The following is a 57,671-nucleotide window of genomic DNA, read 5'->3' on the forward strand; positions in this document are numbered from 1 at the left end:
ATGGTGGCGATCCAAAGTTATTGGAATGGATTACAGATTCAGGAATTGCTGCAATAGCTGCTGATAATTACTCAGTTGAAGAATTTCCATATAGCCAAAGACAGTCTTGCTGTTCAGCCTTACCTTTACATCAACATTGTTTATTTAAACTTGGAATTCCTTTAGGTGAGTTATGGTATTTAACTGATTTAGCTAAATATTTAAGAAATCATCATCGGTCTAGCTTTTTATTAACGGCCCCTCCATTACGTTTAACAGGAGCTGTAGGGTCTCCAGTTACGCCTATTGCAACTGTTTAATATTGAAGAGCATTATTAGAAACTAATTTTCCAAGACCCTCTAGACCTAGAAATATTAGTTAATGATAGAAAAAGAAAACTAAAAATATCTAAAATTCACTCTATCATTATATTAGCTTTCCGATTGAGATGGTGACTGTTTAACTCATTAAAAATATCTAACAAAATCTGTTGTTTAAAAATAATTAGCTGTATATTTTTACCCTAATTTACCCCATCATCCTTTTAAACAACCACCTATAAATTTATAAAATGTTCAAAACTGAAAACCACTACCACATTGATTACTTAGGTGAAGCTGGGATCACTGAGACCTGCCTACATAGCATGTATAATCTGATTCAAACCCATTCAGATCTAAACACTGCCCTACTATTAACCAATGATCAATCTCATGCCTTTCTACTAAAGGACTTAACTGAAAATTATTATATTATCCGCTCAGGATTCACATCTGGTTATTCAGGTGAAGGACCAAAAGGACTAGCAAAAGCCTTAACTATTTTAAATAAACATCAAATAGATACAGAAGAAATTCTCGTTACTTCAAAACTAATGAGTAAACTGAATAATGCCTCACTCAGCGATCAAGAAATTGATTTTATTTTCAGAGAAAAAATCGTTCGCCCAATACGTCTGCATGACTATATCTATCCTTTCGAAAACGAAGTAAATCAAGCATCCAATCTAAAGCGTTATTATCCGCTAGAACTACCTTACTCGATTATTGATGATAGGATTTTCGATCTAGCTTTACTCTTCAAGCAAGATCCTGACTCTGCTTTAACAAAAGCATATAAACGACTTGAAGACATCGTCCGAACACGTACAGGGATCAATGAACATAGCACCAAACTATTTGCCCACGTCTTTCAAGGTGAAAATGCCCTTCTCACTTGGGACGTACCAGACAATGCAGAGATCAAAGGTCGAGTAAATTTATTTACGGGTGCGTATATGGCTTTTAGGAATGCTCGTGCCCATCGAGAAAAAGATGAAAACCTTATCCATCAGTATCGAGAGTTTTTAATAATTAATGAACTCTATCTACTCGAGCAAGAGGCAATTTTGATTCAACCCAAAGAATAAGTCTAAAGTGCGAGTTCAACTTCCATAACTTTATAAGTATACTTCTTTTAAATATAGATACTTATAAAGGGTAAACATGTCTCCAGAAGATAAAGCTCGGATTATCATTGATCAAAAACTAGAATCTTCTGGGTGGCTTGTTGTCGATAAAAAAGAGTTTAATCCTGGTGCTGCCCTAGGTATCGCTGTTCGAGAGTTCCAAACTAAAACGGGTCCAGCAGATTACATTCTTTTTGTGAATCGTACCCCTGTCGGTGTGATAGAGGCGAAGCGTGATGAAGAAGGTGAAAATATCACCACACACGAACGCCAAACTAAAAGGTATGCAACATCGGGCTTTAAATCAAAAAAAATTTATGATGATCTTCCATTTCTTTTCCAAGCGACATCTCAACTTATTCGTTTTACAGATAGACGAGATCCTGAGCCTCGCTCACGTGAAATTTTTTGGTTTTATAGACCTGAATTTTTAAGTGAGCTATTTAAAAAAGAGAAGACCTTACGTCAAAGGCTCCTCGAGATACCCACTTTAAATATTGAGAATTTACGAGAGTGCCAAATCGATGCTATCACTGGTCTTGAGCAATCTCTAACTCAACAAAAGCCTCGGTCACTTATTCACATGGCCACAGGTGCAGGTAAAACGTTTACAGCTATTTCTTCTGTCTACCGCCTACTTAAATTTGCAAATGCAAAACGCATTCTGTTTTTAGTAGATACACGTAATTTGGGTAAGCAAGCTCACCAAGAGTTTATGGCTTATACCCCACCTGATGATAAGCGAAAGTTTACTGAACTCTATAATGTTCAAAGATTGATGTCTTCAACTTTAGATACTAAAGCAGATGTCTGTATTTCTACTATTCAACGTATGTATTCGATTTTGTCTGGTGACAAACTAGATGAAAGCGATGAAGATATTAATTTGAATGAATTGGATACAATCGAAGAAAACAAGCGATTATCAAAAAATCTGATCAAATACAATCCTAATGTCCCTATCGAATCTTTTGATTTTATTATCATCGATGAATGCCACCGCAGTATTTACAATTTATGGAAACAGGTCCTCGACTATTTTGATTCATTTTTGATTGGTCTTAGTGCAACACCCGATAAACGTACCTACGGTTTCTTTAATGAAAACATTGTTGCTCAATATAGTTATGAGCAATCTGTAATCGATGGTGTCAATGTTGGCTATGACATCTATGAAATTGAAACCGAAGTTACTAAAAAAGGTCAAACAATTCGAGCAAAGCAATTCATTGATCGTCGTAGTCGTCAAACACGTGCAAAACGTTTAGTGGAGGCTGATCAAGATATTGTATATACTCATAAAGACTTGGACAAAGATGTCGTCAACCCAAGTCAAATTCGCAACATCATTCGAGAAATGAAGCGAGCTGTAAGCCAAGAAATTTTTCCAGATCGCCAGGAAGTTCCAAAGACTTTAATCTTTGCCAAATCAGATAGCCATGCAGATGACATTATTAATATCGTGCGTGAAGAGTATGGTAAGGGCAATGAGTTTTGTGAAAAAGTAACCTATAGCGCAAAAGATCCTGATGGTGTACTCAGCGATTTTCGTAACGAATATAACCCTCGTATTGCCGTGACTGTCGATATGATTGCTACAGGCACCGATGTGAAACCATTAGAGGTTTTACTGTTTATGCGAGATGTTCGTTCTAAAGGCTATTACGAGCAGATGAAAGGTCGTGGTGTTCGTAGTTTAGATGAAGATGGTTTAAAGAAAGTTTCACAAAGTGCTAGCGGCGCCAAAACTCGATTTGTGATCATTGATGCTGTTGGGGTAGAAAAATCTCAAAAAACTGAGAGTCGCCAATTAGAGCGTAAACCAACCACAACCTTAAAGCAGCTTATGGATGGCATCATTATTGGTGATGTAGATGAAGATACTGCTTTAAGTTTGGCAAACCGACTGATTCGACTCAATAAAAATTTAGATGCAGAAACACAAGCTAAAATTAGCCAGCTTACCGATGGCAAAAGTCTAAAACAGATTACAGAGTCTATTTTGAATGCGGTTGATCCTGATACGATTAATCAAGCCATTATCACAGATGCTACGTCTCAAGGTCTGGTTATTGAGGAAAATTCTATTTCTGAACAGCAGTATTTGGACAAGATGAGTGAACTCCTTGAGCAGGCTTACCGTATATTTGATAATCCTGAACTTAGAAATTTATTGATCGAAAAGAAAGATGCTGAACAAATTATTGATACTGTAAACATTGATCAAATCGTTCACCGTGGTTTTTCTGCAAATGTAGAACAGAAAGCTCAGGAAGACATCGAAAAGTTCGAAGCATATTTAAAAGAGCATCGTGAAGACATTGAAGCCTTAAGTTTCTTTTATGATCAACCCTATCAACGCCGTGAACTGACTTTAAGCATGATTCAAGAGCTTCATGATAAACTCAGCCGTCCTCCGCTATTACTGACTACTGAACGTCTTTGGTCTGCTTATGAAAGAGTAAAAGGCAGTCAAGTCAAAGGTGTAAATACTCAGCGTAAATTAACGGATTTATTATCTTTAGTTCGTTTTGCTTCTGGTTTAGATCAAGAGCTTTCTCCATTTAGTGAGGAAGTCGATAAACGTTTCCAAAAGTGGGTGTTTAGACATAATGCTCAGAATGCAACAGCATTTACTGAAGAGCAGATGACTTGGCTCCGTTTAATGAAAGATCATATTGCGAATAGTTGTCAGCTAACACCGAACGATTTTAAGTTGGGATCGTTGGCGAGTCATGGCGGAGCATTTAAAGCGGCAGAAGTTTTTGGTCGAGAGAAACTGATGCCATTAATGAAAGAATTAAATGAAGAGTTAGTGGCATGAGTAATACAATTCCAAGTAGTTGGATTCATACTAAGCTTGAAGATATTATTGATATTTTTGATTATGAACGCAATCCAATTAATAATGCCGAGAGAGCTCAACGAATTTCTAATAAAGATCCACAAGAGCTTTTTCCTTATTATGGTGCTACTGGGCAAGTAGGATTTATTGATGATTATCGTTCAGAAGGTGAAAGAATTCTTTTAGGTGAAGATGCTGCCCCATTCTTAGATCCAAACAAAAATAAAGCTTATTTAGTTCATGGGAAATATTGGGTTAATAATCATGCACATATTTTGGGTGGTGCATGTAATTTAGTTAATAATAAATTTGTATTACATCAATTAAACATTCTCAATTATCGTGAGTTCGTTTCAGGTACCACAAGACTAAAACTCACCAGTGCCTCAATGAAGCAAATTCCTTTGGTACTCGCCCCATTTAATGAACAAAGCCGTATTGCTGATAAAATCGATGAACTCTTTAGCGAACTGGATAATGGCATTGAAGAGCTTGAAACTGCTCAGAAGAAATTAGAGCTTTATCGTCAGTCGCTATTAAAGTCAGCTGTTGAAGGCGAGCTCAGTAAAGAATGGCGTGAAACTCAAACAGAAGCTTCTGAAACTGGTGAACAGCTATTAGCACGTATTTTAAAAGAACGCCGTGAACGCTGGGAACAAGAGAAACTTAAAGAGTTTGCAGAAAAAGGGAAAAATCCGCCAAAAAATTGGCAGGATAAATACCCTGAGCCTGTTCAACCTGATACCGAAAATTTACCTCAATTGCCTGAGGGTTGGGTGTGGAGCTCTCTAGGTCAATGTTTCGAAGTTAAAGTTGGGGCAACACCTAGCCGTAAAATTCCTGACTATTGGAATGGTGAAATACCTTGGGTTAGTTCAGGCGAGGTACGTTTTAATCTTATAGCCGAAACTAAAGAAAGTATTACTCCATTAGGTTTAAACAATAGCAGCACGCAATTGAATCCTAAAGGCTCTGTTCTTCTAGGAATGATTGGTGAAGGCAAAACACGTGGACAAGTTGCTATATTAGATATTGAGGCGGCTAACAATCAAAATTGTGCAGCTATTTGGGTTCCTCAAACTGATATATCACCATATTACGTTTACTATTGGCTATGGTCTCAATATGAACAGACTCGTCGTAGTAGCAGTGGCAACAATCAACCTGCTCTAAATAAATCGATTGTTGAAAAAATTCCTTTCCCTCTTACATCCACTAATGAAATCAATGAAATTGTCAAAATCATCAGTAGAGAGTTAGTAAAGCTTGATGAATTGCTCATCAGTAATGAAAATTTATTAATAACTTTAAAGTCCCAAAAGCAAAATATTTTGAAAAAAGCTTTTAATGGGTCTTTAGTTCATCAAGATCCTAATGATGAACCTGCTCAAGTCTTGTTAGAACGTATTCAACAGCAACGTGAAGCAGAAGCTTTAGTAAAAAAATCATCTACCAAAAAACGCTCAACCTCAAAAGCTAAAAAGGAAGTAGGTATGTCTCGTTCTATCCTAGAAATTTTACAACAGCAGTCAGATTGGATTTCAGGGCAAGAATTAGCAACATCTTTTGGACTAAACGGAAACAGTAAAATTGAAGAAATCGAACAATTTTACGAACAGCTTCGCACGTTAAGCTTAGATGACAAAATCATAGTAAAGCCAGATCAACAAAATAGTAAAGAACAAGATCTGATTAAGCTCAAGGATAAGACTGATGCGTCTTGATTATTTAAAAATTGGTAGTGCAAAGGATAGCTCTACCCATCAATTTAAAAATTTAAAAGATGTCTGTATCGACTTCGATGAACATCAATCCATCACTGTTGTTATTGGTTGGAATGGGACAGGTAAATCTAATGTATTAGAAGCACTTGCTATTATATTTAGAGATTTAATTCGAAAAGAAAAAATGCCAGCCTTTGCCTTTGAGCTGAAATATGAGATCGGTTCAGGCATAAACAAGAAATATGTCACTATTCAAGCTGATCCTGATTTGGAAAAAGATCAATATATTTTTTCGTACATCCCACTTCAAACAGTTTTAGAACCATTAAGCCCACATCAATCTCCAATAAATTTAGTCGAGCTAAAACAACCTGATTTATTCTCAGAAAAAGTAATTCCTAACCCTGAAAGTGAAAATGAGGCTTCTGAAGCACCTAAACCTATAAATGTCTCTTTTACAAAATTTACAGCTGAAAATAGTGAGTTTTTACCTAAATTTGTTTTTAGCTATTACTCTGGTTTAAGTACTAGAATGCAGGATATTTTTACACCATACATCGAACAATATGACAAAAAACTAAGAAGTGGTAAAACTTCGGAGGAAGTTGGGTTTAAACGTATGTTCTATGCCCTTCCTATTCACAGTCAATTTGTCCTCTTAGCTTTTTTATTTAAACAAGATGAAACGATTAAATCTTTTTTGGAAAATCAGTTAGGTATTGATGCCGAATCTGGCATCGAATCAATTCTTTTTGAATTACGCCAACCCTCTTGGACAAATAAAAATGATGATGGTGATCCAAGACTTTGGGATGCCAAAGGCGTAGTTAAAGAGTTCCTTAGTGAACTGTACGATATTTCGTTAGCGCCAATTAAAATTACCAAAAGTTCAAAAAGTAGCTTATGGAATAAGAAAACTCGTGAATATCAATATCTATTTCTCAAAGATATGTCATCTTTTCAAAAACTCATGGAGCATAAAGAACCACGGATTCTATTTCGTGATTTAGAAAGCACTTATGTCTCTGAGTTAATTGAAGCTGTACACATACGCGTTAAATTAAAAAAGAATAATGGTACTGTCACTTTTAAAGAATTAAGTGAGGGCGAACAACAACTACTGACAGTTTTAGGCTTATTACGTTTTACCAATGAAGAAGAAAGTCTTTATTTGCTCGATGAACCTGATACACACCTGAATCCTAAATGGTCAGTTGAATATCTAAATTATTTAAAAGATTTCATGAAAAGTGAGGTGAACGGCTTAAGAACAAATAGTCATATTGTACTTACGACGCATAATCCGATTGCTATTGCAGAACTCAAAAAAGAACAAATTCAGATTTTACATCGTGATGAAGATAAGCAGATTTATGCGACTGAACCTGATTTAGACCCGAAAGGTATGGGCTATGCTGGGATCATCACGAGTGATATGTTCGGATTAGGGAGTTCTCTAGACAAAAAAACTAATGAACTATTAATTGAATATCAAAAGCTGGTCATTAAACCAAGAATAGATAAAACACCTGAAGATAAAGAACGCCAAAAGGAATTACGAGAGTATCTAGAAAAATTAGATTTTAATTTTGATTTTAAAGATCGGATTAAACAAGAATTTATGCGAGCTCGTTTCGACTTAATGCATGGAACGACTTATGTAGATGAGCCCATTGTTACCGATGAAAATAAACAAAAAGCTTTAGATGCTTTGGTTAAAAGCCTTATGTCGAGTGAAGAATGAACTTTATAGATCACACCTCACCCCCAACAGATAGAAATTTTCATAATCCAAGTGATACTTCCACAACCTATACATATCGCTTATTACAAGTTGCGAATATATTTGGCCCTTTTCCTAAAAGAGCTCTGACTCCCAAAGAAAAACTAATTAAAGATGCCCATTGGAAAGATCTAAAGTCTTGGTTGAGCTTGAAGAGCTCTGGAAAATGTTGGTTTTGTGAATCCAAAGATTTGAGATCAACTTCTGATGTTGAACATTTTCGTCCAAAAAACCAAGTAAAGATAGGCAAGAAAAAATTAAAATATCCGAGCTCCCATGTAAGATATGGTGAAGATTTTGAAGGCTATTGGTGGTTAAGTTATGACTGGACTAATTACAGATTATCTTGTCAGCGGTGTAATCGATTAGACACTGATTCTTCAACAAGGATCGTTCATGGTAAAGGAAACTCTTTCCCTTTGGTTGATGAAAATCAACGTTGTTGGGATTTGACTCAAAATCATCTAACAGAGAAACCATTGTTACTTGATCCATGTGTCCAATCAGATACAACTCTTCTTTTACATACTCTGTCTGGGGAAATTAAGCCTTTTACATCGAATACTAAGGCAATTGAATATAAAAGAGCATCGTTTTCTATTAGATTGTTAGGGCTAAATGCCTATGGCGTAGTAGAAAAGAAAAGGGAAATAAAAGCAGATATCGAAATTTTATTAGACAAGTACATGGGTAAAAATAATGTAGATGCGGACTTTGAGAGATTTATTGAAAAAAATCTAAATCCATCACGAGAATATTATACCTTTGTAAAAGGTATAATCTTGCAATTTCGTGAAGACATACCTTGGTTAGAAAGTAAACTAACATCAATGGGCTTATAGGTCTTACACTAGTATTGATGTATTCTTGACCGAGATTTTTAGAACTGATTACATTGTAATGAATGCGACTACCTTAATTTCCAAAATTTGGAATTTCTGCCATACCTTACGTGATGATGGTGTGGGCTATGGTGATTACCTAGAACAACTGACATTCTTACTTTTCTTAAAAATGGCTCATGAACAAAAAACACTAAATCCATTTGAGTCAGTTGATGTGGGTATTCCAGCTGGTTACGACTGGGAAAGTCTGATCAGCCTAAAAGGTGCCGAGTTACAAACGCATTATCTTAAAGTGTTAAATAAACTTGGTACTATGTCTGGCATGTTAGGTGCCATTTTCTTTAAAGCACAAAATAAAATTCAAGATCCTGCAAAACTGCATCGTTTAGTATCACTCATCAATGAAGATACTTGGAGTGGTATTGGTGCTGATGTAAAGGGCGACATGTACGAAGGCCTTTTGCAAAAAAATGCAGAAGATACCAAAAGTGGTGCTGGTCAGTACTTTACCCCTCGTCCAGTGATTGATGCAATTGTTGAATGTGTACGCCCAAAACCAATGAAAACCATTGCAGATCCTGCATGTGGTACAGGTGGCTTTTTTCTGGGTGCACATAAATATTTACTGTCTCAAAAGCTAGATAATAAACAGGCTGAATTCTTAAAAGAAAAAACCTTCTTTGGTAATGAGATCGTCGCAAGTACACGCCGTTTATGTTTGATGAACTTGTATCTACATAATGTTGGACATCTTACAGATGAACCACATATTGCTCGTGCTGATGCTTTAATTAGTGAACCTGCTGTAAAAGTAGATTATGTTTTAGCCAACCCTCCTTTTGGTAAAAAAAGTAGTATGACTTTAACCAATGAAGAAGGTGAAGAAGATAAAGAGTCTCTTACTTACGAGCGCCCTGACTTTTGGGTGACCACATCAAATAAACAATTAAATTTCTTACAACATATTGTCAGCATGCTGAAAGCAGACGGTAAAGCTGCTGTCGTTTTACCTGACAACGTACTGTTTGAAGGAGGTGTCGGTGAGCGTGTACGTAAGAAGTTATTAACTGGATGTGATGTTCATACGATTTTGCGTTTGCCTACTGGTATTTTCTATGCAAATGGCGTGAAAGCAAATGTGATTTTCTTTGATAATAAACCTAAATCAGAACAAACTCAGACTAAAGGTATTTGGTTCTATGACCTTAGAACCAATAAGCGCTTTACGCTTAAAACTCGTCAACTTCGTAAAGCTGATTTAGATGACTTCATCAAATGCTATAATCCTGAAAATCGTTTCGAACGCCAAGAAACGGAACGCTTCAAGTATTTTAGCTATGAGGAAATTACTGGCCGTGATAAAACCAGCCTAGATATCTTCTGGCTGAAGGATAATAGCTTAGACAACCTAGATGACTTACCTACTCCAGATGTATTGCAACAAGAAATCATCGAGCATTTAGAAGCTGCTCTAGAGTCTTTTAAATCGGTTGCTATAAGTTTAAAAGATTAAAAACAAATCAAAAGCTAGGCTAATTCTATTAGCCTAGCTTTAACCTCTATTGCAGACGCTGTTAAATCAATAGTTTGGAACTCCAACCCATAGCCCTGAATTTTTACTTTTTCCGATATATCTACTCCAACGCTCGGATGAAGTAATACCCCTCTTTGAAATACTGGATATCCATTTTTTTCTTGGGACCTTAGGTATGTGTAAATTTGATAGATATACCCATTCCTAAATTTTTCTTTACCAAATCGATTAGATACTAAAACGTTATTAAATTTAGTATCAATGATGGTCGCCTGTCCTGTCCGTGTATTTCTTAAAATAATATCAGCCTCCATCTGAGGTAGCATATCTGTAATCAATGCATCAGTATCAAACTTCCATTGCAATTTTTTATTATGACTAACTGTCCACACCTTAGCTGATAAGTTCTTAGAGTAAAAACCATAAACCGCTTTTTCAAACAATTTTCTTAACCATTCCTCACTCATTTCTTCTAAATTTGGAAGTAAATGATTTCCTTTTTGCATTGTTGGTATTTTCAATTCATTTAACAGCTGACACGTTTGAAGAAGTGCCTGTTCAGAATAATCAAAATGACCAAACCGATCTGATTTAAGTTCATAGTTTTGCCTGAATTGACAAGTAACTCCTAGCCCTTCCAGAATATTGATATTCTGAATAATCCTTCCTTTTAATCCAGCGATACCCTTTAAAAAAAGTGCATTTTTCAAAGTCATGAGCACATACTGATATCTTGGGATATCTAGAGTAAGCTCGTCATAAGAACAATTGACTTGTCCCCTCTGCATCAACATCTTACTTTCAGTTGTTAAAAAATTAATACTGCCTCGTACACGAGTTAAATTTTCACTCCTAGTGACATAATTACTCGACAGCCCCTTAGCTATATTCCTATCAAACTGATCGCACAATAACTCTAAGATAATGGTGTATAAGTCATCAGGGTTCTCTTCAACATTCAAAAATTTATCTTCAGAAGTCTTATAGACTTCCGAAGCATAAAGAATTAACAACCAAACATTTTTTATAGGGATTCCATACTTAGTGATGTAATGGTAATGGATATCTAACATGTTACTTAGATGTCCTTTAATGCATTACATAAATTTGAAACTTGAGGTGTATTGTCAGGCCAATAATCTAATAACAATGGCTTAACTTCTGATTCAACAACATCTTCAAGCCATTCTTGTAGATCATCAAATACTTGAGCTGGTGTAAAGAAACTATGGCCAACGCAGAATGGTTTACCTAAACGAGGATCTTCCTGAATTACTCCATTTAACTGCTCAATATTAAGGCGCAGTTTTTGGAGTTGTCCTTCAGTTACTTGTTCAACATTTTCTTTAACAACTTTCATCCAAATATCATTAAAAGTTGGTTCTAATTCTTCAAAGGCAAAACGTCTACGAAAAGCTAAATCCAGCTTAGCCAATGAACGATCTGCGATATTCATCGTTCCCAATACATAAACATTTTCTGGCACATAAATTTTTTCATTTTTATCTTTCTTATAAATCAACTCTAGTGAATGCTGATGAGCCCTTTTTGAGTTTTCAATGAGCGTTAGCATTTCACCAAAAATTTGAGAAGGATTACCCCTGTTAATTTCCTCAATCAAAATAACAAATTTTTGCGCAGGGTTATGGCGTGCACGATGGATCAATTCTAGGAAGGGACCATCAACAAGGTTTAGTTCTCCTTTAGAGTTAGGTCTCCATCCCCTAATGAAATCCTCATATGACGTTGTCGGGTGGAACTGGATATGAATGAAGTTTTCTTTGTACTGCCCAACAAGATACTCTGATAATTGCTGTGCTAGCCAAGTCTTTCCAGTGCCTGTTGCACCTTGAAAAATAACATTCTTTTTTGATTCAATTCTACGAACAATTTGTTCAAGCTTTTCTTCAGACATAAAACATCGATTATCAAGAATATCTTTGAGTGATATCTTTGGTTCATCAATGATTGGAGACTCTGTCATATTCTCTTCTTCATCTAGAAAATTAGGGTCATATGCTTTAATGCTGAGTTCGGGAAAACTTTTGACCGAAGAATTATCTTTTTCAAAGATTGTTTTAAGTTTAGCGATCAATTCTAAATAATTTTTGCCATCTATCGTTTTCTTAAAACCACTGTATGGAATTTGGAGCTTTACTTCTTCTTCAATGAACTTACGAGAACTACCGTCTAAACTTAGATAATCCCATGGGCGTATCCAAAACAACGCCATCGTAATGTTCCATCCAATTCCTTTTTGTTTTAGAAGGTTGTTATAAGAATCTATAAAAACTTGGTTTGCTTGAACTGTGTCTTCACCATCAGCAAACGCAATTGACGATTCAAAGAAATCCCATAAATTTTGTATGTCATTTGGTTGCTGAAATTCTTCAAAAGAGAAGAACCAAGACTTCATGTTATTTAAGAGTGGAATACCATCAAAATCACTAGGTAGTGTTGATTCTACAGATAAGGCCTGAGCCAAATCTGCAGCAATTGCTTGCCTATTTGAATCCGTCATTTGTCTATTCATCATGCCAATAACAGTAAATGGACAAATATCATTAAGCTCTTTGTTCAATAAATAGGATAAATTATTTTTTGCTGCAATGGTCTTAACTTTTTCAACTAGAATTTTTCTATCATGCTTAAATTCTAACAACTGATTTGATAAATCAACCAAGAATGGTGCCCAAGTAATTTCTTTTTTAAGAGTATCTCCAAAACGACTCTTCCAATAAGGTTCATTTCGAAAGAAATCAAAATTTTGCTTTTGGTTATCAAAAGTAAAATCTATTAGCTGTCTAGCGTAATTAGACTCATATTTGACTTGCCATAATGTAGTCCTACTTGTATAGAAATACCATTCTTTTGGCTCTTTCAGTACAGACCAGTCGACATCAACAAAGTGGCCATCATTTCGATTTGCTGTTACGGTTCCTATGGCTTTTATGGCCATAACAGAAACGAAATTACCTTTACTATCGAATGGCAAATCTTTTTTGCGAACATATGATGATTTGATGGCAATTTTATCACCAACCTTCATCAAATTAACTTTATCTGTTAACTCATTTTCATAGCCATTTTCCCAAATTCCCTGTTCAATAAAGCGATCAAACTGATCTGCATTACGTCCAAACGTTGCCCCTACAAACCAATATGTTAAAGCAGATTTATCTAATTTCTGGTGAATTTCTTCGAAAGACATTTTTTGCTACTAATTTTATAAAATTTAAGTGATTATATATTTATACGGTTCAATAATTACCTCTTTAACACTTAAGTTGTATTACTGGACTTGACTAGTCATATAACATTAAATTTAATTCATAATGAAAACTTATACATCCGATACCAGCCTAACGAATAACTTCAGATCTATTTTTTTGATCGGTGCCAATACTGCAACATATAAGTTTGCTCTAGCAAAATCATTGCTTGAATTAAATAATCAAACTTTTGTGAGCTTAGATGACCTATCCTCTATTTTCGCCAAACATCTCATTGAACATATTCAAACTGGAAAACGTCAAATTCAAGGAAAAGGGACTGCGAAACTTTTAAATGCACTGTACCTCTACACCCAAGAGCAAATTTCAGAAGAGTTGATGCTCCACGTTACAAGAACTGAGGGCTTTAAATGTGTACTTGATGCTTTCCACAATTTACCTAAAAAACAACAAGCTTCTAAATTTTTTGAAAAAACAATTCAGGATAAAAAACAAGGCATCACGCTTACCGATAATCTATTTCACCTTTTAGCAACAGAAGATTCAGAAAACTTTCATAATGAAATTGAAGGTCGCTGGAATTTAGTAGAGTCAGCTTGGAGTGAAGAGTCGCTAATCCATGTTCAGTACGATACAGCTACCGAAGATCTTTACTATCTAAAGCCCGTTTCTAATAATTCTTTCCTGCATTCACATTTACGCACCAACCTCACAGGTGTCAGAAAACCACTAAATGGTTATCAAAAAAGTAAATGCTTTTACTGTCTCAAATCGATATCAATTCAATCAGGCCAAGACAATACTTGCGATGTAGACCATGTTATTCCAATGTCCATTCAGTATGGTTCAACATATGACTTACAACTCAATGAAGTTTGGAATCTGGTCCTAGCATGTAGAGAATGTAATCGATGGGATCATGGTGGAAAAGCAGGTAATATCCCTCATCTCCAATTTCTTCTTAGATTGCATCAAAGAAATGAATACCTTATTGAAAGTAATCACCCTCTTAAAGAAAACATCATCTTAAGAACTGGAAAAAAACCTGATCAACGTTTAGATTTTTTGACAAAGCGCTTTGATTTTGCAAAAGGTATCAAGAGTACCTCTTGGATTCCCAAAGAAGTTTTTGACATATCTTTCTAGCTCAACTTTCTTAAAAGTAAGTTCAACCACTTTTCCTGTCGATCAGGTCGCTTATCTACTGTAATCCATTGCTGGATCTGTTGAACATTATCAAACTGCTCAAGTAAAGCCTGCGCTTGTACTTCATCTAAATCAGTGAATTTCCGTCCATCCTTCTCTCTATCGCCGTTGCCATATTTGAAAGACATATAAAGCACACCATTTGGCTTTAGCGCACTCACCAGTTTTCCTATCACTTCTTTTAAATGATTACGCTCACAATGCAACAACGATGCACACGCCCAAATTCCATCATAAGCTTCATAGTCATCAACCTCATAAAAGCTCTTCAACTTAATAGGAATACCTGTAAGTCGAGATGCTTTTTTAACGAGTTCTTCTGAATAGTCTATTGCATCGACCTGATAGCCTTTGTTTTTAAAAGCCAGAGTATCTCGTCCTGAACCACAGCCAACGTCAAGAATCCGAGCACCTTCAGGCAACTCAGCTAAAAATGGCTGATATAGGCTTTCCATATCAACTTCAAACGTTGAAGCTGTAAATTCTTCTGCATGCTTATTGTAGTATTCTATTGTTTTCATTACGGACACTTAGGCTAAAAGACACTTTCAGTCTACAAGAAAACAAAAAAATAAGGGAGCTAAGAGCGTCCCTTACTCTCGATTCGCCAACTTACTTTCAATCCATTGATGGATCTCATAAGCTGACCAGCCGATACGATTTTGAGTAATTTTAACTTTCTTTGGGAATGAAGGATCGTAATAAGGTGAGTTTTCATCCATCATCTCATAGATAGTAGAACGCCCCACTCCAACAAATTCCATGACTTGCTTGATACTGATCAGTTGATTCATTTGAAAAGTTTGACCTACAAATGCATTCATGATGTTTACTCCTATCTCATGATTTCGAGCAACTCGCTCATGAGATACGGCAATCTCGTAAGGTTTTACCTTGTCTGATTTAATTCAAAGCCGTCACAGATCCTTTCAATCCCTGTTGGATATCAAATGCAGTCTGAGTCTCCTCGATCTGCTGGTCTCCGACAGGCTGATAAAATTCCTCAACCACATCCAAACCTTCTTCCATATCGACCTCCATCATTCCATTCGCAAAACCCTTCCTTGCGATAAAGTCTAGAGCCTCCTGATAAAACCCTGCCTGCTTACTCTGCTCATCAATTTGCTTCGCTTGCATAATGGCTTCATTCAAGCTAATCCCTTCCCTTAAAGTTAAATCCACGTAATACACCGGCTGACGATAACTCTGTGTCGTACTCTTGCCCCGCAATATCAATTGCAAGGGTAGACATGACAACAAGCCATTTGAGGCCGCATGGTAATAACTCAGCCGTGCAGCCAAAGTTCGAATACTGTTAAAACCCGTGGTTCTAAAGATGAAGGTGCCAAACTCATCTGAGTCATCCAGGTTCACATGTAAACGCCCGTAAGGTTTGCAGTTGCCACCTTGAGCCAATGGACATAAATCTGGCGATGGACAGGGATGCTGCTCTACGCCTTGGTTGGTTAAACGCTGGCAGGTTTCTCCATTACCGACACAGACTGGCCGTCCGGTCTGTCGGTCAAATAAGGTGTATTCAGCGCGTAAGTTCAGATCAGGATCATTAAAGATCATTCTGACGGGGATTGAGCGTAGCTTTTGATTGGGAGTATTCGCTCGAAGCTGATCATCTAATGGATGTTTGACCCAGCCTTCTTTGCTTTGAATCTGGGAAGTAATGGTGAATTGATCATCTTTTTCAGGCAATCGCTTACCATTCTTCTCGATCATCCGACCAATACTGATACGCCCCAAGATTGGAGGGGTAATTGCTAAACCTTTAATCATGTTGATATTCCTTAATGTATTACGTTACAAATTTGGGTCTATGTATGTAGGTCGGAACAAGGACCAAATAAGTTACCCAAAGAGTGTAGAGCCAGATAAAGTGCTACAGAGATCGCGACCGATTTGCTCTCTACCGAAGGGTAGAGAGCGGGGAGCGATTTTTGTGATTTTTTGATTGGGTGATGTAGATAAGGCTTAGTCGGTATAGATGTTGAATCGACGACTGCCCTGCTTTTGAAGTGGATAAAGGTCGATCAGTTCAGGCTGGTGCTGAAGCAATGCCTTGGTATTGAGGCTGATGGAGTCCTTAGTTTTCTTCCAGACTACTGAGCCATGAGCAAAGACAGCCCTTTCCTTGTCTTGCATCATCATCTGAATTTCATGTTTAAGCTGGTCAAAGCGTTCCTGCTTGTGCTGAATCTCTTCTTTCATTTTGATGAGCTGATCAAACATAAAATTGGCATTTTCATTTTGCGAAAGATCCTCTACCGTTAAAGGGACATGCGCTGGATAAAGTTGTTGAATCGCTTTAGCTGCGGATTCACTGGCATCGACTGATGGCGGAGTATCATTTTCTACACATTCCCAGAAATATCGTTCTGCTTTAACAATATGCTCAATCACTGATTCAGACCGTATCACTTTGAAGATCTTGGTTTCATGCCCACAGATCAAGACACAAACATGCGCTGCCTGTTTACCAGTCACTGCCAGTTGATGTTGCACCTGACAAAGCACGTATAAAGGCACACCATCACGCCACAATTTTGCTCCATGCTCACCTACTGTTTTACATTCCAGGATCTGAACGTCATCACTACCGACCACGCTGTAATCCAGATTGGCTAACATAAAGTGTTTATCGGGATCAGGATGCTGAAGTACCGCATTGATCCGTCGCACCTTGTTATTGGTGTGCATGCTATAAAACTCTGCCACCAAAGGTTCCAGCTGCTTACCCCAATACAACGGTGCTACACCTGAGATTTCATCTTCTATGGATGGAGTCTGCCGTCCGGTTTTGATCAGCCAGAGTTCAAGCATCGACATGTAGGGATTGAGACCACATGCTGTTGCTGCATCACTACTGCCAATGCCTTGTTTACGAACTTCGAGCCAGTCCTGATATTCCATCCCTTTGGTATTGACCAGTCGCTTGGCTGCTGTTGAGCGTTTGGTAGTGATGGTTGGATTGACTGCAATCTTTGATCCTACAGTCGTAGGCTGATGGGAAATAGGTACAATTTGATTCATGAAATTATCCTTACAAATTCTAATCTCTGTAAAATAAATGCATAAAAAAGCCATACCCGACACGAGGTCGGGTATGGCTTTTTGTTTGCTGTTTTAATTGAGAGGGGTTACATGAGTGCTATGACTAGCATTTGTTTGGGGGTGACTTGATTTCGACATAAGTGAGTCAGTTAATTTCAGGCGATCAAAGCAAGCGCTTGCTCCAATCCTCTTTGTTTAAGACCAGCACCTGCACCGAACCAGGCTGAATCCAGTCGATGGTCGGTACTCATGGCACGTCGTTCATGATCCACAAATTCCGTGATCGAACAAAGTAAACCATAAGCCGTATCTTTAGCTGATGACAATTCAGCACCACGACCTTGGCCATTAAACATCTCTAAAGCTTTATTCATGGCACGACCATTCGGTTCAGGCTTTTTCTCCTGAGCTTGCTGCGCAACATTACGGTAGAACTGAATAATGTTTTCTTCAGGATCGGAAATTGACATGGTGCTGTTGTTGAATACGGCATCAAAATAAGCTTTGGCTTCCTGCTGACTCACCTTACGCTGTGTGAGCTGTTTCATTTCATACATGTGCTCATCCCAGGCACGCACTGAAATACCCAATTGCTGCTTCACTTTCTCTGCATCAAACTTGGTACTGTGCGGAACCTTCACCACACCTGCACTACTGCTTTGTCCACGTAAAGCAATTGCTAAAGTGTTGTTACAGACCACCCGGATACTGGTGAACTGTGCTGTAGTTGCCAACGTGCCGTCACACGCGGTAGCCAGCAGGATATAACCATTACTGACATCCTTGACCTTTAACGCAGTACTTTGCCCTGTACGTGCCAAAGCCCAAAACTTTTTACCACCTTTCAGAACCCCTGCTGTTTCTAGTTCAAAACCTGATTGCTCAGTCAGATCCCGGTAGAACTCCAGAATCTCTTTGGGTTGAACTTCCTGATAACGCTGACTGACCACAGATAAAGGCGCATGTGTATCTGAGCGATACAAGACACGCTGCTCTTCAAAAGGCATGATGATGCTCTGACCACGTTCATTCTGTGCCATATAGCTGACATTGGAGGATTCAATCCGCCAGTCCATTCCAGCTTGCTGTGCCCAGACTTCCAGTGGTTGTTTCGGACTCAGCTGATTACCAAGACCATGCCAAGGGGTTTCGCCAACATAGGCGATTTGTTCGATTTGATGTGCCATCGTTCTTATCTCCTAGGTTATTAGCGGAAGTTCTGCTGACATTGATTACAGTGGTAGTAGGTCATAGTGATTGGGTTTTTAGGCTCATTAAACACGCTGCTAAATAGACCACCAATGACCGCACCTGCAAGCCCGCCAAGCAGTGGTGATACAGGCAAAGGTAAACCCTTTGAAATGGATGCACCGATGGTTGCGAACGAAGCTGATGCTGCTAGACCTGTGGAATCAGAACCAGTCACCTGCTGATTAACAACCTGAATGACCTGATCCGATAAACAATAAGGACAATTTAAACTCATAATATATACCTCTAGAAATGACAAAGGCTCACCGATTGGCAAGCCTTGCAAAGTTAAAAAACTCGTTTTCACCTAGATAATGTATATCTGAGATTATTTTCATTTAGCGTCTATCATACTGCGCTCTTAACTGACCTTTACCAAATACTCTTCGTCCTTTTGGCTTTACACGTAAGTATTGAAGAGTACGTTTGTGATGATCAGCAATGTATTGCATTGCCTCAATGAAATTTGTTACTTGGGTGGAATCACGACGATAAATCACACCGATCCCGAGCTTATTCTCTCTTCGAAGTTTCGCTACACGTTCACGGTTCCAGCAATTATATCCTTGACCAAAATCCCTAGTAATATCCCTCCATAGCTCAATAATTTCATTTCCCCAATATGCCGCGCTTCCATCACGATAGGCATTATCATAAATGATTGCTAAATGGCAATGAAAACCTTTACTTTTACCACCTTGTTCTACTCCCCATATATACCCGATCACATGTTTAAATATGCCATCTTTATTTTGGATTCGATTAAGCAGTATATCTAAGTCCTTATAAATATCTTCAACTCTAATTCGACTAGAATATTCTTTCAAATAACCCAAGTCTACACGAGCAACTAATATTCGACTGCATTTATTAAGTATTGACCTACAATATTCCTGCACTTCAATTTTATTTTCATCTTTCTGTTTTTCGATCATCTTATAATCTTTTTCAAAATCCTCAGATAAATCTAAAAACCATGTTCTCATCTCTCTATATCCAATTATCTTTAGCTCATCCATAAGACCTAAATAATCAGAATCTATTCTCTGTAAGTCATATATCAAGATAACAAAGAACTGGAGATAACCTATGTATTCCTCATCAGGGTCATATATATCATCAAAGGCTAATAACAGCTTAGTAAGCTGTGAATAGAATCCATCCCATTTTGTACGTTCTCTTTTTAAGCGTTTTAAAAAGTTCTCAATCTCAAGTGTAAGTTTTGCCTGATTAATTGAATCTCTCATGTTTAAACCTATGTGTGTGATAGTTACATAAGAGATAGGGAATTCAGTATATGTTTACATTTACTTCTCAATAGAGTGTTAGCTAATAAAAGATAGTATAAATAACCAATGCCCTAGAGAATCTAAATTTCTCCTGTAGTACAGCATCCCCTCCGCACATTAAGAATCTTTCCTCCCTGTTTTATGTCTATATTCATGCAGATACTCATCTTAAAAAAGCTAGAGTTAGGGTAATACTTGGTAATTACTAATTGAAAATGGCTGTAAGCTACTATTTCCATAGATCCATCAGAATTTTAGTATTGAAAAATACTCATTTAAATACTATTGTAAATACTACCAATAATACTACGGATAATTAATCAAAATGGGCTTAACTTCTAAGGATCCTCATATCAGTAAAGAGCTTTTGATTGACAAACTTTTAAGAAGCTTTAAAGAGCATGAGTACGTATGGGTGGCTTGGAAGGCGGCTAGCAACCTGAATTACACGCCTAGATATTTATTAGATTTTTTTAATAAGAACTCTTCTTTTGATGAGCTAAGAAGTTATATCAAAATTACTTTATCCAATCTTGAAGAAGCTAATTTAAATAGTTTTATGAATACTTTACGGGAGAAACAGAAGGAACTCCTTTTAGAACTAGATATTAATTCATTTTTAAATGATAATAGACTGTGCTGGTTCTTAATTAATAGATTTTTAGATGACTACAATGTATTATTATCTACTAAAGAAAAAGCATACAAGCAACTCAATGTCGCTAAAGAAAATAACTTAGTTAACAATTATACATTTCAAAAGAGAACAAACTTTCCAAAATCAAAAAAATACATTAATAACCCTAAAGTATTTATTTTAGCTCTTATTTACTTAAGCCCCAATATAGCAAATAAGCCACACCAGAGAAATATAGACTTAGAAAAATATATTATTGAATTTCAGGGAATCAAAAAAGAAAAAGTCAATTTAAATAGATATATTAATAATAAAGAATTCATAAATTGGAGTAAATCATACATTGATAAGCACTTCAAATATGATATTTTCCCCAAGTTTCAACTTGAACAAGAAAAATCGAATCAAGATTATATTCATGCATACTTTGATGATCTATATATTAATAATAAAGAAAAATACATTAACGATTTAAACAAACTTAAAAAAGCTTGGCAGCAAAATGTTTTTAGAATGAAAAATAAAGATAACCCTAAAAGGAGCTACCACTTACCATTAAAAAAAGAATCAAAAAAGCTTTTAGAAGAATTAGCACTTTTCAAAAATATTTCTGAAAGTGAAGTTTTAGAAATATTGATTAAGGAGGCGTATACAAATGAAATGTGTGATAAAAAAGGGAAGGCTCTTTACTAAGCCATCCACTCTTTCACTTGCTCCCCATACCATCCCATGATCTTCACACGCTCATCCCAATATTGCGCTCGGTTATATGCCGAGCGAATTCTATTTTGTGGCACATGAGCAAGCTGCCGTTCAATGGCATCGGGATTAAATAAATTTGATTCATTTACGACTGTACTGAATAGAGATCTAAAACCATGTGTGGTCATTCGTCCTGCATAGCCTGAACGCTTGATCACCGCCAAAATAGACTCACTACGCATAGGTTCTTTGTTATCCAAACGATGTGGAAAAAGCAGTTCCTGATTATGAGTAAGTCTTAATGCCTGAAGCTCAGCAATCATCATGTCCGTCAACGGTACACGATGCGGAAGCCTGTTCTTCATTCGCTCTTCAGGGATATCCCACTTACGTCCTTCCAAATCAAATTCCTCCCAGCGTGCTTGCAGCAACTCACTAACCCGAACGCCTGTCAGCATAATCAGAATAATCGCATGATGTGTCTGAGCATCACTTGGGTATGCTCTTACCTTTCTTAAAAATTCAGGCATTTCAGAGGCAGTAAGCGAAGCCAGGTTTATGACTCTTTTATTCTTGAGAGCATAAACCAGATCACCCGCTGGATTATCATAGCGGTATCCATGAGCAATGGCATACTTCATGACCATACCACAGCGAGACAAGGTACGTTTTGCAATTTCAAGCGAACCTCTTGCCTCAATCTTCTTAATGATTTGAAGAATCTCAGGAGCCTGAATCTGGTTAATACGCTTATTAGCAAGAGCAATATAAAGCTCATCCAATGAAGCTCTAACATTACTAATATGCTTAGATGACCAGGTTTCTTTTTGATTATTAAACCAATCCTCTGCGACCTCCTTAAAACAAGGCTGCTCCTCTTCGACCTCAACTGTATTCTTGAGTTTATACCTCAGATCAAGCGCTATCTCTCTTGCGCGCTTTAAACTCAGCTCAGGATATACACCTAATGCTTTGGACTTCCTTTGTCCATTCTCCGTATATCGGATAGACCAATATTTTTTGCCATTCGGATCGATTCGTAAAGACAGACCGTTACTATCAGAAAGGCGGTACTGTTTTTCCTTCGGTAATGCTTTTTTACACAGCACATCAGTAAGCGACATATCTTTGTCCCACATAATTAAACTTATTTAGTGGGTCAAATTGTCCCAATTTTGACCCCCAGAAAGCAAAAATAGGGTCAAACAGCTTAGGACAGGGTCGGACAATACAGCCAATAAAAAAGCCTTTAAACATTAAGTTTAAAGGCTTTTTTAGATTCCGATGGATTACTTCGGAAAGAATTTTGGTGGAGGTGGCGGGAGTTGAACCCGCGTCCGCCAGCATTACGCTCGAGAATACTACATGCTTAGATATCGTCTATTGTTTTAACTCTTTGTGACCCGACGAACAGGGTACAAATCGCGATCCTCTTAGTTTAGTACAAAGCCCCGAGGCTTGGCTTTATACGGACTTGTGTGCGTGCGCTTCAGTCGGACTCTCTAACCACAAGTATTCGGAGAGGCGGACAAGCTGCCCTTAGGCAGCTAGAGCGTATGATTCGTCGTTTGCGACTAAAAAATGCAAATTTGATTTACGAGAGAAAATGCGCTCTCGGCATGCATCTATGAGTTTCATCACCAGCGTCGAAGCCAGAAACACCCCCAAAGTACAAGGCAATCATAGCATAAATGTCAAAAATTACGATGCATTTTCTGAACATTTACACAACTTGATGCGCTTAATTACATTATTGCGCTAATATTTCACTTTTCAAGCCGAATATCAGAAAAATTATGAGCTATTTACTGGCCCTGGATCAGGGGACCACTTCAAGCCGGGCGATTATTTTTAATGAGCATGGACAGGTTCTGGCTACGGCGCAACGGGAAACCCATATTCAGACACCACACTCAGGTTGGGTCGAACAGGATGCGCAAGACATCTGGAGCTCACAAATTGCGGTGGTACAGCAAGCACTCGCTAGTGCAAGAATCCTGGCCAAAGATATTAAAGCCATCGGCCTGACCAACCAGCGTGAAACCACAGTGGTTTGGGATCGTAGAACTGGCAAACCGCTGGCGCCGGCTATTGTCTGGCAGGACCGTCGGACATCGGACTGGTGTAACCAGCTGATTGAACAGGGCTTGATGAGCAAAATTCAAGAAAAAACCGGTCTAAGGATTGATCCTTATTTTAGTGCGGGAAAACTGGTCTGGTTTCTGGAGCATGTGCAAGGAATCCGTGAACTGGCTGAACAGGGCCATGTGGCCTTTGGAACTATCGATAGCTGGCTGATCTGGAATCTGACCCAGGGTGCAGAGCACGTCATTGAAGCCAGCAATGCTTCTCGTACCATGCTGATGAATCTGCAGCAACAAACCTGGGATGCAGAACTGCTGGAGCTGTTTCATATTCCAGCTTCGGTCTTACCGAAAATCATTTCATCCGATAGCTATATCGCAGACACCGCGTCAGGCTTACTCGGTGCCAATATTCCGATTACCGGCATTCTGGGCGATCAGCAATCTGCACTGTTTGGTCAGTCCTGTTTCGAAGTGGGCAGCGCAAAAAATACCTATGGCACTGGCTGTTTTATGCTGTTCAATACCGGTCATGATATTCAGCTCAGTCAAAATAAACTGCTCTCCACCCTCGCCTGGCAGGCACAGGATCAAACGACCTATGCGCTGGAAGGTAGCGTATTTATGGCCGGCGCGGTGGTGCAATGGCTACGTGATGGTCTGGGGATTATTCAACAAAGCAGTGATGTGGAAAAACTGGCCTGTAAAGTTGAGGATACCGATGGCGTAGTTCTGGTGCCGGCCTTTACCGGACTTGGCGCACCGCATTGGGACAGTGAAGCCCGTGCCCTGCTCTGCGGCATGTCACGTGGTACGACTAAAGCGCATATCGCCCGCGCAGCCTTAGAATCAATTGCCTTTCAGGTATCTGATGTTCTCAGCGCAATGCAGTCTGATATTGCCCATCCTTTAAAAGAATTACGCATTGATGGTGGTGCCAGTGGCAATGACATGCTGATGCAGTTTCAGGCCGACATTCTGAATGTACCGGTATTACGTCCAAAAATGCTGGAATCTACCGCTTGGGGTGCAGCAGCGATGGCCGGATTAAAAGCCGGAGTATTTTCAAGTCTGGGGGAAATTTCCGAGTCCTGGCAGCTGGAACGTGCCTTCGAGCCACAGATGCAAGCGGATCAGCGTCAACATCATCTAGAAAAATGGCAAAATGCCCTGAAACGGGCCAAATCAGATATATAAATTGTCGTTATCTGAAAGTTCAAAGCTAAAAAAAGCCCACCATTTGGTGTGATGCTGATCAGTTAAGGAGTTTAGAAGTAAACTCCTTAACTTTTTAATGATTCATGGCGGAGTCTTACTTTTTTAAATCAAACCCTAGCAGCTCATTTGTTACTTTGGTTTCGCCCAAATGAGAAGCGAAGCTTCGCAAGGAAGGCATCTTGCGGAGCAATACTCCTCACCGCAAAACTCGTCAGCCTCTATCGACTAACAAATTTATCGCAGAAACAATCATTTTTTTATGCAGTCCGGCCTCAAACAGTTGCGGATGACTTTCCTACATATCAACTACAGTCATGAATTTAAAAAGAAAATGCAAGTCAATTTCTTAACTGACTGGCATTACTGTCATTGCAGTGCTTTTTTATACGCTCTTTACTTAATAAGCATACGATGCAATCGCTGTGGCAATTGGCTTATCTTCATCATTGACCATGGTCATACGCATGGTGCAGCCCTTACGCCCCAAACGTAGGGTTTCTGCACGCGCAATGAAATATTTGCCTCGTCCGGGCGCCAGATAATCCACCCGCATATCCACTGTCGCCAGACGCGATACCTTTTTAATGGTCTCGGCAATGGTTTCCGGTTCGGCTTTTTTATATAGCTCCCCCATCGCCACAATGCCGCCAACACTGTCGAGCACCGTGGCGGCAAGACCGCCATGCAGAATCTGGAACGCGACATTGCCAATCATGAAATCCTGCATTTCCACATAAGCTTCAATCTGGCCATCCACCACGCGCATGCTCATACCATTGTGCTTAAAAAAAGGAGAGCTGTTAAAAGCATGTACCAGTTGATTTAAGACCACATCAATATCCACCTTTGCCCCCAAGTGTATATTACCTGTCCAGCTTTTCTCTGTCTTAGTCATCACTCTGTTCAAATCCACCGCAATAAAAACCGCTAATTTATGCCCAAAAATTTCAGTTAGGGCTACAATAGGGGCCTAGTTTAATACTGATTGCTGAGATTTTTATGACCTATACGTTCAATCGTCCCGCATTTCCTGCAACTCGCATGCGTCGTATTCGTAAAAATGAGCATTTACGTTCTATGGTACGTGAAACATATCTCAGTGCAGATCACCTGATTTATCCAGTATTTGTACTGCCAGGACAGAACCAGACCCAGGATATTCCCAGTATGCCGAATATCCAGCGCCTGTCAGCAGATTTGCTGTTAAAAAAATCGGAGCGCCTGCTGGAACTGGGCGTCAATAAACTGGCACTATTTCCAGTTACTCCACAAGAAGATAAAAGCCTGACTGCCGAAGCCGCATGGCGCGAAGATGGTCTGGTGCAAAACACCTTGCGTTTATTAAAAAAAGAACTGCCAGAAATGGTGCTGATTACTGACGGCGCACTCGATCCTTATACTACACATGGTCAGGATGGCATTATTGATGAAACCGGTTATGTGTTAAATGATGAAACGGTTGAATGTCTGATTAAACAGGGCCTCAGCCATGCCGAGGCCGGTGCAGACGTGTTTGCTCCAAGTGACATGATGGATGGCCGGATCGGGGCAATCCGTCAGGCCTTTGAACAAAATGGACATATCTATACCTCCATCATGGCCTATTCGGCCAAATATGCATCAAGTTTCTATGGCCCGTTCCGTGATGCAGTCGGTTCTGCCAGCAACCTAAAAGGTGGCAATAAATACAATTACCAGATGGATGTCGGTAACCGTGCTGAAGCGTTGCATGAAATTGCCCTGGATATTCAGGAAGGCGCAGACATGGTGATTGTGAAACCGGGTATGCCTTATCTGGATATCGTCCGCGAAGTCAAAGACAGCTTTGGTGTACCAACCTTTGTTTATCAGGTCAGTGGTGAATACGCGATGCTGGCAGCTGCCATTCAAAATGGCTGGTTATCTGACAGCGTCATTTTAGAATCATTGATGAGCTGTCGCCGTGCCGGTGCCGATGGCATCTGGACTTACTTTGCCGAAGAAGCTGCGCTTAAACTGAAAGACATGAAGTAACAGGATTTCGGCGCAATGCATATCGCCATCATCGGCGCTGGCATCACCGGGTTGATGTCGGCGCTGGAACTGCTTGAACAGGGATGTTCTGTCACAATTCTTGATCAGCAAGCCGCCGGACAGGCGGCATCCTGGGCTGGCGGTGGCATCCTCTCCCCGATGTATCCCTGGCGCTATCCTGCTGCCGTGAATGCTCTGGCCCGACATGCCAAACCGCTATATCAGGACTGGAATCAAAAACTGCAGCCGCTAACCGGGATTGACTTCCAGATTCATGAAACAGGCATGCTGATTTTTGATAAAGCTGATTTTGAGATTGGCCTGCGCTATGCGCAACAATATCAGGACCCGCAGCAACAGGCGGAATTGCTTAATCAAGTTAAACTTCAACAGATTAATCCCAGAATTGATCAGCACAAGTTCAAACAGGCGATTTATTTTCCGGAGCTGGCCAATATCCGTAATCCGCGACTATTACAGTCGCTCATCAGCTATTTAAAACAGCATCCGCGGGTCAGCTGGCAAGAACATTGTAAAATCACTCAGCTCAATATTCAGCAAGGCCGTGTAAACAGTGTCTCAAGTGCAAGTGGCCAGCAGTTTCAGGCAGACCACTTTGTAATCGCCACTGGCGCATGGTCTGCGGGCTGGTCGGAACAGCTTGGTTTTGAAATTCCGGTACAACCGGTACAAGGCCAGATGCTGCTGTTTAAAACCCCGGAAAACTGGCTACCCAGCATGTGCATGAACAAGGTCATGTACCTGATTCCACGGCGGGACGGACATGTGGTATGTGGTTCCAGCATGCGTCAGGCCGGTTTTGACACCTCTCCTTCTGCCGAAATCCGGCAAGATATTCTGCAAGCTTGTCTGGACATGGTGCCGGAACTGGCAGATTTTCCAATTGTGAAACAATGGGCCGGATTACGACCCAGTTCGCCGGATGGTATCCCCTATATTGGCAAAATTCCCCAGCTAAAAAATCTCTGGGCCAATTTTGGCCATTTCCGTAATGGTTTATGCATGGGGCCTGTATCAGGCAAACTACTGGCTCAACTAATACTGGAACAGCCGACCATTGTAGATCCACAGCCTTATGATCCAGTGCGTTTATTGGAGCCAGGTCGCTTAGTGCTTTAAATATTGTGCAGCGCTTCTTTTAAGGTCGGATAATTAAACTGAAATCCCGCCTCCTGCAAAGCTTTGGGCTGTACATACTGACCGTTCAAGACCAGTTGTGACTGTTCTCCCAGCATCATTTTCAGGCTGCAGGCCGGCAGTGGCAATAAGGGTTTACGCTTTAGCACTTGCGCGGCAATCCGGGCAAACTGCGCCTGACTGACTTTTTCTGGTGCAACCACATTAAAGATCTGCTCGGTTGTCGCTTCAAGCATCAAGAATTCAATCGCTCGCAGTACATCCTCTAAATGTACCCAGGTCACTGGTTGACGCCCATGACCAATCCGGCCAAACAGATTCAGTTTGATGGGCAATAGCATCTGCGGCAGAATCCCGCCACCTTGACCAAACACCACTGCAAAGCGAACAATTTTAGTATCCTGATGGGTATAGGACAGCGCCAGCTGTTCCCATTTCACACAAAGCTCGGACATAAAAATATCTTGTGGCGGGCTTTGTTCGGTACAAACCTGCGCCCAGCGCTCATCCGGATCAATGCCATAATAGCCGACTGCCGATGTTGAAATAATCCGTTGCGGTTTGATCTGGTATTTTTCCAGATAGTCAAATAACTGCCTGGTGGTGTCTAAACGGCTGTCCAGCAGTTTCTTTTTCCGCGCTGCTGTCCAGCGGCCCTGACCGATGCTTTCACCCGCCAGATTCACCACATAATCAATCTGATGCGATTTTAATTCATCCAGCTGGTTGATCCAGTGAAAATCTGGATGCGGTTCACGTTGATGTTTACGGCGAGTCAGGCCAATCACCCGATAATCGCGTTGCAGTAAAAAACGCACCAGATGACTGCCAATAAAACCACTCGCTCCGGTCACCAGCACTACAGGTTTATCCATAAGTCATTCTGCGCCTTATTCTTTTCTTGGTTTAAATTATACGTCAGTCATCTTGAAGTTTTTAAATACAGAGCATCTTTGTCGTGGTGAATTTGTATCATGAGCGATGCAATTATTCTATAAAAATCAATTATCATAAAGCCACTTGCCGATTAGGCCTGCGGTGCATTGCCAAACATTTTATCTGCCATACGCTGTGCCTGCTTGCCATAGAACCAGTAGGTTAATAAATATAGCGGAATCGCAATCAGCAGGAACATGATCAGCACGATACTCATAAATTGTGGCTGCTGTAGATACAATAAAAAGTCCTGCCAGGCATTTGGATTGGAGCGCGTAGCAATCAGAATCCCAAGTAACAGAAACAGCAGATTATAGCTCCAGTAAATCAGGCTAAAACCAAGAGTGAATTTTTTACGTTCCGACTGCGTGGGAGCACGTTTTTGCTGTTTTAAAAACTTGAACAATATCCAGATCATGGCCACCAGATATGGAACAACCGTCAGCACTGCCCCCATACCCGTTGGCATTAATGCTGCCAGAACCCCGCAAATGCAGGTAAAAATAAAGCAGATAATAAAAAACCAGATAAAATAACGGGTTAAAGGCAACATATCAATCACTCGGTGACATTCAGCAAACTAGTATAAAAAAAAACAGGTTTTTTTTCATTTTATTGTCAACCATCGGCCAGAGGGTGACGTTATATAGGGTACAAGGTACAAAAATTTGGACTGGCATCCACGAATTTTTGCTGACCTTAGAGCTAAAGCAATAAGTCCAGTGTACAAGGAAATTTTGAATAGCAGCCAAAATTTTCATGCAGCACAAGTTTTGACCGACGATTTCACATCACTCGAATCGTCGGTTTTTATTTTTTATGATTCCATTTTTTAGGCGAATGCATCGCAAGTCTTTTCAATAATTAGGATGGATAGCGAATTAGCCGTTTATTTTCACATTGCTTAAAATAAATTCAGTGGCAATAAACCACGGCCAGATGAAAATTTCTTTTTCAGGTAGATTTTTAGCTGTGCTTTTTCCTATAGTAGCAAGGCAGATATCTAGGGGTTCATTACATGGCAGTTCATTTTCTTCACACTTCCGATTGGCATCTGGGACAATTTTTCCATAACCATGACCGTGAATTTGAACATGCCCAGTTTCTGACCTGGCTGCTGGAGCAAATTAAAGCAAAACAGCCGCATGCCCTGCTGATTGCCGGAGATATTTTTGATGTGATCAATCCGGCGTCCAGTGCGCAAAGACAGCTGTACCAGTTTCTGGCCGATGCGCATGAGCTGGCGCCACATATGCAGACCCTGATGATTGCCGGTAACCATGATTCTGGTTACCGGATTGAACAGGTTGAACCCTTGCTGGCCAAATTCAATGCCAAGGCCGTCGGGATTGTCGGCCGCAGTGCAGATAATACCCTGAACCTGGACCGCTTGCTGATTCCTGTGTATGACCAGAATAAAAATATCGTTGCCTGGTGTCTGACCTTGCCTTATTTACGCAGTGCCGAAATTACCGGACTGAATGAACATACCAGCAATAGCCAGAATGCGATTAGCTATCTGCACCAACAACTGATTGCCGAAGCCAAGGCGCGCAAGCAGCCACATCAAGCCCTGATTTTAATGTCGCACGCGCATATGCAGGGCGGCGAAACTTCCGACTCGGAACGTCCGATTATTGTCGGCAATGAAGAAGCCCTGTCGACGGCGCTGTTTGATGAGGTGATTGATTATGTCGCCCTTGGGCATTTGCATAAACCACAAAAAGTCGGTCAGCCGCATATCCGTTATAGCGGCTCACCGATTCCGCTGTCATTTAGTGAAATCAACTATCAACATCAGGTGGTTGAGGTCAGAATTGATCCTCAGCAAAGCACAGAACAGCGCCTTCAATATGATGTTTTAAAAGTTCCGCGCACCGTCGAGCTATTCCGGATTCGGGAAAAGCTGGAAGATTTAATCACTAAAATTCAGGCCCTGCCTGCCGGAGAAATTCAACAGCTCTCTGCACGGCATTTTCTGGAAGTGGAATACACGACCGACGCGCCGCCACCAGTCGATTTACGCCAGCAAATTGAACTGGCACTGCCAGCAAATCGTTATCGTTTGCTGCGCATCAGCCGGATTTATCAGCAACAGGCCGAACATGCGCCAGGAGATTCAAAAATTGATCTGGCACCGCCGACACCGGAATCGCTGTTTTTGAATATCTGGGAAAAAATGGGCTATGAGCCGGATGATTCTGTACAACAGGATTTTCAGCGCTTGCTGGTTGAAGCCCAGCATGAACTTGCGCAAAAACAACACGCTTAGGATCGGCCATGAAAATTTTACGTTTGAGTCTCAATAATCTGGCCTCCCTCACCGGCACCCATCATATTGATTTTGAATCCAGTCCTTTGACACATGCCGGCCTCATTGCGATTACTGGAAAAACCGGCGCCGGAAAATCGACCCTGCTCGATGCCATGTGTCTGGCGCTATATAACGAAATTCCACGCCTGAAAGGTGCAACCGGCAGCCTGAAAGATGCAGGTGGTCAGGATGTTTCGATCAAGGATTCCAAGAACATTCTGCGCCGTGGCTGCGTGCATGGTTTTGCCGAACTGGAATTTATTGCACTCGACAGCAAACGCTATAGCGCACGTTGGGAAATTAAACGGGCACGTCAAAAGGTTGATGGCAATTTAAAGGTCGATCGTTACATCAAGTGTATCGATGATGACACCACCCTGACGCAAAAAATATCGGAAGTTACCCCTTTAGTTGAAAAGCTGCTGGGCCTGAGCTTTGAGCAGTTTACCCGTGCAGTACTGCTGGCCCAGTCGGAAGTGGGGGCATTTTTAAAAGCCAAAGATCATGAACGCGCCGACTTGCTGGAATATCTGACCAATTCGCAGATTTTCAGTGAAGTCAGTAAAAAAGCGGCAGAAAAATTCAGTGAAGTTAAAAACCAGCGCCATGATCTGGAAAAGCTGATCGGGCATATTGAAATTCTGTCGGAAGAAGAGATCGCCCAGCTTCAACAGCAGCATACGGCCTTAAACCAGATACTCGAGCATTTTAACCAGAGTGAAAAATTACTAGAAAATGACCTGAAATGGCATCGGCAGAAACATGCTTTATATACTGAAATTCAGGCCAAAAAAGAAATTTACGAGGTACAGCTAGATGCCGATCAGAAACTGACGGCACAAAAGCAGTTGCTGGTTCATTTGGATGAGTTTCAGGGCATTCGTGAACAGTTTGTCCAGCAGACTCAAATGCTCACGCAGCAACAGCAACTTGCCATGCAACAACAATCATTCGAACAGCAGCTGCAACAGGTACAACAGCAACGTGATGCCGAATTTGCGAAACTGGTCCAGATTCAGCAACAGCAGCAAGCTTATGTTGAACATATGCATGCCATGCAACCGCATCTGGAACAAGGTCTAAAACTGGATCATGAGATGCATCTGGTCGGCAATGACTATAAGAAGAAATCAGCAGATTTATTGAACTATGCGCAGCAATATATCCAACCCTTGCAACAACAGCTTGAATCATCAAAACAGCAACTCGCCTCTGCTTGCGAGCAGCAACAGCAACGCCTGAAGCAACTTGAACATCAGGCTTATCTTGCCGTGTTTGATCTGGAACCACAAAGCACATTGCAACGACTGCATGACTACCAAAAGCTGTATCAACAGATGCAGCAACAGACGCCAGCCGTACTCTCTCAATCGCGTGCTGAACTGGAACACACCCAACAGCAGTTGGCTCAGCAAATCGAAGGCTTGCAGCAACAATTTGGCAATCAAGCCCAGTTGGAACAACAACTGCAACAACATCAGATTGTACAGCAACAGAGCACGACCCAGCGACTTAAACTGGAAGGCTTAATCCAGCATGTAGCAGGTCTGGCGGAACAGGAAACCGAACAACAGCAACTCAAACAGGACGTAGCGCATGCCCAGACAGAATTGTCTCGGCTTGAAGATACGGAAATTCAACTGCAACAAAGCGTCAATAAGGCCGATCAGGAATTTGAGCAACTACAGGGCATGTTGCAGCAACAGCGCCTGCTACAAACCCAAAGTGTGCAGGAACTGCGTGCGCAACTCAAACCTGATGAAGCATGTATGGTCTGCGGCAGCCAACAGCATCCTTTTGTTCAACATAAGGCATTATTAGAAACAGCGCTCAATCAGCTGCAAGATCAACAGCTGCAACAGGCGCAGCAAGGACTGAATCAGCTTAAAGAAGATTTAAAAGCAACCCAGATTCAACAGTCGAAAATCAGGACGCTTTTTGAGCAGAAGCAACAGCGTTTAGTCCAGCTTGAACGGATACTGAATGATCAGCACCACACATTACAACAGCAGCTAAAAGAATTAGGACTTGAGCAAGCCAATCCTGACCATTCGGCCCAGTTGCTCCATAGCCTGCAGGCACAGCTTGGCCAATGGCAACAGCAACACACGCAGGCAAGCGAACAATTCAAAGTCCTGCAACAGACTTGGCAAGACTGGCGCCAACAGCAACAGCAATTTGACAGCATGCAACTGAGTCTGCAAAAAATGCTGCAACTGGATCAACTGATCGAGCCAGTTCTTATGGTACTGCCTGAAGCACAACAGCTCGCTTGGCACAAGAATGCGCCTGCTGCCTGTACCCAACTCCAACAGCAGTTGCAGCAGCGATTACATCTGGTCAATCAAGCCAAAACTGCGGAACAGCAACTACAGGGTTTAAACCAGCAATTAAATCAGGCTGAACAGCAACTGCAGCTGCATGAACAGCGGCATACGCAAATACAGGCCGAAATTAATTCTTTACTTGAGCAAGGTAAAGACTTACGTCAGCAACTCAATCAACTGACCGAACAGCACGCTGGTCAGTCCTATAAGCTGGCAGCAGAATGGCGACTGCAACTGGATACTCAATTAAAAGTACTCGATACTCAGCTCCAGGCACAACGTCAGGTATCCGAGCAGCATGAGCAAGGTCTGCATCAGGCTTTGCTTAAACGGCAGGCTTTGCTGACCCAAGTGCAGCAGCTGACTCAACAGCAGGCACAATCTGCTCAAGCGATCAGTACCTGGCAAAATCTGCACGCACATTTTGATGCGGCTTTAATCCAGCAATGCCTGAGCATTAATCTGAATGAACATCAGCAAATCCGCCAGCAATTACAGGCACAGCATCAAGCACTGGAAAATGCCAAAATTGCATGGCAAACACTGGAAGATCAATACCAGAAGCATCTACAGCAACAGCCTGAGCTTGGTTTTGAGGAAGTGGAATCGCGTTTAAACAGTTTGGCACAGGAAAAGACTGAGCAACAAAACAGCTTCAATGAAACTGATGCCAAACTGCGTATGAATGCCACCAATCAAAATACTTATGCTAAATATCAGCAGAAAATCGAGCAGGTCAAAGCTGAAGAATATCGCTGGGGCCGGATCTATGACTTGATTGGACATAAGGAAGGTACCAAGTTCCAGAAAATCGCTCAGGAACATCACTTGGATATCCTGGTGGAATATGCCAACCAGCAGTTACAGCCGCTGGCACCGCGCTATCAGTTATATCGCATTCCGAACAGCCTGAGTCTGGCAATTATTGATCTGGACATGAACAGTGAAGTACGTCCTGTGCTGTCCTTATCGGGTGGAGAAACATTCCTGGTGTCGCTGGCCCTGGCACTGGCGATTGCCAATATGGCTTCCGGCTCCATGAAACTGGAATCGCTGTTTATTGATGAAGGCTTTGGTACTTTAGATCCAGCCTCACTACATATGGTGATGAATGCACTGGATCATTTGCAAAGCCAAGGCCGTAAAGTGGTATTAATCTCGCATGTGCAGGAAATGCATGAACGGATTCCGGTACAGATTCAGGTCAAACCGGTCGGTGCAGGCGCCAGCACCATCCAGATCATAGGTTGACAATGATGCACCCTGCCCCAGACAAGCTCTCGCCCTATTTCAGCTTGCAACTCGAGAGCTTACGGGGCATCAGTGCCATTGTGGTACTGTTCACGCATTGCTTTCAGGCCTTTATCGCTCCTTTTGACCTTAGCCTGTATTCCTGGGTGCGCCTGCTAGGTCAAGCTGCGGTCATGATTTTCTTTGTTCTGAGCGGTTATCTGATTGGCTATTCAATCCAGTACAATGCTCATCGACAGTGTCAGTTCAATCTACGCGATTACCTCCAGCAGCGCTGTCGCAGGATTTTAGCGCCCTTCCTGTTTGCAATGGCTTTGACCTTGATCTTGTATCTGTTGGCTCCACTGTTCTTTGCCAGTCAGAGCCATGCTTTTCAAAACAGTTTTGGCATGATGATCCGCACTGACTATAGTGTCGATTCAGGTGATTTTATTGGCGCTCTGCTGTTTCTGAATGGCTTCGTCACGCCTACAGTTTCAGTCAATGCCCCGCTCTGGAGCCTGAGTTATGAAGTCTGGTTCTATGTCTTGGCGGGCTTTCTGCCTTTTTTCAAAGATTCAGGAAGAGCCAAAATCGGCTTTTTTGCTGTTTTAATCATTTTATCCCTCCTGAATATCCAGTTTTTTATTTATTTTCTGGTCTGGCTGGCGGCATTTGCCTGTTCATTTCGTCACCTTCAGCGACATTTTCTAGGCCGGTTACAAGCGCTTAAACTGGGATTCTTTGGCTTTGCCTTGCTGATTGCCTGCTTTGATGCCTATCAGTTTCATATCGTAGATCAGGCCCGACAATATCGCGCTGCAAATTTTACGCCCTTCAATTTTTGTATCGGTCTGGCATTTTGCTGCTGGCTGCTACAGCTCCAGCAGCAACGTAGTCACTACAATCCGGTCTGGGTACAATCCGCTGATTTTTCCTATACCTTGTATGTGACCCATTTTCCTTTGCTGCTGTTTATTCTGGGCTGTATTCCGGCAACCCTGGCTTATGGTCTGGGCGGAGCGATTTTGGCCCTACTTGGCAGCATGGGTAGCCTGATTGTCTTTGCCTGGCTCATGGCCAAATGGCTGGAGCCACAAAGAAAAAAAGCGTTATCAAATAACGCTTAATCATACTTTTTTCAAAATAACCTGACTGCACCTGTTAATCCTTTTGAGGACGTGCACCAAATAATGCCGTGCCGACACGCACCATGCTGGAACCGGCAGCAATCGCAGCCTGCATATCGGCAGACATGCCCATGCTCAGAGTATCCCAGTCTTCGGGATGCACATGTTGCGCCTTGACCTGCTCAAATAACACTTTGGCATCACTAAAGGCTTGAAGATTGTCCGGAGCCGGAATCACCATCAACCCGCGTAGGCGTAGATTCGGCAATTGACTGATCTGTGTGACCAAATCTGCAACTTCTTCTGGCTGACAGCCATCTTTCGTATCCTGAGCATCAATATTGACCTGAATACAGATATTCAGTGCGGGCTGCTCCTCTCCACGCTGAGCGGATAAACGCTCGGCAATAATCAGGCGATCCACCCCATGCACCCAGGCAAAATTTTCTGCCAGATGTTTGGTCTTGTTACGTTGTACATGCCCAATAAAATGCCACTCAATATCCAGTTCGTTGAGCGCGGAGATTTTCTCCAGCGCTTCCTGCAAATAGTTTTCACCAAAGGCGCGCTGCCCAGCCTGATACATGTCTGCCAGTATCTTACTCGGCTGGGTCTTGGAAACGGCCAGCAGTTGCACCGAATCTGGCTCACGACCGGCCTGCACACAGGCGCTTTCAATTTGCGCTAAAACCTGATTTCGTGACTGTTGCAACATATTCATTGATGGGGTTCTCATTTCATTCATCTTTTTTTCCCTTGCCCATGAACTAAGTGTTGGTTAAGCTGTGGGAAAGCCTTATTATTCTATCAAAATAATTAACATTGTAATGAACTCGGGGACCTTATGGATATCACAGAATTGTTGGCATTTTCTGCTAAAAATGGTGCGTCGGATTTACACTTATCTGCAGGCTTGCCGCCAATGATTCGTGTTGATGGGGAAGTTCGTCGTATCAATCTGCCGGCATTAGAACATAAAGAAGTGCATAAACTTGTTTATGACATTATGAACGATAAACAGCGTCGTGATTTTGAAGAAAATCTGGAAACTGACTTCTCTTTTGAAGTGCCAGGTGTGGCCCGTTTCCGTGTCAACGCATTTAACCAGAACCGTGGTGCCGGTGCCGTGTTCCGTACCATTCCATCTAAAGTCCTGACCCTTGAAGATCTGGGCATGGGACAGATTTTTAAAGACATCTGCGAATATCCGCGTGGTCTGGTACTGGTCACAGGACCAACCGGTTCGGGTAAATCAACCACGCTGGCAGCGATGCTAGATTATATTAACGACAACCGCTATGACCATATTCTGACCGTCGAAGATCCGATCGAGTTTGTGCACCAGTCAAAAAAATGTCTGATTAACCAGCGTGAAGTGCACCGTGATACCCACGGCTTTAATGAAGCACTGCGTTCAGCACTACGTGAAGATCCGGATATTATCCTGGTCGGTGAGATGCGTGACCTTGAAACCATCCGTCTGGCTTTAACTGCAGCCGAAACCGGTCACCTGGTCTTTGGTACCCTGCATACCACCTCCGCGGCCAAAACCATTGACCGTGTGATTGACGTATTCCCTGCCGAAGAAAAAGACATGGTTCGCGCCATGCTGTCAGAATCATTGCAGGCAGTCGTGTCACAAGCCCTACTGAAGAAAAACGGTGGCGGACGTGTCGCGGCGCATGAAATTATGATTGGTATTCCTGCGATTCGTAACCTGATTCGTGAAAATAAGGTCGCACAAATGTATTCTGCGATTCAGACTGGTGCCAACTATGGCATGACTACGCTGGATCAGACCCTGAAAACGCTGGTATCTAAAGGGATTATCAGTCCGCAAACGGCGCGTACCGCAGCCAAACAGCCAGAAGCATTCTTATAAGAAAAATTAATTGTATTGGGGTTTTTATCCATGGATTTTAACGGCTTACTCGATTATATGGTGGAGAAAAAAGCATCGGATCTGTTCATTACGGCTGATGTCGAACCTTCGATCAAGATTAATGGGCAGATTTTACCGATTGGTTCGGTAAAATTGCCCGGTGCTGCAGTGGGGCAACTGCTCAACTCCATCATGAGCGACAAGCAACGTAAAGAATTTGCCGACACGCGTGAATGTAACTTTGCCATCAGCACACCGGACAAAAGTGCCCGTTTCCGTGTCAGTGCCTTTCAGCAACGTGATCAGCCGGGTATGGTATTGCGTCGGATTGAAACCGTGATTCCGACCATGGACGAACTCAAGTTACCGCCGATTTTAAAAGAACTGGCGATGACCAAACGTGGCATCATCATTTTTGTCGGGGCCACCGGTACTGGTAAATCTACCTCGCTGGCGTCTCTGGTCGGTTACCGCAATGAAAACTCCAAAGGTCATATCATTACCATTGAAGATCCGATCGAGTTCATTCACCAGCATAAGGGCTGTATCATCACCCAGCGTGAAGTCGGCATTGATACGGATTCATTTGAAATTGCCCTGAAAAATACCTTACGTCAGGCGCCGGACGTGATTCTGATTGGTGAGATCCGTTCGCGTGAAACCATGGATTATGCGATTGCCTTTGCCGAAACCGGCCATCTGGTTTTTGCGACCCTGCATGCCAACAATGCCAACCAGGCGATTGACCGGATTATTCACTTCTTCGAAGCAGACCGGCATAACCAGCTGTTCATGGACTTGTCACTGAACATGAAAGCGATTGTGGCACAACAACTGATTCCAACCATTGATGGGAATGGCCGCCGTGCCGCGATTGAGATTCTGATTAACTCGCCCCTGATTGCCGACCTGATCCGTAAAGGTGATGTGCATGAGATCAAGGATCTGATGAAGCGTTCCCGTGAACTGGGCATGCAAACCTTCGATCAGGCCCTGTACGACCTGTATAAGGCCAAACAGATCAGTTATAAAGATGCGCTGAAACATGCGGACTCACCGAATGACTTGCGTCTGCAAATCAAACTTTCAGAAGAAGGTGGTGGACATTTATTACGTGCCCATTCCAATATCACCTTTGATGGTCAGTCCTGATCATCGTGCAGGCATAAAAAAACAGGCTTCTTTTGAGGCCTGTTTTTTATTTCAACCCAAGGTCAAATTATTTTTTACGAAATACTTCCTGACATGCAGTTGCATCACAGTAGCCATACAGATTCAGGGAGTGACCGGTTAACTCGAAACCAAATTTTTCGGCAACATCATGCTGCTCTTTTTCAATGGTATCATTGATAAATTCAACCACTTTGCTGCAATTCAAACAGACCAGATGATCGTGGTGATCTTCCTGCATGATCTCAAAAACAGAATGATTGTTTTCAAAATTATGACGCTCGATAATACCCGCAGCTTCAAACTGTGTTAACACACGATACACAGTTGCTAAACCTACATCTTCACCCTGATCGAGTAAAGTCTTGTAAATATCTTCCGCACTTAAATGATGTTGTCTTGAATTTTCTAGTAATTCTAATATTTTAATTCGTGGAAGGGTAACTTTCAGTCCAGCTTTTCGTAAATCTTGGTTTGAAATAGTCATGTAAAAAGGTCTCTCAACAAAATCAAAGTTGGAATATGCAACAAACTTTAGATGCAGTATGATCTATCCTTGGATCAAATGCATCATAATTAATTTGGGATAGTTTAGCAAAATGCAAAAAATCATGTTGACGTTATTCGTCACTTCCTTGCTCGTCGGCTGTTCGACATTAGGTGTTTATAAGGTAGATATTCCACAAGGAACCCCTTTAACCAAAGCTCAAGCCGCTAAAATTCAAGTGGGAATGAGCCACCAACAAGTGCGTTTCTTACTGGGCAGTCCAACAGTCAGCGATCCACTGAACCCTTTACGCTGGGACTACATCTATAACTATACCCCAGGAACCTATGCCAAAAAAGCCAAGATCCCTGCAGCCCAAGGCCAGCATTTGAAAATCTACTTTAACCAGTCTGGTATCGTGGAACGTGTTGAAGGTCTGGAGACTATCCCAGAATCTCAACCCGGCTTACCAGGATCAAAAGAAGCCATTTTAAATGCGCCTCCACTATAGTCGGTTTCTCATGAAAAAGCCCCTGAATCATCAGGGGCTTTTTTGATTATGTCGATTGATTGAGCAGATGAGTGACACGATTGCTCACTAAAGCACTGTACTATTCAGAAGACGGTTTCAGTTTTCTTAAAAGATTGCCGCGGGCATAGCGCCCCACCGGATTTTTCGCCGCGCGTTTACGCCGAATATCTTTCGGGTTAATGGTCAGTGGACGATAAATCTCCACCCGATCGCCAGCCGCCAATAGCTGCTGATGATCTTGCAAACGCACCCCAAAGATACCCAAAGACAACGGCTCGGGTAATTGCACTTGCTCTGCAATCCCGCTTTGCTGAATCGCCTCCAGTGCCGTCATACCGGCACGAAATGGTACAGCCAGATGAAACTGCTGCTCCGGCGTCGCATAAGCGACCCAGATCATTGCCTCATTCATCAGATGAGTTGTCCCAAAACAGACACGATTGCCAGAATAATCGCGACAGGCAACACGACACGTACCGCAATACGCCAGATGTTATAGAAGGTCTCAGAACTGAAGTTCATTGATTTACGCAAATGACTGATCTTCATGATCCAACCGGCAAACAGTGCATAGATCAGGCAAATCAATAAACCCCAGAGTAATAAGACGACATTGAAGATTGCTGTCACATTTGGAATGGCCCAGATTAAAGTAACAACAGCCACAATCGCCCATTGAATCGCAGGATTAAATTGGCGTTGCTGTAACTGCTCTCGTGCCATCTGCAGCATGAATGCAGCCGTCGCTACAATCGCTACGACCAGGCTAAATGCCGGAATTTGTGCTTGCACAGTAAAGAAGGCAAATGCAATCACGGCAAGCAGTTGCGCCACCCAGATCGGCAATACCGTCTTGCTGGCAACATCCTGCTGTTGCACTGCAGCCAGACTAGACTGCCAGTACAGGCCCATACCCAGACCACTGGCCACCAAAGCCAATACGGTGGCATTGCCCCACTCGGAAAACTCGACTGGCGTGACTTGCCATGCAGGTAAGGTGGCTCCCATTACATTGGCCAGCACCAGAGATGCCAGCACGGCAATGGTCGTGATGCCTAACAGAATTTGACGCGGGACCATTGACAAGATCAAAGCCACAACTGCCAATCCGATCAACAGCAGATTCGGGGCAAGTTCCACTGCAGCAACTGTCAGGATATTGCTGGCATTGTTGAGCATGGCTCCCGCCAGAAATGGAATAAAGATCACGCCTAACCAGCCGGCAATACGCCATTTCTGTGAGGCATCCGCTTCACGGGTCAATTTCGACAGCGCCTGTAATGCCGTAGTTTTAGAGCGCTTGGCCAGCGCAATTTCCAAATAGCAGACCGGAAGCGCCAGAATCAGCATGGTGGCTAACCAGAGCATCCAGAAATCAAGCTGACGATCAATCTGTATACCGGTTATCGGTGCGAGCGTCGCGATGATAATAAACGATAAACAGAAAGCCATCAGCGGCGATAACCATTTTGACATAGCATTGTCCTGCATGATGCATTCCTATAAAAATCTAGCGCTATTTTGCCTTGTGGAGCGGTGAAAATCAAAAACAAAAAGCAAACCACCATGACAGTGATTTGCTGCGCAAAATTATAATTAAATTATAATTCTTGTTATCTCATTCTATCTTTTATTATGAAAAGAAACGGGCGAACCAGTTTTTACCGGTTTTCTTTTCTTTTTCTTTGATAATGCCCATCATATTTTCTTTTACAGCCCCAACATAATCAGCGTCATCGTGCTGAATATGATTGATTAGCCATTTTGATAATACTTCATGCAGTTCATTCTCAATCGACTGCCCCAGTTCAAAACGGTCACGATATGATTCAATTTTCTTGATAAACAGATCATGCACACGTTTATGTGGAACCCGATATTTATAGCCGGCTTCTTCCTGAAGAGATTCTTCAAAGGTAAAATGCGACTGGGTATAATCGATAATATTGTCGAGAATCTGTTTAATACGAGCACGGTCGGTATTTGCATCAATTCCATCAATTTCATTGATATAATCGAGAATTCGTTTGTGCTGATCGTCAATCACATCGATACCAGTATTATAGTCTGGAACCCATTTCATTTTCATTACGATCACCTATAACTATTATTAAGGACTTACCACATAAAAATCATCATATAACGTATTGATTTAAATAAAAATGAAGTAAATTAGTCGGCTTTCTTCCTTATTTGGCAAAAATAGATCAACCCCTTGTTTTTATTTGATATATATTTTAAACCCGAGTATAAGAATCAGATATTTTTTAATCAATCTACTATTTTTAATATTATTATTTCTATTTTATTTAAATAAGAAAATATTAAAAAAGCGGGAATTTATTCCCGCTTTTTTTAAATAAAGCATCTGCTTTTAATATAAATCTGCTTTGGTTACACGTTTTAAGGAGGGATCAAGACGTTCCCGCTCTAACCGCTCCACTTGAGTCAGCTGCGAACGATGCTTGGCCCCATCTTTAAACAAAATCATTTCGCCAGGCTGAAAAGAGGTCCATTCTTCATTTTGCGTCAATGGTTCGGTAGTAATGACGGCCACCCTGTCCTTTGGAGTAGTGACCTGACTGAAGTCGACTTCAACATCAATATCAATGAGTTGTGCGGGTCTAAACGGGTATTCACGCACCAGCCAGTGCAGCTTGGTAATGGCATAGCTAAACAGCGCCTGACCATTGGAAAGACAGAAATTAAAGGTGCCATGTTCCGCAATCGCAGGCGAAATTTCGGTTAGCAGATCAAAGACCTGATCCAGACTTGGTTCATGATAACCAAAGCGTTGCACCAGTTGATCCAGCAGATAACAGAAAGAACGCTCACTGTCGGTAGTACCGACCGGGGTAAAACGGCCACTCAGCACCGGGAAATAATCATGCAAATCGCCGTTATGGGCAAAAATCCACTGCCGGCCCCACAGTTCGCGGCTAAACGGGTGCGAATTTTCCAGATTGATTTTGCCTTGGGTGGCTTTACGGATGTGTGCGATGACATTGCGGGATTTGATCGGATAGTTACGCACCAGCTCGGCAATCGGTGATTCAACCGCAGACTGGTTGTCGACAAAGAGGCGGCAGGCTTTATCTTCAAAAAAAGCAATTCCAAAACCGTCGGCATGATCCGAGGTAATTCCTGCCCGTTGGGAAAACCCACGAAATGAAAAAGTAATATCCGTCGGGGTGGCACAATTCATTCCGAGCAGTTGGCACATGGTCTGGTTTCAGCTCTCTATTTTCCTAGATGCTTATTGTGCATGACTGCCGGAGGCATTTCAAATCTCTATCCATGATAAATAAAGATAAAAAAAAGCCTCAAGGAGGCTTTTTTCTACAGCAGCCAGATTTTATGGGCGATGTGGGTTACTACGGTTGGTAATCAATGTACCTACCCCATGATCGGTAAAAATTTCCAGCAGGCTGGCATGAGGAACACGACCATCCACGATATGCGCACTCACTACACCACCTTTGACCGCATCCAGTGCACATCCGACTTTGGGAATCATGCCGCCATAAATCACGCCGGTTTCAATCAGACGATCGACTTCCTGAGTAGTTAAACCAGTCAACAAGTTTTTATTTTCGTCCAGAACACCACTAATATTGGTGAGCAGAATCAGCTTTTCTGCACCCAGTGCTTCAGCAACTTTGCCTGCGACCAGATCCGCATTGATGTTATAGGTATTGCCTTCTTCATCAACGCCGAGCGGCGCAATCACGGGAATAAAATCACTATTGGTGAACATTTCCAGCACATCGGTTTTTACCCCAACCACTTCACCGACCAGACCCAGGTCAATGTGCTGTACTGAACCATCTTCGGCAGTTTTTTCCATCAACAGTTTTTGTGCGCGAATCAGATTACCGTCTTTACCAGTCAAGCCAATGGCACGACCGCCATGCTGATTGATCAGGTTCACAATCGATTTGTTGACACTACCGCCCAGCACCATTTCCACGACTTCCATGGTCGCAGGGTCCGTCACGCGCATTCCGTCAATACGGTCAGACTCGCGGCCCAGCTGTTTCAGCATGGAATCCACTTGTGGTCCACCGCCATGTACCACGATCGGATTTAAACCCACCGTTTTTAATAAAACGATATCACGTGCAAATGAACTTTCCAGCTCAGGGTCGGTCATTGCATTGCCGCCGTATTTAACCACCAGGGTTTTACCCGTAAAGCGTTGAATATACGGCAAAGCTTCTGTCAAAATCTGTGCTTTGTCGATGCCTATTTGTTGATTTGGCATTCGCCTCTCCTTATTGAGCATCTAAAATATCTTGAGCGATCTGTGGATAACGGTCACGCAACATGGCTACAAACAGATGACGAATTTCATTTAGCCCCTGGGCATTATTGGCATCAAAGCGCACTGTGAAATACTCACCTGTATTGGATGCCCGAATGATGCCAAAACCATCCTCAAAATCAAGACGTATCCCATCGATTTTACTGATTTGTGCATGAATTTTTTCAGATTGCTGTTCAACAAAGTTTAAAAGCTCTACAGGACGCACATGATGTGTTGAAATATAAAGATCTTCAGTACCATGCCGTTTTGGATAGGCTGCCAAGGCCTGTGCCAATGTCTGGCCGGTTTGATCCAGATATTCCATCACGCGCAGCGCTGCATACAGGCCATCATCGTAGCCCCAGCCACGGCCATCATTAAACACATAATGTCCGGCATACTCCCCACCAAAAATCGCTTGATCTTGGGATTGCGACAGATAGGTTCTCAGAAATGAACTTCCGGTACGGATCATCACCGGCTCACCGCCCAGACGTTGCACGGTATCCCGTACCAGGGTTGAGCATTTGACATCATAAACAAATTGGCGTGGCGGTGTAGCGCTTAAGCAGATTTCAGCAAACAGGCACAGCAACTGATCTGCGGTGATAATCTGCCCCTGTGCATCAATTAAGACCACGCGATCGCCGTCGCCGTCCAGCGCAATGCCCAGATCAGCCTGCTGTCGCATCACTGTTTGGCATAAAGTTTCAAGATGTTTGTCTTGTGACGGATCTGGCGCATGATCTGGAAAATGTCCATTGGCATCACAACGCAAGGCCGTCACCTCACAGCCCATTTTTTGCAGTACCAGATTGGCACAGCGCCCGGCTGAGCCATTCAGACCATCCAGAACGACTTTAAATGAGTGCTTTAACTGGATATCGTCCAATATACCTTGCTGATATTTCAGACAAAATTCAGGAATGACCTGATGCATCTGTTGCGTTACAGAAAGTTGCTGGCTGCCACAATGCGGTTTTGCCAGCTGGGCGACCTGCTGAATCATTTCTGGGCAAGGCGGCTCACCACAGACCAGCCATTTAATGCCATTATCTTCTTTAGGATTATGGCTGGCCGTGACCATGATGCCGTTGCCATCAAACTGACGCGCAGTGAAATACAGCATTGGACTGGAACAACAGCCGATAATGGTGGCCTGAATAGAATAATCCTGAAAAATATGGCGAATGGTTTCTGCAAAAACTGGACTGCTAAGCCGCGCATCATAGCCAATTGCAACACGTGTCTGTCCTGCAGCCTGATATTGCTGCGCTAAACCGTGAGCAATTGCATTAATAATACCGGTACCCAATACACTGACTTTGCCACGTATGTCATAGGCCCGAAAAATATGCATGGGGAATAGATGATTCATGGATCCCATAAAACTGTTCTTTTCACTCAATATAAGGAGATATTAAAATGATTTATTTCATCATCATGACTTCAAACATTTGTTTTTGTTTTAAGACCCACCATTTTTAAACGATTTCTTTGTAACAATCAATTATAAAAATATTACCTGTCACTTGCTCGTCATAAAATTTCTTTTATTAAAAGACACTTATTTAAGTATGTTTATTTTATTCTCACTTGATTCAATTTAAATAAATATACAATTTTTTAATTTAAATCACTTTATTTATATAAAAAAACTAGATCTCTTTCATAAATCAAAAAATGATTGGTATATTCATATTTAGATGAATAATGAAAGTTCCTTCTCCCTTTGGGAGAAGGTTAGGATGAGGGGATTTCTTAGAAAAATCTCTCCATTACGCAGCAGTGCTGTGTAGTGATTCAAAAATGATTTATGAAAGAACCCTATTACTTTTTATTTTTAACTATATTTTAATCGCCATATTATTTGAGCCTGGCATTTAAAAAGTGGCTTACATCCATTCAATCAATGTAAGCCACTATTCAAGCTTAGTTTTTACCGGTATGACCAAAACCGCCAGCACCACGCTCAGTGGCTTCAAACTCATTCACCAGATCAAATTCAGCCTGCACCACAGGTACCAACACATATTGCGCCAAGCGTTCCCCTGGTTCCAGGCTGAATGCGGTCTGACTACGGTTCCAGACCGATACCATCAATTCACCTTGATAATCGGAATCAATCAGACCCACCAGGTTCCCCAGCACAATCCCGTATTTATGACCCAGACCTGAACGTGGCAAAATCAGGCCGGCAAAAGCAGGATCTTCGATATAAATAGCCAGACCGGTTTTTACCAGTACAGTTTGACCCGGTTCAATCACTGTGGTTTCGTTAACGCAAGCACGTAAATCCAGCCCCGCTGAACCTGTTGTAGCATAAGTCGGTAATGGCCATTCCTGACCAAGACGCGAGTCAAGGACTTTCACCTGAACTTTCATGTATTCATTCCTGTAGTTTCATTTAAAAATACGGATAAGTGTTGAACTTTATCGTTTGATGAGGTTACGCAAATTATCCAGATAATGCTGCGCCTGTAATTTGGGATCGATGTTACCGGCGAGCTTCTTCTTGCGGCCTAACCATTCCAGTTCATCTTCTGGCAATTCATCCAGGAAACGGCTTGGAGTCATTTGCTTCATCTGCCCACCAGCCTTGCGCTTTTCAGCCAGAGTAATGGTCAAACCCTGACGAGCACGGGTAATCCCCACATACATCAGACGGCGTTCCTCTTCAACCGTTTCCGCAGCAATCGAGTTTTTATGCGGCAGAATTTCTTCTTCGAGCCCAATCAGATAGACATAAGGGAACTCAAGACCTTTAGAGGCATGCAAAGTCAACAAATTGACCTTATCGGTGTCTTCTTCTTCCTGTTGCTGCTCCAGCATATCCAGCAGCACCATTTTACGGATCACGCTTTCAATATTCTTTTCATCAACATCTTCAGCACGGTTAATCAGGCTTTGAATACTGCTGTAAAGCACCTCAATATTGTCAAGCTTGGTTTTTTCCTGTGCTGGCGTGGCTGCAGTTTCCTTGATGTAGTCAATATAACCAGCTTCAATCATCATCTGGCGGATGATTGGCACCGGCTCATCATCATCCAGCAAATTGCGGGTAAATCCATCGATAAAGTCGGCAAATTCTGCCAACTGTGTGGTGGCCTTTTTGGGAATCGCCATGGTCAAACGCTGATCTGCAGCCGCAGCCAGCAATGACAGGTTATTTTCCTGAGCAAATAAACCCAGTTTTTCCAGCGTTACCGGACCAATAGCGCGTTTTGGCGTATTGATAATTCGTAAAAATGCGCTGTCATCTTCAGGGTTAATGATCAGGCGTAAATAACTCATCATGTCCTTGATTTCGGCACGCGCGAAGAAGGACTGCCCGCCAGATAATTTATACGGAATCTGCATCTGACGCAGATGGGTTTCTAAAATACGCGCCTGGAAATTACCGCGGTATAACACTGCATAATCTTTCCAGCTTTTACCATTCATGAGTTTATGCGTGATCAGGTCTTTGACCACGCGTTCTGCTTCATCATCATCATTGCGGCAGGTAATCACCCGGATCACTTCGCCATGGCCTTTGTCCGACCAGAGTTTTTTGTCAAAAATATGCGGATTATTGCCAATCACGGTATTGGCAGCCTTGAGGATGCGGCTGGTCGAACGATAGTTCTGTTCCAGTTTAATCACTTTCAGATTCGGGAAATCTTGCTGTAACAGTGCCATATTTTCCGGTTTAGCACCGCGCCAGGCATAGATGGACTGGTCATCATCACCTACGGCAGTGAACTGCCCCATCACGCCAACCAGTAATTTCACCAGAATATACTGTGCGGTATTGGTGTCCTGATATTCATCGACCAGCAGATAACGAACCCGGTTTTGCCATTTGTCACGAACTTCTGCATTTTCCTGCAACAAGCGCGTCGGCATCACGATCAGGTCATCAAAATCCACGGCATTATAGGCACGCAGATTACGCTCATACAGTTGATACAAATGCGCGAACTGCACATCTTCAGCAGTTTCACAGGTGGTATGCGCCTGCTCGGGAGGAATCAGATCATTTTTCCAGTCCGAGATCATTTTCATGGCTTTGGCGATCAGCTCTTTGCTTTCTGCACCAGATAAATTATCACGATGCATCAGATCCATGAGAATACGCTTGCAGTCGTCCGCATCCAGAATCGAGAAATTATTTTTCAGCGGGGTGTGTTTCAGCTCCAGGCGCAGCATATTCAGGCCAAAAGTATGGAAGGTTGAAACTGAAACGCCTTTGCTCTCTTCACGGGTCAACAATTTGCTGACACGCTCTTTCATCTCACGTGCCGCTTTATTGGTAAAGGTCATAGCGGTAATACGGTGCGCAGGAATCCCGCAATGCTTGACAAGATATGCGATTTTTCGCGTGATCACTGAAGTCTTGCCTGAACCCGCTCCTGCAAGTACTAACAAGGGTCCTTGAGTATATTTCATGGCTTCAAGTTGCTTGTCATTTAACTGACTGGCGAGTGACATATGGCTTCCTCTTCTAGATTCGGCTCCGATTATAGTCATCTCTGCCCCAGTTGCCTAATTTAAAATACGATTAAACCGGTCAATTTACAGGGACAAAAAAACCACCCGAAGGTGGTTTTTTCAGCGTTCAAGAATTATTGAACTGCATATACCGCGATTTCTACACGACGGTTTTGTTCTTTACCCGCTGCAGTCGTGTTGTCTGCGATTGGGTTCGCGGAACCTAGACCTTGAGCATTAATACGTGTACGTGAAACACCTTGACCAGCCAAGTAAGTCGCTACAGAGTTTGCGCGTGCTTGAGACAATGGCAAGTTGATTGAGTCATTACCGGTGCTGTCGGTATAACCAGTCACCAAGATTCCGCTCTGGTTATCTTCAGTCAATACTTGAGCTACTTTGTTTAAGGTGCCATAGAAGTTTGGTTTGATGTTCGATTTGTTGGTATCAAAAGTGATACTACCTGGCATCACAAGGTTAATCGAACCATCTGCGTTACGGTTAACGTCTACACCAGTACCTGCTGTTGCTTGACGTAATTTTTTCTCTTTGTTATCAAGATACACACCTGCTGCACCACCCACAACAGCACCAATCGCTGCTGCACGGTTGTTTTGACGGCTGGTATTCGCATTACTTTTAGAAACACCGTAACCTGCTGCAGCACCAATTAAAGTACCTAAAGCAGCTTTATCATATTCCACACCACCGATGTTATTACCGGTTGACTGACAACCTGTAAGTGCTACGGCCCCTGCTACAGCTGCTGAAATTACTAGTGCACGCATCGCATGACTCCTTATTGTATGCTTTGTTGTATAAGCGAAATAATGATTTAAATTGAATGGGATAACCATTGAATTTTTGTTAATAATAAATCGTTTCGTAATATTTTGTAATGTTTTAATGTAACCAAAACGAGGGGCTTCATCACAATATCTTCACAGTTAGTCTGCAAAGCTTTTTTATTTCGCTAACTCTCACTATATTATTCAAAATATGACAATATTTAAGCGATTAATCTCTGGGGACTGGTTTGACATGTCATCGAACAGCAATAAACAAACAACTTTAAAAAAACTTAGCCGTGGCTTGGCCGTTACCTCAGTCATGACAGGCAGTACTTTTTTTCATGGCCCGCCGGTTCTGGCACTGGGCTTTACCAAATTCTTTAAAAAATCTGCAAAAGTTGATGAAACCAATATCAAGATTACCAACAGCTGGTTGGGAGTCAATAACTGGCTGATTGACAATGTCCTGAAAAATACTGAATGGCAAATCACGGTAGATGAATCACTTGATTTAAATATGCAAGGCCGCTATTTGATGACCTGCAATCATCAGAGCTGGGTTGATACTACCGTAAATCAGTACTTCGGTTTGAGCCGTATGCCGCTGACGCGTTTCTTTACCAAATGGGAACTTATCTTTATTCCTTTTGTCGGTCAGGCCTTTAAAATTTTAGGCTTCCCGATGATGAAACGGCATAGCAAGGAACAGATTGCCAAAAACCCTGCGCTGAAATACCGCGATATGGAAGAAGCACGCAAATCTTGTGAACAGTTGATCAGTCAGCCATTTACCCTGTTAAATTATCTGGAAGGCACCCGCTTCACCCAGGAAAAACATGATCAGCAGCAGTCGCCTTACACCTATTTGCTCAAGCCTAAAGCTGGTGGTCTGGCCCTGGCGCTGAACATTCTGGGCGATAAGATTGACGCGCTGGTCGACATGACCATCGTTTATCCGGACGGTATTCCGGGTTATGGCGAATTTTGGTTAGGCGAAGTGCCACGAATTGCGGTAAATTTAAGAAAAATTGAGATTCCTGACTGGGTGCTCGGTGGCAATTATGAAGATGATGCCGAATATCGTACACGTTTCCAGAAATGGATTGATCAAATCTGGACTGAAAAAGATCAACTAATAGCGCAAATGCGGCAGGACTTTCATCAAAGTGCTGTCTAATTTCGCCTGAGTAACTATGAAGAACGACAACCCCGATATCACCTCTAGCTCATTTAAGTTTATTCGTAAAGGTACCTGGGGCTGGAAAGTCGCACTGATTTACGACATTTTTATGATGATCCTGATCATTATTAACCTGTTTTGTCTCAGTGCCAATGCCATTTTAATGAGCGATTTTGGTCAATGGTTGTTTGACTTCATTCGTTTACCGGAAATCTTGCATTTTTATAAAAGCGATTTACGCCCTTGGGTGATCATTACCGAGGGCTGGTTTACCACTTTCCTGATCTGTGAATTACTGGCACGCTGGGTAATCGCGATTGTACTGCGTCATCATCGGCGCTGGTGGTTCTTCCCTTTCGTACACTGGTATGAGATTTTATCCATTCTTCCACAGCTGCGTTTCCTGCGCCTGTTGCGTGCAGTCGCGATTGGCTATAACCTGCATAGCCATGGTTATAAAGTCATTCCCAACCGCTGGTATCGCCAAGGTCATTTTTATTACAACATGCTGATGGAGGAGCTCTCCAGCCGTGTCGTATTGACCGTACTCGATGGGATTAAACGTGAACTTAGCACCAGCACTTCACATAAAAAATTGATTGATGATTTGGTGGAACATCATCGTAAATTACTGGCAGTTGCCTTGGCCGATATCTTGCAGGAGTCTTTGGGTAAAGAATTGCAGGCACAACGTACAATGATTGCTAAAAATGTGGGACAAGTGGTGAATCAGGCCATTGAAGACACCCCGGAACTGACCCAGTTATTGCGACTGATTCCAATTGTCGGCAGCCGGATTGAACAGCAGATTCAGAGTATTGGTCAGCGTCTTGGAGAAAATATTACTCAGGGCCTGATTGATCCCTTTACCCATACAGGCCAAAAAGAAAATCCGACTTTTAGCATGATTTCAGATAAAATCAGCCAGATTCAGATTGAACATAATCCACATATTGATAAATTGGTGGAATCGGCTGTTTTTGAAACACTTGAAGCTATCCAGAAACAGGTGAAAGTCAAACAGTGGCAACAGATTTTAGAAGAACATGAGCAAAATCAGCGCTCAATAGACAGATAATTTTATAAGTCCGGAAGCGGATAAAATAGTCCGCTTCTGTTCACATAAAAAAATAACCAAGATCGCTAGAGAATTACGTCAATTTGTTCTAGGATTTGCACTATTTACAACATTGCTTCGACATAAAACCAGCAGGTCAGAAGTATTTAAGGAAGAATTATGGCTGATATACGGATAAAAGGCAGAATGGTCAATGCAATACGCATTAGTCTAGATACCAATGATCATGATGCCATCCGCCAGCAACTTAGCCCAAAATTACAAGCTGCATTTCCACCGGGCACTTTGGCCGTCATCGAAAGTTCAGTTGAACAGGAATTGATTGCCCTGATTCAGTTATTAATCGACCTGGATATACAGCCGATGGCTGTCACTGAAGGTTTACTCGGCGAGCAGGCACGCGCCATTCAGTTCCCGGTTCTGCCGCCCGATCGTCAGCTAGAAGAAATTAAAGCCACAAAAGAGCAAGTGGTAGAAGTCAAGCCAGAACCTGCAGCAGACAATGCCCAGGCAGCGGCAGCGCCAATTGTTGCGCATGTGACTTCATATCATGATGAAATTCTGCGTACCGGCCAATGTATCGTGCAGCATAATGGCGACATTATTATCAATGCCGGTATCAACAGTGGGTCAGAAGTGATTGCTTCAGGCAATATCCATGTCTATGGCAGCGCGCGTGGTCGTGTGATTGCAGGTGTCGGTGGCAATACGGCGGCACGTATTTTCTGTCATAGCCTCGAAGCAGAACTGATTTCGATCGCAGGCACCTATTGCGTAGCAGATGACATTCCTCCGCATGTGGTCAAAAAATCAGTGCATATTTACTTGAATGATCAACAAGAGCTTGTATTTGAAGCTCTACAATTTTAATGTATAAATAAACACCAAAAACCCCATTTTAAACAGGGGATTTGAACCATAACAGGAGTGGATTCGGTGGCGAAAATTGTTGTCGTAACATCAGGCAAAGGTGGTGTAGGTAAAACTACAACAAGTGCATCTTTTGCAACAGGTTTAGCCCTACGCGGTCACAAGACTGTTGTGATCGATTTCGATGTAGGTTTACGTAACCTTGATTTGATTATGGGTTGTGAACGTCGTGTAGTTTATGATTTTGTGAATGTTTTAAATAACGAAGCACGATTACAACAAGCGCTGATTCGCGATAAAGATATTGAAAATTTATATATTTTACCTGCATCACAAACACGTGATAAAGATGCCTTAACAGATGAAGGCGTTGCTCGTGTAATGGATGAGCTTTCGCAGGAATTTGATTACATTATCTGTGATTCGCCTGCCGGTATTGAGCGCGGTGCCATTTTAGCCATGTATCATGCAGATGAAGCCATCATCGTCACCAACCCTGAGATTTCATCAGTACGTGACTCTGACCGTATCATTGGCATGCTCGACAGTAAAACCAAAAAAGTAGAACAAAACGAAGGTCGCATCCGTAAGCATCTGTGTATTACCCGTTTCAATCCGGAACGTGCCGATAAACAGGAAATGCTGACGATTGACGATATTTCTAAGGATATTTTACGTGTACCGACCTTAGGCGTTATTCCTGAGTGTCCAAGCGTTTTACAAGCATCAAATGAAGGTAAGCCGGTTATTCTGTTCACCGAGGCTTCAGCCGGTCAGGCATATGATGACCTGGTTGCGCGTTTCCTTGGCGAAGAGCGTCCTTACCGTCATATCGAGGTAAAACCTAAGGGCTGGTTAGCACGACTATTTGGAGCGTAGACATGGCAGGATTCTGGAGTAAACTTTTTAGTGGCGAGGATAAACCATCAAGTGCACGGACTGCTAAAGACCGTTTGAAGGTGATCGTTGCATCTGAACAGGGCTTGGGTCGTCGCTTGAGCCAGGACAAAATTGACCAGATGAAGACAGAAATCATGCAAGTGGTCAATCGTTATGTACGTGGTGTGGATGAACAGCATATTCAAATGCAGGTCCGTTCTGAAGCCAATATTGAAATGCTTGAAATGAATATCAATTTACCTGAAGAACGATAATCTGATTTTTGATTGGTCAAGTAAACTGATTCAAGGCAAAATATGAGAGTGGCAGAAATAGTAATTTAGCTATATTCCGCCCACTTGAAGCATAGCTTCAAGTCTTGCGACTAGGCAAAGCAGTGCTTTGCTAATCTAGTCTCATATTTTGCCCTTTTTCATGCCGAAAAAACTATATTAGATCAAGGAAATTGCAATGGCATTATCTCAACCAGCGACCTTTAACGAAGAATGGTCAGATGAGCGCGTATTTGCCTACCTGAATCAGCTTCCTCCTGCAGGGGTTAATGCGGACTTTCACGTGCTTTATCATGCTTTCAAGCATATGCGTCCATTTGATTATGAGCGCCTGTTGACCAAATTTGTTGCTGATGGCCGGGATATCAATGCCAGCAATCCTGAAGGACAACGTATTCATGACGTGATTGCAACATTCCCACGTCAAAGTGCAGAGTTTCTGGCGGTACTGGCAAAGTTTGCCTGAGACTAGATACCCTACCCAATAAAAAAGCCTGCTATTGAGCAGGCTTTTTTAGGACTAAGCAGATTGGACTAGACCAAAATCTCACGCTTACCGTTGGCACCCATTGCACTGACAATGCCATTATCCTCCATCTGGTCAATAATCCGTGCAGCACGGTTATAACCCAGACTGAATTTACGCTGGAGTGAAGAGGTTGAAGCCTTGCGGGTTTCAAGTACAAATGCCACACATTGATCGTAAAGTGCATCCCGGTCAGAACCACCATCACCACCATCCTCAAAACCACGGCTGGCTGGTTCTTCATCATATGGAGTCAGAATTTCATCGACATAGTTCGGTGCGCCACGTTCACGCCATGCATCACAGATCCGGTTTACTTCATCATCGGCAATAAAGGCGCCATGTACACGTTCAGGCTCGATTTTACCTGGCCCTAAGAACAGCATGTCACCATGACCGAGCAGGTCTTCTGCCCCCCCGGCATCCAGGATGGTACGTGAGTCAATTTTCGAGTTGACACGCAGTGCCACACGCGTTGGGATATTGGCTTTGATCAAACCGGTAATCACATCCACCGATGGACGCTGGGTTGCAAGTAATAAATGAATACCTGCTGCACGGGATTTCTGTGCCAGACGGGTAATCATCTCTTCGGCTTTCTTGCCGACTTGCATGATCATGTCCGCAAACTCATCCGCAACAATCACAATCGAAGGCAACGGGGTTAAGCGCGGTGCACGTTCACCCACCACTGAATCACTGGCCTTCCAGGTAGGATCGATCAGGTCTTCACCATTGGCAATCGCCTCTTCCACCTTGCGGTTATAGTCGCTCAGTTTACGGATTTTCAGGAAAGACATCAGCTTATAACGGCGTTCCATTTCATTGACACACCAGTTCAATGCACTCACCGCATCTTTCATGTCGGTCACAACTGGCGTCAATAAATGTGGAATATCGTTATAGTTGGCCAGTTCCAGCTGTTTTGGATCGATCAGAATCAAACGTAATTCATTAGGGGTATATTTTAGCAACATCGATAAAATCATCGAGTTAACTGCCACCGATTTACCTGAACCCGTCGTACCTGCCACCAGCATATGCGGTGCCTTGCCTAGATCCGCAATCACAGGATTGCCGGAAATATCCTTACCCATTGCCATCGAAAGAATGCTGTTCGGATCGGTAAAGGCCGGAATGGTCAAAAGCTCAATCAAGCGTACCATTTCACGGGTACTGTTCGGCACTTCAATGCCGATATACGGTTTGCCCGGAATCACTTCAACCACACGGACTGATGCCATCGACATGGAACGTGCCAAATCCCGGGAAATATTGGTGACTTTAGACGCTTTTACACCTGGCGCCAGATCCAGTTCAAAACGGGTTACCACCGGTCCTGGTTGTGCCTCCACGACTTTGGCTTTGACATTAAATTCCTGTAACTTGATTTCCAGCAATTCAGATAAACGCGCCAACTGCTCTTCAGTAAAATTCACTTTTTTATTCGGGTCAACTTCATCCAGCAGATCCAGACCCGGAAGTGGCGATAAATCTTTACGACGTTCAGCCACCTGCATCGCACGTGACATCGGACGGCCGGAAGCATCGGTTAAAGGTGCATCAAAATCGAACTCGTCTTCATCTTGTGGTTTACCAGCAGTCTCTTGCCAGGCTTCCACAAATTCTTCTTTGGATAAGGCTTCGCGTACTGCGGCATTGGCGGCAGAAGGACTGGATAGCGGTTCTACAACCTGATGCTGAATCGGTGCCTGTACAAAAGCAGAAGATTGCGCATAGCTCGAAGTACGTACAGGTGGACTTGGTTCCTCATCTTCAACTAACAAGTCGCCCAGATCATCCAGATCGGTTTGCAGTGCGCTATTTTTTACTGCATGTAAGGTTGCTGCCGATGCCATTAGCGGCGCAGCATTTACCACCTCTTCTGCAAATCTTAGCGGTTTTTCAGCAGCGGCTGCATTAAACGGGCTATGCACATCTGTGGCAGTTTTCCCTTGCGGGACAGCAGCCAGGAGTTCATCAAAAATCTCATCATCATCCCAGTCCAGTCCGGTAGCTGTAGCAGGCGCTGTTCTGGCTTGAACATGGGGCTGAGCTGCTGCAACTGGTGGAGTAACTGCATGGGCAGCTGGAGCACTGTGCTGCTCTTCTTCGGCAGCTTTGAGCAAGGCATCAATATCCTGCTTGTGACGCTGATCCTCACTGGAATGTAAAGCACGCCATACCTCACCTGTTGCTACGACACGATCTGGCTGTGGCGGCACTTGCGCTACCTGGTGCAAGCTTTCGACTGGCTCAGGAGCCGGCGGTACAGCTTCAGGAATATCGTCATGTAACTGTGGCTGTTGTGATTCTTTATCGGCAAAATCATCAAATAGACGTTCAGCGACCTGGTCACGTACAACCGGATCGATTTCTACCAGTTCATGCTCGGGCGCAGGCGTTACTGCAACCATTTTTTTCGCAGCACTGATTGGCTCTTTTTTAGCGACAGTTGCAGTACGGTCAAAATCCGACATGCCTTCAGGGACATTGCGATAGAACAGGTCCTGCAAATAAGCCGGTGTGGCTCTCAGGCTGCTCCAGGTCTTGTTCCACTTCACTCCAAAGGCCAGGGTAAATAATACCCCCCAAAGCACCAGCAGGAAGAATGTAGCGCCGTATACCGTTAGCAACTGCTCCAGACTCTGGCCTAATTCGTAGCCAATAATACCGCCGGAAGAATTATCCAGGGTATCGGCAGGTACTTGCCAGAACAGGAACAATAGCGCTGAGGTAGTCAGTAACAGGAAGAATTGCGCGGCATAGCGGAATGGTCTATTCAGGAAGCTGCGCGGCCACCAGACCTGAACTGCCTCCATAAACAGATAGGCAGGAATCAGCAGGCTTGCCCAACCGAGAAAGCCAAACAGAAGGTCTGCAATCCAGGCACCCGCAACCCCACTGGCATTCGAAACGGTCTGCGTATCACTAGAGATATGCATCCATCCCGGATCAAATGGCGTATAGGTCACTGTTGCAAGAAACAGATAAATCCCAAATGAGACTAAAAATAATGTCATTACTAAGCGCTGTGCATAGGCACTCGACACCGCTGTCATATACTGTCCTGTAACCAATTCTTCATGAATATTCTTTTGCTTCAATGCTTGAAAAAAGCGACCCAATAAAATGCGTATTATGCACCTGTTCTGTGAAAAAAGATGCACTATTGTACAAGTACACTGTGTACTTATTATATATAGCCCAAATCGATTTCAATGATCAATAATATCGACTTTAATCTCACCCCAC

49 protein-coding genes and 1 other RNA gene (1 of these 50 running past the window's edge) are annotated in these 57,671 nt (G+C 42.4%); 24 read left to right on the forward strand and 26 right to left on the reverse strand.

The features are described 5' to 3' along the window. The 7 genes from AC3IT7_RS11455 to AC3IT7_RS11485 all read left to right on the forward strand — a co-directional run. On the forward strand, positions 1-299 hold the end of the coding sequence (locus AC3IT7_RS11455) for a cyclase family protein (RefSeq protein ID WP_126037361.1). The gene continues 745 nt to the left of window position 1, outside the view; only the last 299 of its 1,044 coding nucleotides appear in the window; its start codon lies off the left edge, out of view; its stop codon occupies positions 297-299. A 252-nt stretch (positions 300-551) separates the two neighbouring features. Beyond that, complete coding sequence (locus AC3IT7_RS11460; RefSeq protein ID WP_151984828.1) at positions 552-1,388, forward strand: TIGR02391 family protein; 837 nt, start codon at positions 552-554, stop codon at positions 1,386-1,388. A 76-nt stretch (positions 1,389-1,464) separates the two neighbouring features. Then, entirely contained in the window at positions 1,465-4,251 is a 2,787-nt protein-coding gene (locus AC3IT7_RS11465) for a type I restriction endonuclease subunit R (protein WP_489248560.1), read from the forward strand. Then, positions 4,248-5,996, forward strand: a complete 1,749-nt coding sequence (locus tag AC3IT7_RS11470; protein ID WP_489248561.1) for a restriction endonuclease subunit S — start codon at positions 4,248-4,250, stop codon at positions 5,994-5,996. Before AC3IT7_RS11465 ends, AC3IT7_RS11470 begins: the two co-directional genes overlap by 4 nt. After that, complete coding sequence (locus AC3IT7_RS11475) at positions 5,986-7,740, forward strand: AAA family ATPase (protein WP_151984822.1); 1,755 nt, start codon at positions 5,986-5,988, stop codon at positions 7,738-7,740. The genes AC3IT7_RS11470 and AC3IT7_RS11475 overlap by 11 nt, the downstream gene beginning before the upstream one ends. Then, on the forward strand, positions 7,737-8,621 hold the full coding sequence (locus tag AC3IT7_RS11480; protein ID WP_151984820.1) for an HNH endonuclease family protein: 885 nt from the start codon (positions 7,737-7,739) through the stop codon (positions 8,619-8,621). The genes AC3IT7_RS11475 and AC3IT7_RS11480 overlap by 4 nt, the downstream gene beginning before the upstream one ends. A 58-nt stretch (positions 8,622-8,679) precedes the next feature. Further along, positions 8,680-10,137: a class I SAM-dependent DNA methyltransferase gene (locus AC3IT7_RS11485; RefSeq protein WP_489248562.1), complete on the forward strand. Its 1,458-nt coding sequence runs from the start codon at positions 8,680-8,682 to the stop codon at positions 10,135-10,137. Positions 10,138-10,151: 14 nt separating this feature from the next. Here AC3IT7_RS11485 and AC3IT7_RS11490 read toward each other — a convergent pair whose 3' ends face one another. Both AC3IT7_RS11490 and AC3IT7_RS11495 read right to left on the reverse strand, forming a co-directional pair. Then, complete coding sequence (locus AC3IT7_RS11490) at positions 10,152-11,231, reverse strand: 5-methylcytosine restriction system specificity protein McrC (RefSeq protein WP_114237687.1); 1,080 nt, start codon at positions 11,229-11,231, stop codon at positions 10,152-10,154. A gap of 5 nt (positions 11,232-11,236) precedes the next feature. Then, positions 11,237-13,369 (reverse strand): McrB family protein, encoded by a 2,133-nt coding sequence (locus AC3IT7_RS11495; protein WP_489248563.1) that lies wholly within the window; start codon positions 13,367-13,369, stop codon positions 11,237-11,239. A gap of 124 nt (positions 13,370-13,493) precedes the next feature. On the opposite strand from AC3IT7_RS11495, the gene AC3IT7_RS11500 reads away from it, so the two are divergent. Beyond that, positions 13,494-14,537 (forward strand): HNH endonuclease domain-containing protein, encoded by a 1,044-nt coding sequence (locus AC3IT7_RS11500; protein WP_151984813.1) that lies wholly within the window; start codon positions 13,494-13,496, stop codon positions 14,535-14,537. On the opposite strand, the gene AC3IT7_RS11505 is transcribed toward AC3IT7_RS11500, so the two are convergent. The 7 genes from AC3IT7_RS11505 to AC3IT7_RS11535 form a co-directional block, all read right to left on the reverse strand. After that, complete coding sequence (locus tag AC3IT7_RS11505; RefSeq protein ID WP_489248564.1) at positions 14,534-15,118, reverse strand: class I SAM-dependent methyltransferase; 585 nt, start codon at positions 15,116-15,118, stop codon at positions 14,534-14,536. The genes AC3IT7_RS11500 and AC3IT7_RS11505 overlap by 4 nt on opposite strands. A gap of 72 nt (positions 15,119-15,190) precedes the next feature. Next, entirely contained in the window at positions 15,191-15,421 is a 231-nt protein-coding gene (locus tag AC3IT7_RS11510) for a helix-turn-helix transcriptional regulator (protein WP_005027433.1), read from the reverse strand. Positions 15,422-15,500: 79 nt separating this feature from the next. Further along, positions 15,501-16,385 carry a recombination directionality factor gene (locus AC3IT7_RS11515; RefSeq protein WP_489248565.1) on the reverse strand — a complete coding sequence of 295 codons (885 nt, stop codon included), beginning with the start codon at positions 16,383-16,385 and terminating at the stop codon, positions 15,501-15,503. Between the two features lie 195 nt (positions 16,386-16,580). Further along, positions 16,581-17,693 carry a YqaJ viral recombinase family nuclease gene (locus tag AC3IT7_RS11520; RefSeq protein ID WP_489248566.1) on the reverse strand — a complete coding sequence of 371 codons (1,113 nt, stop codon included), beginning with the start codon at positions 17,691-17,693 and terminating at the stop codon, positions 16,581-16,583. 122 nt (positions 17,694-17,815) lie between these two features. Beyond that, positions 17,816-18,847 carry a DUF932 domain-containing protein gene (locus AC3IT7_RS11525; protein WP_489248567.1) on the reverse strand — a complete coding sequence of 344 codons (1,032 nt, stop codon included), beginning with the start codon at positions 18,845-18,847 and terminating at the stop codon, positions 17,816-17,818. Positions 18,848-18,867: 20 nt separating this feature from the next. Further along, positions 18,868-19,146, reverse strand: a complete 279-nt coding sequence (locus AC3IT7_RS11530) for a hypothetical protein (RefSeq protein WP_489248568.1) — start codon at positions 19,144-19,146, stop codon at positions 18,868-18,870. Positions 19,147-19,249: 103 nt separating this feature from the next. Further along, positions 19,250-20,158, reverse strand: a complete 909-nt coding sequence (locus tag AC3IT7_RS11535) for a YagK/YfjJ domain-containing protein (protein ID WP_489248569.1) — start codon at positions 20,156-20,158, stop codon at positions 19,250-19,252. A 367-nt stretch (positions 20,159-20,525) separates the two neighbouring features. On the opposite strand from AC3IT7_RS11535, the gene AC3IT7_RS11540 reads away from it, so the two are divergent. Further along, entirely contained in the window at positions 20,526-21,530 is a 1,005-nt protein-coding gene (locus tag AC3IT7_RS11540) for a ribbon-helix-helix domain-containing protein (protein WP_489248570.1), read from the forward strand. Here the strand turns inward: AC3IT7_RS11540 and AC3IT7_RS11545 are convergent. Beyond that, the gene (locus tag AC3IT7_RS11545) at positions 21,527-22,663 is read right to left on the reverse strand and encodes a tyrosine-type recombinase/integrase (protein WP_489248571.1); all 1,137 of its coding nucleotides are present in this window, start codon (positions 22,661-22,663) and stop codon (positions 21,527-21,529) included. The two genes, AC3IT7_RS11540 and AC3IT7_RS11545, sit on opposite strands and share 4 nt — an antisense overlap. A 183-nt stretch (positions 22,664-22,846) precedes the next feature. After that, positions 22,847-23,205, reverse strand: a transfer-messenger RNA (tmRNA) gene (gene ssrA, locus AC3IT7_RS11550). A gap of 130 nt (positions 23,206-23,335) precedes the next feature. On the opposite strand from ssrA, the gene glpK reads away from it, so the two are divergent. Further along, positions 23,336-24,820, forward strand: coding sequence for a glycerol kinase GlpK (gene glpK, locus AC3IT7_RS11555; protein ID WP_489248572.1), 1,485 nt, complete (start codon positions 23,336-23,338; stop codon positions 24,818-24,820). A 418-nt stretch (positions 24,821-25,238) separates the two neighbouring features. On the opposite strand, the gene AC3IT7_RS11560 is transcribed toward glpK, so the two are convergent. After that, positions 25,239-25,736 (reverse strand): thioesterase family protein, encoded by a 498-nt coding sequence (locus tag AC3IT7_RS11560; protein WP_475654289.1) that lies wholly within the window; start codon positions 25,734-25,736, stop codon positions 25,239-25,241. 104 nt (positions 25,737-25,840) lie between these two features. Here AC3IT7_RS11560 and hemB point away from each other — a divergent pair, with 104 nt between their 5' ends. Both hemB and thiO read left to right on the forward strand, forming a co-directional pair. Continuing rightward, positions 25,841-26,854, forward strand: a complete 1,014-nt coding sequence (gene hemB / locus AC3IT7_RS11565) for a porphobilinogen synthase (RefSeq protein ID WP_489248573.1) — start codon at positions 25,841-25,843, stop codon at positions 26,852-26,854. Between the two features lie 15 nt (positions 26,855-26,869). Next, positions 26,870-27,994: a glycine oxidase ThiO gene (thiO, locus tag AC3IT7_RS11570; RefSeq protein ID WP_489248574.1), complete on the forward strand. Its 1,125-nt coding sequence runs from the start codon at positions 26,870-26,872 to the stop codon at positions 27,992-27,994. On the opposite strand, the gene AC3IT7_RS11575 is transcribed toward thiO, so the two are convergent. Together AC3IT7_RS11575 and AC3IT7_RS11580 are read right to left on the reverse strand one after the other, a co-directional pair. Further along, a complete protein-coding gene (locus AC3IT7_RS11575; RefSeq protein WP_489248575.1) occupies positions 27,991-28,887 on the reverse strand; it encodes a TIGR01777 family oxidoreductase in 897 nt (298 codons plus the stop codon). The two genes, thiO and AC3IT7_RS11575, sit on opposite strands and share 4 nt — an antisense overlap. A gap of 152 nt (positions 28,888-29,039) precedes the next feature. Then, a complete protein-coding gene (locus AC3IT7_RS11580; RefSeq protein WP_489248576.1) occupies positions 29,040-29,501 on the reverse strand; it encodes an ABZJ_00895 family protein in 462 nt (153 codons plus the stop codon). 465 nt (positions 29,502-29,966) lie between these two features. Here AC3IT7_RS11580 and AC3IT7_RS11585 point away from each other — a divergent pair, with 465 nt between their 5' ends. Genes AC3IT7_RS11585 through AC3IT7_RS11595 form a run of 3 tightly spaced genes read left to right on the forward strand, consistent with a single transcriptional unit; the run spans position 29,967 to position 35,949 of the window. Further along, on the forward strand, positions 29,967-31,220 hold the full coding sequence (locus tag AC3IT7_RS11585; protein ID WP_489248577.1) for an exonuclease SbcCD subunit D: 1,254 nt from the start codon (positions 29,967-29,969) through the stop codon (positions 31,218-31,220). 8 nt (positions 31,221-31,228) lie between these two features. Then, positions 31,229-34,840, forward strand: coding sequence for an AAA family ATPase (locus AC3IT7_RS11590; protein WP_489248578.1), 3,612 nt, complete (start codon positions 31,229-31,231; stop codon positions 34,838-34,840). A 5-nt stretch (positions 34,841-34,845) separates the two neighbouring features. Then, positions 34,846-35,949, forward strand: coding sequence for an acyltransferase family protein (locus AC3IT7_RS11595; RefSeq protein ID WP_489250011.1), 1,104 nt, complete (start codon positions 34,846-34,848; stop codon positions 35,947-35,949). Positions 35,950-35,983: 34 nt separating this feature from the next. On the opposite strand, the gene AC3IT7_RS11600 is transcribed toward AC3IT7_RS11595, so the two are convergent. Beyond that, positions 35,984-36,670: a YggS family pyridoxal phosphate-dependent enzyme gene (locus AC3IT7_RS11600; RefSeq protein ID WP_489250012.1), complete on the reverse strand. Its 687-nt coding sequence runs from the start codon at positions 36,668-36,670 to the stop codon at positions 35,984-35,986. A gap of 123 nt (positions 36,671-36,793) precedes the next feature. Here AC3IT7_RS11600 and AC3IT7_RS11605 point away from each other — a divergent pair, with 123 nt between their 5' ends. Further along, positions 36,794-37,831 (forward strand): type IV pilus twitching motility protein PilT, encoded by a 1,038-nt coding sequence (locus AC3IT7_RS11605; RefSeq protein WP_396470191.1) that lies wholly within the window; start codon positions 36,794-36,796, stop codon positions 37,829-37,831. A 30-nt stretch (positions 37,832-37,861) separates the two neighbouring features. Then, positions 37,862-38,983: a PilT/PilU family type 4a pilus ATPase gene (locus tag AC3IT7_RS11610; RefSeq protein WP_396470190.1), complete on the forward strand. Its 1,122-nt coding sequence runs from the start codon at positions 37,862-37,864 to the stop codon at positions 38,981-38,983. A gap of 67 nt (positions 38,984-39,050) precedes the next feature. Here the strand turns inward: AC3IT7_RS11610 and fur are convergent, their stop codons facing one another. Beyond that, a complete protein-coding gene (fur, locus tag AC3IT7_RS11615; RefSeq protein WP_005247099.1) occupies positions 39,051-39,488 on the reverse strand; it encodes a ferric iron uptake transcriptional regulator in 438 nt (145 codons plus the stop codon). 112 nt (positions 39,489-39,600) lie between these two features. On the opposite strand from fur, the gene AC3IT7_RS11620 reads away from it, so the two are divergent. Beyond that, on the forward strand, positions 39,601-39,999 hold the full coding sequence (locus tag AC3IT7_RS11620) for an outer membrane protein assembly factor BamE (protein WP_475653482.1): 399 nt from the start codon (positions 39,601-39,603) through the stop codon (positions 39,997-39,999). 100 nt (positions 40,000-40,099) lie between these two features. On the opposite strand, the gene AC3IT7_RS11625 is transcribed toward AC3IT7_RS11620, so the two are convergent. The 9 genes from AC3IT7_RS11625 to AC3IT7_RS11665 all read right to left on the reverse strand — a co-directional run bounded on the left by AC3IT7_RS11625 (position 40,100) and on the right by AC3IT7_RS11665 (position 49,587). Then, entirely contained in the window at positions 40,100-40,432 is a 333-nt protein-coding gene (locus AC3IT7_RS11625) for an RnfH family protein (RefSeq protein ID WP_489248579.1), read from the reverse strand. Then, entirely contained in the window at positions 40,432-41,511 is a 1,080-nt protein-coding gene (locus AC3IT7_RS11630) for a hypothetical protein (RefSeq protein ID WP_489248580.1), read from the reverse strand. Before AC3IT7_RS11630 ends, AC3IT7_RS11625 begins: the two co-directional genes overlap by 1 nt. A 142-nt stretch (positions 41,512-41,653) precedes the next feature. After that, entirely contained in the window at positions 41,654-42,109 is a 456-nt protein-coding gene (locus AC3IT7_RS11635) for a bacteriohemerythrin (protein ID WP_475653485.1), read from the reverse strand. Between the two features lie 285 nt (positions 42,110-42,394). Further along, positions 42,395-43,243 carry a class II glutamine amidotransferase gene (locus tag AC3IT7_RS11640; protein WP_475653486.1) on the reverse strand — a complete coding sequence of 283 codons (849 nt, stop codon included), beginning with the start codon at positions 43,241-43,243 and terminating at the stop codon, positions 42,395-42,397. 132 nt (positions 43,244-43,375) lie between these two features. Then, positions 43,376-44,284 carry an acetylglutamate kinase gene (gene argB, locus AC3IT7_RS11645; RefSeq protein ID WP_475653487.1) on the reverse strand — a complete coding sequence of 303 codons (909 nt, stop codon included), beginning with the start codon at positions 44,282-44,284 and terminating at the stop codon, positions 43,376-43,378. 10 nt (positions 44,285-44,294) lie between these two features. After that, positions 44,295-45,713, reverse strand: a complete 1,419-nt coding sequence (locus AC3IT7_RS11650) for a phosphomannomutase/phosphoglucomutase (RefSeq protein WP_475653488.1) — start codon at positions 45,711-45,713, stop codon at positions 44,295-44,297. A gap of 545 nt (positions 45,714-46,258) precedes the next feature. Further along, positions 46,259-46,711 carry a dUTP diphosphatase gene (gene dut / locus AC3IT7_RS11655; RefSeq protein WP_475653489.1) on the reverse strand — a complete coding sequence of 151 codons (453 nt, stop codon included), beginning with the start codon at positions 46,709-46,711 and terminating at the stop codon, positions 46,259-46,261. Between the two features lie 48 nt (positions 46,712-46,759). Further along, positions 46,760-48,799, reverse strand: a complete 2,040-nt coding sequence (locus AC3IT7_RS11660) for a UvrD-helicase domain-containing protein (RefSeq protein ID WP_489248581.1) — start codon at positions 48,797-48,799, stop codon at positions 46,760-46,762. Positions 48,800-48,933: 134 nt separating this feature from the next. Beyond that, positions 48,934-49,587 carry a YiaD family glycine zipper/OmpA-like lipoprotein gene (locus AC3IT7_RS11665; RefSeq protein ID WP_195725061.1) on the reverse strand — a complete coding sequence of 218 codons (654 nt, stop codon included), beginning with the start codon at positions 49,585-49,587 and terminating at the stop codon, positions 48,934-48,936. A 253-nt stretch (positions 49,588-49,840) separates the two neighbouring features. Between AC3IT7_RS11665 and yihG the strand changes: the two genes are divergently transcribed. From yihG to AC3IT7_RS11695, 6 genes are all read left to right on the forward strand, one after another. Further along, on the forward strand, positions 49,841-50,767 hold the full coding sequence (gene yihG / locus AC3IT7_RS11670) for a 1-acylglycerol-3-phosphate O-acyltransferase, YihG family (protein WP_489248582.1): 927 nt from the start codon (positions 49,841-49,843) through the stop codon (positions 50,765-50,767). A 16-nt stretch (positions 50,768-50,783) separates the two neighbouring features. Next, positions 50,784-51,848: a preprotein translocase subunit SecA gene (locus tag AC3IT7_RS11675; protein WP_489248583.1), complete on the forward strand. Its 1,065-nt coding sequence runs from the start codon at positions 50,784-50,786 to the stop codon at positions 51,846-51,848. 159 nt (positions 51,849-52,007) lie between these two features. Next, positions 52,008-52,718, forward strand: coding sequence for a septum site-determining protein MinC (gene minC, locus AC3IT7_RS11680; RefSeq protein WP_475653493.1), 711 nt, complete (start codon positions 52,008-52,010; stop codon positions 52,716-52,718). A 66-nt stretch (positions 52,719-52,784) separates the two neighbouring features. After that, entirely contained in the window at positions 52,785-53,597 is an 813-nt protein-coding gene (gene minD / locus AC3IT7_RS11685) for a septum site-determining protein MinD (protein WP_004646120.1), read from the forward strand. Positions 53,598-53,599: 2 nt separating this feature from the next. Further along, complete coding sequence (gene minE / locus AC3IT7_RS11690; protein WP_004279256.1) at positions 53,600-53,872, forward strand: cell division topological specificity factor MinE; 273 nt, start codon at positions 53,600-53,602, stop codon at positions 53,870-53,872. 196 nt (positions 53,873-54,068) lie between these two features. Then, a complete protein-coding gene (locus AC3IT7_RS11695) occupies positions 54,069-54,356 on the forward strand; it encodes a PA4642 family protein (protein ID WP_475653495.1) in 288 nt (95 codons plus the stop codon). Between the two features lie 68 nt (positions 54,357-54,424). Here the strand turns inward: AC3IT7_RS11695 and AC3IT7_RS11700 are convergent, their stop codons facing one another. Then, positions 54,425-57,478: a DNA translocase FtsK gene (locus AC3IT7_RS11700; protein WP_489248584.1), complete on the reverse strand. Its 3,054-nt coding sequence runs from the start codon at positions 57,476-57,478 to the stop codon at positions 54,425-54,427. Between the last annotated feature and the right edge of the window lie 193 nt (positions 57,479-57,671).

This window comes from Acinetobacter sp. KH_038, from assembly GCF_057839405.1.

Bases quoted from the DNA above. Each gene is read 5' to 3' on its own strand.
- AC3IT7_RS11590 (WP_489248578.1), top strand. From the start codon at position 31,229: ATGAAAATTTTACGTTTGAGTCTCAATAATCTGGCCTCCCTCACCGGC.
- AC3IT7_RS11540 (WP_489248570.1), top strand. From the start codon at position 20,526: ATGGGCTTAACTTCTAAGGATCCTCATATCAGTAAAGAGCTTTTGATT.
- hemB (WP_489248573.1), top strand. From the start codon at position 25,841: ATGACCTATACGTTCAATCGTCCCGCATTTCCTGCAACTCGCATGCGT.
- AC3IT7_RS11630 (WP_489248580.1), bottom strand. From the start codon at position 41,511: ATGCAGGACAATGCTATGTCAAAATGGTTATCGCCGCTGATGGCTTTC.
- AC3IT7_RS11500 (WP_151984813.1), top strand. From the start codon at position 13,494: ATGAAAACTTATACATCCGATACCAGCCTAACGAATAACTTCAGATCT.
- AC3IT7_RS11475 (WP_151984822.1), top strand. From the start codon at position 5,986: ATGCGTCTTGATTATTTAAAAATTGGTAGTGCAAAGGATAGCTCTACC.
- AC3IT7_RS11465 (WP_489248560.1), top strand. From the start codon at position 1,465: ATGTCTCCAGAAGATAAAGCTCGGATTATCATTGATCAAAAACTAGAA.
- fur (WP_005247099.1), bottom strand. From the start codon at position 39,488: ATGACTATTTCAAACCAAGATTTACGAAAAGCTGGACTGAAAGTTACC.
- AC3IT7_RS11495 (WP_489248563.1), bottom strand. From the start codon at position 13,369: ATGTCTTTCGAAGAAATTCACCAGAAATTAGATAAATCTGCTTTAACA.
- AC3IT7_RS11490 (WP_114237687.1), bottom strand. From the start codon at position 11,231: ATGTTAGATATCCATTACCATTACATCACTAAGTATGGAATCCCTATA.
- AC3IT7_RS11510 (WP_005027433.1), bottom strand. From the start codon at position 15,421: ATGAATGCATTTGTAGGTCAAACTTTTCAAATGAATCAACTGATCAGT.
- glpK (WP_489248572.1), top strand. From the start codon at position 23,336: ATGAGCTATTTACTGGCCCTGGATCAGGGGACCACTTCAAGCCGGGCG.
- AC3IT7_RS11575 (WP_489248575.1), bottom strand. From the start codon at position 28,887: ATGGATAAACCTGTAGTGCTGGTGACCGGAGCGAGTGGTTTTATTGGC.
- AC3IT7_RS11620 (WP_475653482.1), top strand. From the start codon at position 39,601: ATGCAAAAAATCATGTTGACGTTATTCGTCACTTCCTTGCTCGTCGGC.
- AC3IT7_RS11700 (WP_489248584.1), bottom strand. From the start codon at position 57,478: ATGACAGCGGTGTCGAGTGCCTATGCACAGCGCTTAGTAATGACATTA.
- AC3IT7_RS11635 (WP_475653485.1), bottom strand. From the start codon at position 42,109: ATGAAAATGAAATGGGTTCCAGACTATAATACTGGTATCGATGTGATT.
- AC3IT7_RS11520 (WP_489248566.1), bottom strand. From the start codon at position 17,693: ATGGCTTTTTTATGCATTTATTTTACAGAGATTAGAATTTGTAAGGAT.
- thiO (WP_489248574.1), top strand. From the start codon at position 26,870: ATGCATATCGCCATCATCGGCGCTGGCATCACCGGGTTGATGTCGGCG.
- AC3IT7_RS11625 (WP_489248579.1), bottom strand. From the start codon at position 40,432: ATGAATGAGGCAATGATCTGGGTCGCTTATGCGACGCCGGAGCAGCAG.
- AC3IT7_RS11600 (WP_489250012.1), bottom strand. From the start codon at position 36,670: ATGAATATGTTGCAACAGTCACGAAATCAGGTTTTAGCGCAAATTGAA.
- AC3IT7_RS11595 (WP_489250011.1), top strand. From the start codon at position 34,846: ATGCACCCTGCCCCAGACAAGCTCTCGCCCTATTTCAGCTTGCAACTC.
- AC3IT7_RS11610 (WP_396470190.1), top strand. From the start codon at position 37,862: ATGGATTTTAACGGCTTACTCGATTATATGGTGGAGAAAAAAGCATCG.
- AC3IT7_RS11585 (WP_489248577.1), top strand. From the start codon at position 29,967: ATGGCAGTTCATTTTCTTCACACTTCCGATTGGCATCTGGGACAATTT.
- AC3IT7_RS11525 (WP_489248567.1), bottom strand. From the start codon at position 18,847: ATGGCACATCAAATCGAACAAATCGCCTATGTTGGCGAAACCCCTTGG.
- AC3IT7_RS11545 (WP_489248571.1), bottom strand. From the start codon at position 22,663: ATGTCGCTTACTGATGTGCTGTGTAAAAAAGCATTACCGAAGGAAAAA.
- AC3IT7_RS11675 (WP_489248583.1), top strand. From the start codon at position 50,784: ATGAAGAACGACAACCCCGATATCACCTCTAGCTCATTTAAGTTTATT.
- dut (WP_475653489.1), bottom strand. From the start codon at position 46,711: ATGAAAGTTCAGGTGAAAGTCCTTGACTCGCGTCTTGGTCAGGAATGG.
- AC3IT7_RS11665 (WP_195725061.1), bottom strand. From the start codon at position 49,587: ATGCGTGCACTAGTAATTTCAGCAGCTGTAGCAGGGGCCGTAGCACTT.
- AC3IT7_RS11460 (WP_151984828.1), top strand. From the start codon at position 552: ATGTTCAAAACTGAAAACCACTACCACATTGATTACTTAGGTGAAGCT.
- AC3IT7_RS11485 (WP_489248562.1), top strand. From the start codon at position 8,680: ATGAATGCGACTACCTTAATTTCCAAAATTTGGAATTTCTGCCATACC.
- AC3IT7_RS11560 (WP_475654289.1), bottom strand. From the start codon at position 25,736: ATGACTAAGACAGAGAAAAGCTGGACAGGTAATATACACTTGGGGGCA.
- yihG (WP_489248582.1), top strand. From the start codon at position 49,841: ATGTCATCGAACAGCAATAAACAAACAACTTTAAAAAAACTTAGCCGT.
- AC3IT7_RS11480 (WP_151984820.1), top strand. From the start codon at position 7,737: ATGAACTTTATAGATCACACCTCACCCCCAACAGATAGAAATTTTCAT.
- AC3IT7_RS11650 (WP_475653488.1), bottom strand. From the start codon at position 45,713: ATGGGATCCATGAATCATCTATTCCCCATGCATATTTTTCGGGCCTAT.
- minC (WP_475653493.1), top strand. From the start codon at position 52,008: ATGGCTGATATACGGATAAAAGGCAGAATGGTCAATGCAATACGCATT.
- AC3IT7_RS11470 (WP_489248561.1), top strand. From the start codon at position 4,248: ATGAGTAATACAATTCCAAGTAGTTGGATTCATACTAAGCTTGAAGAT.
- AC3IT7_RS11605 (WP_396470191.1), top strand. From the start codon at position 36,794: ATGGATATCACAGAATTGTTGGCATTTTCTGCTAAAAATGGTGCGTCG.
- AC3IT7_RS11695 (WP_475653495.1), top strand. From the start codon at position 54,069: ATGGCATTATCTCAACCAGCGACCTTTAACGAAGAATGGTCAGATGAG.
- AC3IT7_RS11535 (WP_489248569.1), bottom strand. From the start codon at position 20,158: ATGAGAGATTCAATTAATCAGGCAAAACTTACACTTGAGATTGAGAAC.
- argB (WP_475653487.1), bottom strand. From the start codon at position 44,284: ATGCCAAATCAACAAATAGGCATCGACAAAGCACAGATTTTGACAGAA.
- AC3IT7_RS11660 (WP_489248581.1), bottom strand. From the start codon at position 48,799: ATGTCACTCGCCAGTCAGTTAAATGACAAGCAACTTGAAGCCATGAAA.
- AC3IT7_RS11580 (WP_489248576.1), bottom strand. From the start codon at position 29,501: ATGTTGCCTTTAACCCGTTATTTTATCTGGTTTTTTATTATCTGCTTT.
- AC3IT7_RS11515 (WP_489248565.1), bottom strand. From the start codon at position 16,385: ATGATTAAAGGTTTAGCAATTACCCCTCCAATCTTGGGGCGTATCAGT.
- AC3IT7_RS11530 (WP_489248568.1), bottom strand. From the start codon at position 19,146: ATGAGTTTAAATTGTCCTTATTGTTTATCGGATCAGGTCATTCAGGTT.
- minE (WP_004279256.1), top strand. From the start codon at position 53,600: ATGGCAGGATTCTGGAGTAAACTTTTTAGTGGCGAGGATAAACCATCA.
- AC3IT7_RS11505 (WP_489248564.1), bottom strand. From the start codon at position 15,118: ATGAAAACAATAGAATACTACAATAAGCATGCAGAAGAATTTACAGCT.
- AC3IT7_RS11640 (WP_475653486.1), bottom strand. From the start codon at position 43,243: ATGTGCCAACTGCTCGGAATGAATTGTGCCACCCCGACGGATATTACT.